At 73.7% G+C, this 57,671-nt stretch carries 48 protein-coding genes (2 of these 48 cut by a window edge); 23 read left to right on the top strand and 25 right to left on the bottom strand.

What is annotated here, in order from left to right:
* The 4 genes from KG111_RS02580 to KG111_RS02565 form a co-directional block, all read left to right on the top strand.
* Window positions 1-453, top strand: the 3' portion of a protein-coding gene (locus tag KG111_RS02580; protein ID WP_205292205.1) for a sigma-70 family RNA polymerase sigma factor. The gene continues 126 nt to the left of window position 1, outside the view; the window shows 453 of its 579 coding nt (coding positions 127-579); its start codon lies off the left edge, out of view; its stop codon occupies window positions 451-453.
* Complete coding sequence (locus KG111_RS02575) at window positions 450-2,498, top strand: beta-propeller domain-containing protein (protein WP_205292206.1); 2,049 nt, start codon at window positions 450-452, stop codon at window positions 2,496-2,498. The genes KG111_RS02580 and KG111_RS02575 overlap by 4 nt, the downstream gene beginning before the upstream one ends.
* A gap of 92 nt (window positions 2,499-2,590) precedes the next feature.
* On the top strand, window positions 2,591-2,857 hold the full coding sequence (locus KG111_RS02570) for a DUF2277 domain-containing protein (RefSeq protein ID WP_205292207.1): 267 nt from the start codon (window positions 2,591-2,593) through the stop codon (window positions 2,855-2,857).
* A gap of 42 nt (window positions 2,858-2,899) precedes the next feature.
* Window positions 2,900-3,727, top strand: coding sequence for a Sir2 family NAD-dependent protein deacetylase (locus KG111_RS02565; RefSeq protein WP_205292208.1), 828 nt, complete (start codon window positions 2,900-2,902; stop codon window positions 3,725-3,727).
* A 174-nt stretch (window positions 3,728-3,901) separates the two neighbouring features.
* Here KG111_RS02565 and KG111_RS02560 read toward each other — a convergent pair whose 3' ends face one another.
* Entirely contained in the window at window positions 3,902-4,588 is a 687-nt protein-coding gene (locus tag KG111_RS02560; RefSeq protein ID WP_205292209.1) for an iron-dependent transcriptional repressor DtxR, read from the bottom strand.
* A gap of 86 nt (window positions 4,589-4,674) precedes the next feature.
* Between KG111_RS02560 and KG111_RS02555 the strand changes: the two genes are divergently transcribed.
* On the top strand, window positions 4,675-6,291 hold the full coding sequence (locus KG111_RS02555; RefSeq protein WP_205292210.1) for a glycoside hydrolase family 13 protein: 1,617 nt from the start codon (window positions 4,675-4,677) through the stop codon (window positions 6,289-6,291).
* Window positions 6,292-6,316: 25 nt separating this feature from the next.
* Here KG111_RS02555 and KG111_RS02550 read toward each other — a convergent pair whose 3' ends face one another.
* From KG111_RS02550 to KG111_RS02530, 5 genes are all read right to left on the bottom strand, one after another.
* The gene (locus KG111_RS02550; RefSeq protein WP_205292211.1) at window positions 6,317-6,835 is read right to left on the bottom strand and encodes a MarR family winged helix-turn-helix transcriptional regulator; all 519 of its coding nucleotides are present in this window, start codon (window positions 6,833-6,835) and stop codon (window positions 6,317-6,319) included.
* Complete coding sequence (locus KG111_RS02545) at window positions 6,832-8,520, bottom strand: MDR family MFS transporter (RefSeq protein ID WP_240195945.1); 1,689 nt, start codon at window positions 8,518-8,520, stop codon at window positions 6,832-6,834. Before KG111_RS02545 ends, KG111_RS02550 begins: the two co-directional genes overlap by 4 nt.
* A 343-nt stretch (window positions 8,521-8,863) precedes the next feature.
* Window positions 8,864-10,894 (bottom strand): ABC transporter ATP-binding protein, encoded by a 2,031-nt coding sequence (locus KG111_RS02540; RefSeq protein ID WP_275890199.1) that lies wholly within the window; start codon window positions 10,892-10,894, stop codon window positions 8,864-8,866.
* Window positions 10,891-12,627: an ABC transporter ATP-binding protein gene (locus KG111_RS02535; protein ID WP_205292212.1), complete on the bottom strand. Its 1,737-nt coding sequence runs from the start codon at window positions 12,625-12,627 to the stop codon at window positions 10,891-10,893. The genes KG111_RS02540 and KG111_RS02535 overlap by 4 nt, the downstream gene beginning before the upstream one ends.
* The gene (locus tag KG111_RS02530; protein WP_205292213.1) at window positions 12,627-13,355 is read right to left on the bottom strand and encodes a TetR/AcrR family transcriptional regulator; all 729 of its coding nucleotides are present in this window, start codon (window positions 13,353-13,355) and stop codon (window positions 12,627-12,629) included. Before KG111_RS02530 ends, KG111_RS02535 begins: the two co-directional genes overlap by 1 nt.
* A gap of 224 nt (window positions 13,356-13,579) precedes the next feature.
* On the opposite strand from KG111_RS02530, the gene KG111_RS02525 reads away from it, so the two are divergent.
* From KG111_RS02525 to KG111_RS02490, 8 genes are read left to right on the top strand one after another with little or no spacing between them, the layout of a single operon-like run.
* Entirely contained in the window at window positions 13,580-14,575 is a 996-nt protein-coding gene (locus KG111_RS02525) for a 3-oxoacyl-[acyl-carrier-protein] synthase III C-terminal domain-containing protein (protein ID WP_205292214.1), read from the top strand.
* Window positions 14,576-14,613: 38 nt separating this feature from the next.
* Window positions 14,614-15,462, top strand: coding sequence for an MBL fold metallo-hydrolase (locus tag KG111_RS02520; RefSeq protein ID WP_205292215.1), 849 nt, complete (start codon window positions 14,614-14,616; stop codon window positions 15,460-15,462).
* A complete protein-coding gene (locus KG111_RS02515) occupies window positions 15,462-16,823 on the top strand; it encodes a F390 synthetase-related protein (RefSeq protein ID WP_205292216.1) in 1,362 nt (453 codons plus the stop codon). The genes KG111_RS02520 and KG111_RS02515 overlap by 1 nt, the downstream gene beginning before the upstream one ends.
* Entirely contained in the window at window positions 16,820-17,797 is a 978-nt protein-coding gene (locus KG111_RS02510; RefSeq protein WP_205292217.1) for an NAD-dependent epimerase/dehydratase family protein, read from the top strand. Before KG111_RS02515 ends, KG111_RS02510 begins: the two co-directional genes overlap by 4 nt.
* The gene (locus tag KG111_RS02505; RefSeq protein WP_205292218.1) at window positions 17,794-19,008 is read left to right on the top strand and encodes a glycosyltransferase; all 1,215 of its coding nucleotides are present in this window, start codon (window positions 17,794-17,796) and stop codon (window positions 19,006-19,008) included. Before KG111_RS02510 ends, KG111_RS02505 begins: the two co-directional genes overlap by 4 nt.
* Window positions 19,001-19,630: a hypothetical protein gene (locus KG111_RS02500; RefSeq protein WP_205292219.1), complete on the top strand. Its 630-nt coding sequence runs from the start codon at window positions 19,001-19,003 to the stop codon at window positions 19,628-19,630. The genes KG111_RS02505 and KG111_RS02500 overlap by 8 nt, the downstream gene beginning before the upstream one ends.
* Window positions 19,627-20,913: a nucleotide disphospho-sugar-binding domain-containing protein gene (locus tag KG111_RS02495; protein ID WP_205292220.1), complete on the top strand. Its 1,287-nt coding sequence runs from the start codon at window positions 19,627-19,629 to the stop codon at window positions 20,911-20,913. Before KG111_RS02500 ends, KG111_RS02495 begins: the two co-directional genes overlap by 4 nt.
* Before the next feature lie 53 nt (window positions 20,914-20,966).
* Complete coding sequence (locus KG111_RS02490; protein WP_205292221.1) at window positions 20,967-21,662, top strand: serine/threonine-protein kinase; 696 nt, start codon at window positions 20,967-20,969, stop codon at window positions 21,660-21,662.
* Here the strand turns inward: KG111_RS02490 and pdxH are convergent.
* On the bottom strand, window positions 21,614-22,315 hold the full coding sequence (pdxH, locus tag KG111_RS02485) for a pyridoxamine 5'-phosphate oxidase (protein ID WP_205292222.1): 702 nt from the start codon (window positions 22,313-22,315) through the stop codon (window positions 21,614-21,616). The genes KG111_RS02490 and pdxH overlap by 49 nt on opposite strands.
* A gap of 85 nt (window positions 22,316-22,400) precedes the next feature.
* On the opposite strand from pdxH, the gene KG111_RS02480 reads away from it, so the two are divergent.
* On the top strand, window positions 22,401-23,504 hold the full coding sequence (locus tag KG111_RS02480; RefSeq protein WP_205292223.1) for a citrate synthase 2: 1,104 nt from the start codon (window positions 22,401-22,403) through the stop codon (window positions 23,502-23,504).
* Between the two features lie 109 nt (window positions 23,505-23,613).
* Here KG111_RS02480 and KG111_RS02475 read toward each other — a convergent pair whose 3' ends face one another.
* Window positions 23,614-25,206: a DHA2 family efflux MFS transporter permease subunit gene (locus KG111_RS02475; RefSeq protein WP_205292224.1), complete on the bottom strand. Its 1,593-nt coding sequence runs from the start codon at window positions 25,204-25,206 to the stop codon at window positions 23,614-23,616.
* Window positions 25,207-25,422: 216 nt separating this feature from the next.
* Window positions 25,423-26,328 (bottom strand): hypothetical protein, encoded by a 906-nt coding sequence (locus tag KG111_RS02470; RefSeq protein ID WP_205292225.1) that lies wholly within the window; start codon window positions 26,326-26,328, stop codon window positions 25,423-25,425.
* A gap of 151 nt (window positions 26,329-26,479) precedes the next feature.
* Between KG111_RS02470 and KG111_RS02465 the strand changes: the two genes are divergently transcribed.
* Window positions 26,480-27,739 (top strand): MFS transporter, encoded by a 1,260-nt coding sequence (locus KG111_RS02465; protein WP_205292226.1) that lies wholly within the window; start codon window positions 26,480-26,482, stop codon window positions 27,737-27,739.
* Window positions 27,740-27,851: 112 nt separating this feature from the next.
* Complete coding sequence (locus KG111_RS02460; protein ID WP_205292227.1) at window positions 27,852-28,946, top strand: ScyD/ScyE family protein; 1,095 nt, start codon at window positions 27,852-27,854, stop codon at window positions 28,944-28,946.
* A 103-nt stretch (window positions 28,947-29,049) separates the two neighbouring features.
* On the opposite strand, the gene KG111_RS02455 is transcribed toward KG111_RS02460, so the two are convergent.
* Complete coding sequence (locus KG111_RS02455) at window positions 29,050-30,174, bottom strand: WXG100 family type VII secretion target (RefSeq protein WP_205292228.1); 1,125 nt, start codon at window positions 30,172-30,174, stop codon at window positions 29,050-29,052.
* On the bottom strand, window positions 30,167-30,577 hold the full coding sequence (locus tag KG111_RS02450; RefSeq protein WP_205292229.1) for a hypothetical protein: 411 nt from the start codon (window positions 30,575-30,577) through the stop codon (window positions 30,167-30,169). The genes KG111_RS02455 and KG111_RS02450 overlap by 8 nt, the downstream gene beginning before the upstream one ends.
* A 145-nt stretch (window positions 30,578-30,722) precedes the next feature.
* On the opposite strand from KG111_RS02450, the gene KG111_RS02445 reads away from it, so the two are divergent.
* Window positions 30,723-31,289 (top strand): hypothetical protein, encoded by a 567-nt coding sequence (locus KG111_RS02445; RefSeq protein WP_205292230.1) that lies wholly within the window; start codon window positions 30,723-30,725, stop codon window positions 31,287-31,289.
* 19 nt (window positions 31,290-31,308) lie between these two features.
* On the opposite strand, the gene KG111_RS02440 is transcribed toward KG111_RS02445, so the two are convergent.
* Entirely contained in the window at window positions 31,309-31,818 is a 510-nt protein-coding gene (locus KG111_RS02440) for a GNAT family N-acetyltransferase (RefSeq protein ID WP_205292231.1), read from the bottom strand.
* 103 nt (window positions 31,819-31,921) lie between these two features.
* Here KG111_RS02440 and serC point away from each other — a divergent pair, with 103 nt between their 5' ends.
* On the top strand, window positions 31,922-33,046 hold the full coding sequence (serC, locus tag KG111_RS02435; RefSeq protein ID WP_205292232.1) for a phosphoserine transaminase: 1,125 nt from the start codon (window positions 31,922-31,924) through the stop codon (window positions 33,044-33,046).
* 63 nt (window positions 33,047-33,109) lie between these two features.
* Here the strand turns inward: serC and KG111_RS02430 are convergent, their stop codons facing one another.
* Window positions 33,110-34,111 (bottom strand): DNA topoisomerase IB, encoded by a 1,002-nt coding sequence (locus KG111_RS02430; protein ID WP_205292233.1) that lies wholly within the window; start codon window positions 34,109-34,111, stop codon window positions 33,110-33,112.
* Window positions 34,112-34,255: 144 nt separating this feature from the next.
* On the opposite strand from KG111_RS02430, the gene KG111_RS02425 reads away from it, so the two are divergent.
* Window positions 34,256-35,614, top strand: a complete 1,359-nt coding sequence (locus KG111_RS02425; protein ID WP_205292234.1) for an HNH endonuclease signature motif containing protein — start codon at window positions 34,256-34,258, stop codon at window positions 35,612-35,614.
* A gap of 119 nt (window positions 35,615-35,733) precedes the next feature.
* On the opposite strand, the gene KG111_RS02420 is transcribed toward KG111_RS02425, so the two are convergent.
* From KG111_RS02420 to KG111_RS02380, 9 genes are all read right to left on the bottom strand, one after another.
* Window positions 35,734-36,792: a hypothetical protein gene (locus KG111_RS02420; RefSeq protein ID WP_205292235.1), complete on the bottom strand. Its 1,059-nt coding sequence runs from the start codon at window positions 36,790-36,792 to the stop codon at window positions 35,734-35,736.
* The gene (locus tag KG111_RS02415; RefSeq protein ID WP_205292236.1) at window positions 36,789-38,021 is read right to left on the bottom strand and encodes a class I SAM-dependent methyltransferase; all 1,233 of its coding nucleotides are present in this window, start codon (window positions 38,019-38,021) and stop codon (window positions 36,789-36,791) included. Before KG111_RS02415 ends, KG111_RS02420 begins: the two co-directional genes overlap by 4 nt.
* 109 nt (window positions 38,022-38,130) lie before the next feature.
* The gene (locus tag KG111_RS02410; protein ID WP_205292237.1) at window positions 38,131-38,682 is read right to left on the bottom strand and encodes a DUF1648 domain-containing protein; all 552 of its coding nucleotides are present in this window, start codon (window positions 38,680-38,682) and stop codon (window positions 38,131-38,133) included.
* On the bottom strand, window positions 38,679-40,001 hold the full coding sequence (locus KG111_RS02405) for a hydroxyacid-oxoacid transhydrogenase (RefSeq protein ID WP_205292238.1): 1,323 nt from the start codon (window positions 39,999-40,001) through the stop codon (window positions 38,679-38,681). Before KG111_RS02405 ends, KG111_RS02410 begins: the two co-directional genes overlap by 4 nt.
* 16 nt (window positions 40,002-40,017) lie before the next feature.
* Window positions 40,018-40,911 carry an NUDIX domain-containing protein gene (locus KG111_RS02400; RefSeq protein ID WP_205292239.1) on the bottom strand — a complete coding sequence of 298 codons (894 nt, stop codon included), beginning with the start codon at window positions 40,909-40,911 and terminating at the stop codon, window positions 40,018-40,020.
* A gap of 51 nt (window positions 40,912-40,962) precedes the next feature.
* Complete coding sequence (locus tag KG111_RS02395; RefSeq protein WP_205292240.1) at window positions 40,963-42,258, bottom strand: geranylgeranyl reductase family protein; 1,296 nt, start codon at window positions 42,256-42,258, stop codon at window positions 40,963-40,965.
* 228 nt (window positions 42,259-42,486) lie between these two features.
* Window positions 42,487-43,878 (bottom strand): hypothetical protein, encoded by a 1,392-nt coding sequence (locus KG111_RS02390; RefSeq protein WP_205292241.1) that lies wholly within the window; start codon window positions 43,876-43,878, stop codon window positions 42,487-42,489.
* Between the two features lie 14 nt (window positions 43,879-43,892).
* Window positions 43,893-44,708, bottom strand: coding sequence for an ABC transporter permease (locus tag KG111_RS02385; protein ID WP_205292242.1), 816 nt, complete (start codon window positions 44,706-44,708; stop codon window positions 43,893-43,895).
* Complete coding sequence (locus KG111_RS02380) at window positions 44,705-45,670, bottom strand: ATP-binding cassette domain-containing protein (protein ID WP_205292243.1); 966 nt, start codon at window positions 45,668-45,670, stop codon at window positions 44,705-44,707. Before KG111_RS02380 ends, KG111_RS02385 begins: the two co-directional genes overlap by 4 nt.
* 167 nt (window positions 45,671-45,837) lie before the next feature.
* Here KG111_RS02380 and KG111_RS02375 point away from each other — a divergent pair, with 167 nt between their 5' ends.
* The gene (locus KG111_RS02375; protein WP_249666269.1) at window positions 45,838-47,112 is read left to right on the top strand and encodes a glycosyltransferase; all 1,275 of its coding nucleotides are present in this window, start codon (window positions 45,838-45,840) and stop codon (window positions 47,110-47,112) included.
* 35 nt (window positions 47,113-47,147) lie between these two features.
* Here the strand turns inward: KG111_RS02375 and KG111_RS02370 are convergent, their stop codons facing one another.
* The gene (locus KG111_RS02370) at window positions 47,148-48,506 is read right to left on the bottom strand and encodes a condensation domain-containing protein (RefSeq protein ID WP_205292245.1); all 1,359 of its coding nucleotides are present in this window, start codon (window positions 48,504-48,506) and stop codon (window positions 47,148-47,150) included.
* A 232-nt stretch (window positions 48,507-48,738) separates the two neighbouring features.
* Here KG111_RS02370 and KG111_RS02365 point away from each other — a divergent pair, with 232 nt between their 5' ends.
* Genes KG111_RS02365 through KG111_RS02355 form a run of 3 tightly spaced genes read left to right on the top strand, consistent with a single transcriptional unit; the run spans window position 48,739 to window position 53,100 of the window.
* Complete coding sequence (locus tag KG111_RS02365; protein WP_205292246.1) at window positions 48,739-50,250, top strand: condensation domain-containing protein; 1,512 nt, start codon at window positions 48,739-48,741, stop codon at window positions 50,248-50,250.
* A complete protein-coding gene (locus KG111_RS02360; RefSeq protein ID WP_205292247.1) occupies window positions 50,247-51,758 on the top strand; it encodes a condensation domain-containing protein in 1,512 nt (503 codons plus the stop codon). The genes KG111_RS02365 and KG111_RS02360 overlap by 4 nt, the downstream gene beginning before the upstream one ends.
* Window positions 51,739-53,100 (top strand): hypothetical protein, encoded by a 1,362-nt coding sequence (locus tag KG111_RS02355; RefSeq protein WP_205292248.1) that lies wholly within the window; start codon window positions 51,739-51,741, stop codon window positions 53,098-53,100. Before KG111_RS02360 ends, KG111_RS02355 begins: the two co-directional genes overlap by 20 nt.
* Window positions 53,101-53,196: 96 nt before the next feature.
* Here KG111_RS02355 and KG111_RS02350 read toward each other — a convergent pair whose 3' ends face one another.
* Entirely contained in the window at window positions 53,197-57,057 is a 3,861-nt protein-coding gene (locus KG111_RS02350; RefSeq protein ID WP_205292249.1) for a DNA-directed RNA polymerase subunit beta', read from the bottom strand.
* A gap of 87 nt (window positions 57,058-57,144) precedes the next feature.
* Window positions 57,145-57,671, bottom strand: the 3' portion of a protein-coding gene (gene rpoB / locus KG111_RS02345) for a DNA-directed RNA polymerase subunit beta (RefSeq protein ID WP_240195946.1). The gene runs 2,965 nt beyond the window's last position; 527 of the gene's 3,492 nt are visible here — the last part of the coding sequence; its start codon lies beyond the right edge, outside the window — the gene reads right to left on this strand; its stop codon occupies window positions 57,145-57,147.

Below are 57,671 nucleotides of genomic sequence, written 5' to 3'. Positions count from 1 at the left end.
GCGCGCCCGCACGAGGCCGAGGACGTCGCCCAGACCACGCTGGTGCGCTGCTTCACCGGCTGGGCCAAGGTCAGCGCCGCCGACGACCGGGACGCCTACGTCTACCGGATGCTGCTCAACTGCCTGCACGACCTGCGCCGCACCCGCTGGTACCGCGACCGGCAGCACGACGACCCGCAGGTACTCGAACGGGCCACCCGGGCCGCCGGCGCGAGGGGCACCGACGAGGCGGAGCGGATCGCGATCGCCGACGCCGTGCACCGCGCGCTCGGCTCGCTGTCGAAGCCGAACCGCGACGTGGTGGTGCTGCGCTACTTCGTCCAGCTCAGCGAACGGCAGACCGCCGCGGTGCTGGGCGTCGCCCCCGGGACCGTGAAGAGCCGGCTGTCCCGGGCCCTGGCGCGCCTGGCCGGCGACGACCATCTCCTCGACCTGTCCGGAGGGACGAAGTGAGCGACCTCGAACGCCTGTGGGACGACTACTCCCCAGGCCCCGCCCCGACCCACGAGATCCTCGCCGCCGCGCGCACGTCGGCCGACGGCTCCCCGGCCGGCCGGTCGGCGGGGCCGGCGGCTCCCCTGGTGCGACGCCGGCTGCTCACCCGTCCGGCGCTCGTCGCGGCGAGCATCACCGCCCTGGTCGGCTCCTTCGCCGCCGGCACGCTGGTCGGCGGGTCGGACGACGGGTCCGGCGCCGGCGGCACGCCGCCGGGGATCGAGGCGCTCCCCTCCCACGTCGCGTTCGCCGCGGACCTGGAGCCGGCGGCCTCCTGCGAGGACCTGCTCGCCTCCTACGTGCAGCGTGGGCTCGACGCGGTCGGCCCGTGGGGCTGGACGGGTGGGGGCGTGGCCTACGCGGCCGAGACGGGGGACATGGCCCAGCTGGACGGCGCGCGCGCCAAGGCCGCCTCACCGCGGATGGAGCGGCAGGTCAGCAGCGAGACGGGCACCAACGTGCAGGAGAGCGGCGTCGACGAGCCCGATACCGTCAAGACCGACGGTGAGGTGCTGGTGACGCTGCGCGACAACGTCCTGCGCACGTACGACGTCACCGGCTCCGCGACGCAACGGCTGGCGACCCTGCGACTGCCGGGCATCAGCGACGCCGAGGCGATGCTCGCCGGTGACACCCTGGTCGTGGTCGGCACCGACGCCGCCGTGGCGGACCGCACCGGCACGCGGGTGCTGACGGTGTCGCTGGCCGACCCGGCCGACCCCGAGGTGCGCGAGCAGGTGCGCTACTCCGCGGCGCTGGTCTCGGCACGCCAACACGGCTCGACGGTCCGGCTGGTGCTCGCCACCGACCCGCCCGACCTGGACTTCGTCGAGCCGAGGCGGGGCCGCAGCGAGGCCGCGGCGCAGCGGCACAACCGGGAGCTGGTCGAGGCGACCACGATCGACGACTGGCTGCCCACCGTGACCTCGGGTGCCGGTGCCGACCCCGGCGGCAAGGACGCCGAGCAGCTCGTGGACTGCGCCGACGTGGCGCTGGTCCCCGACGAGCTCGGCCTCGGCACCACCAGCGTGGTCGGCTTCGACGTCACCGCCCCGACCCGGCTGGACGCGATCGGCCTGGCCGGGCTGACCGAGATCGCCTACTCCTCGGCCGACCACCTCTACCTGGCCAGCAGCGGAGGCCCGGAGCGGGCCCGGGCGGGCCGAGCGGTGTGCGCGGGCCGGTGCGAGGCAGACGGCGCGGTCCTTCGCGGCGGCACCTCCGGGACGTCGTACCTCTTCGACTTCGCCCTCGACGGCGTGCAGGCCACCCACGTCGCCTCGGGCGAGGTGGAGGGCTCGATCGCCGACCGGTGGTCGATGGACGAGGCCGACGACGTGTTGCGGGTCGCGGTCGGCCCCACCCAGGAGACCGCCGACGTCAACGCGGTGGTGACGCTGCGCCGCGAGGGCACCGAGCTCGTCGAGCACGGTCGGCTGGACGGCCTGGGCCGCGGCGAGGAGATCAAGTCCGTGCGCTGGTCCGACGACCTCGCGATGGTGGTCACGTTCCGGCAGGTCGACCCGCTCTACTCGGTCGACCTCAGCGACCCGGCGCGGCCGCGGCTGCTCAGCGTGCTCAAGATCCCCGGCTTCTCCTCCTACCTGCACCCGCTCGGCGAGCACCGGATGCTCGGCGTCGGGGAGGGCAGGAGCGAGGACGGTTGGGGCGCGCAGGTCGGCCTGTTCGACGTCACCGACACCGCCCGAGTGCGCCGCCTCGACGTGGTCGGCTACGGCCGCAACAGCGCTGCGCTGGCCGGCACCGACCCCCGCGCGCTGACCTGGCTGCCCCAGCACCGCACCGTGCTGACGGTGATCAGCGAGCACCGGTTGCGGCGGGTCGGCTACGTCGCGGTGCTGCGGGTGCGCGACGGACGGCTGGAGGAGCGTCGGGTCAAGGTGGAGCACGGCAGCGACGTGGACCTGGTCCGCACGGTGCCGCTGCCTGATGGCCGGGTCGTGCTGGTGACCGGCGAGGGCGCCCGGTTCTTCGCACTCTGAGCCCTGCCGCGAGGTCCTGCCGCGAGGTCCTGCCGTGAGGCCCTGACGTGAGGTCCTGCCGTGAGGTGCTGGGCGGGCGTAGCGTGGTCGGTATGTGCCGCAACATCCGTCAGCTCCACAACTTCGAGCCGCCGGCCACCGACGACGAGGTCACCGCTGCCGCGCTGCAGTACGTCCGCAAGGTCGCCGGCACCACCAAGCCCAGCCAGGTCAACCAGGCCGCCTTCGACGCCGCTGTCGCCGAGGTCGCGCACGCCACCCGACACCTGCTCGACGCGCTGGTCACCACGGCGCCGCCGAAGGACCGCGAGGTGGAGGCCGCGAAGGCCCGCGAGCGCGCCCGGCTCCGCTACGCCTGAGCCTGGCCGCCTGCCTCCGCGGCGCTGCGTAGGCTTGGAGACGTGACGATCCTCGGCCATCGCGACGCCGCGCTGGAGGCGTGCGCCGCGCGGCCCCTGGTCGTGCTCACCGGTGCCGGGCTCTCCACGGACTCCGGCATCCCGGACTACCGCGGCCCGGGCGCCCCGGCGCGGATGCCGATGACCTACCAGGAGTTCGTCGGCTCCCCCGCCGCGCAGCAGCGGTACTGGGCGCGCAGCCACCTCGGGTGGTCCCGGATGCGGCGCGCCGAGCCGAACCCCGGCCACCTCGCCGTCGCCCGGCTCGGGGCACAGCTGGTGATCACCCAGAACGTCGACGGGCTGCACGAGCGCGTCGGCACACCCCACCTCATCGCGCTGCACGGCCGGATCGCCGACGTCATCTGCCTCGCCTGTCGTCGTACGACGCCGCGGGCGCAGCTGCAGGAGCGGCTCGCCGAGGCCAACCCGGGATGGGTGGAGGCGCACGCGCACGTCGCGGCGCGCCCCGACGGCGACGTGGACCTCGACGACACCGCGGGCTTCGTGGTGCCCGGCTGCACCGGCTGCGGCGGGGTGCTGAAGCCGGACGTGGTGTTCTTCGGCGAGAACGTGCCCAAGCCGCGGGTGGAGCGCTGCTACGCCGCGGTCGACGCGCTGGCCGCCGCGGGCGGCGCGCTGCTGGTGGCGGGCTCCAGCCTGACCGTGATGAGCGGGCTGCGGTTCGTGCGCCGGGCGGCGCGGCTGGGCGTGGACGTGGTCATCGTGAACCGCGGCGTCACCCGTGGCGACCCGCTGGCGACGTACCGGGTCGACGCCGGCACCAGCGAGTGGCTCACCGCTCTCGCGGACCTGCGCTCCCCCGCCTGAGCCGAATCACCCGTCGTGGCCCGTCGAATCACCCGTCGTGGCCCGCCGAATCACCCGTGGTGGTCGACCACAAAGGCCGACTCGACCGACCACCAGGGGTGATTCGGCGGGCCACAAGGGGAGATTCGGCGGTACGACGAGCGGCAGGCCCCCGGCAGGGACCCCGCAGGGCCTCTACAGCCGCTTGACGAAGATGTGGTCGGCGGCCTCGGGGAAGATCTCGGCGGTCTCGCCGCCGGAGCCCACCAGGACGCCCTCGGCGGTGGCCTGGATGGTGATGGTCTTGTCGGGCAGCGCACCGACGCGGCGCATCGCGCTCATCAGCGACTCGTCCTTCTGCATCTCCTCGGAGATGCGACGGACCAGGGCCCGGGCGCTGTCGGGTCCGGCGGCCTTGGACAACGGCTCGACGTCGGTCATGAACGTCTCGGGCGCCGTCTCCTGCCCGAGCTCCTCGAGGCCGGGGATCGGGTTGCCGTAGGGCGACTCGGTGGGGTTGTCGAGCAGCTCGAGCAGCCGGCGCTCGACGGTCTCGGACATGACGTGCTCCCAGCGGCACGCCTCCTCGTGGACCAGCTCCCAGTCCAGGCCGATGACGTCGGTGAGCAGCCGCTCGGCCAGCCGGTGCTTGCGCATCACCCGGACCGCCAGCTGGCGGCCCTCGTCGGTGAGCTCCAGGTGGCGGTCGCCCTCGACGGTCAGCAGGCCGTCCCGCTCCATGCGGGCCACCGTCTGCGACACGGTCGGGCCGCTCTGGTGCAGGCGCTCCGCGATGCGCGCGCGCAGGGGGACGATGCCCTCCTCGATGAGCTCGTAGATCGTGCGCAGGTACATCTCGGTGGTGTCGATGAGGTCGCTCACTCCGCCATTGTGTCCCATCCGGAGGCTGGCGGCACGCTCGCCGACCGGGCCTCGGGACCCCTCCCACCGCGTGGCACCCTGGGGCGGTGACCACTCTCACCTCCAGTCCGGGCGGCGCGCCGTGGTGGCGTGACGCCGTCGTCTACCAGGTCTACGTCCGCAGCTTCGCCGACGGCCTCGGTGCCGACGGGATCGGCGACCTGCCCGGCATCACGTCCCGGCTGCCCTACCTGTGCGACCTCGGGGTGGACGCCCTGTGGATCACGCCGTTCTACACCTCCCCCCAGAAGGACCACGGGTACGACGTCGCCGACTACCGCGACGTCGACCCGCGGTTCGGCACCCTGGCCGACATCGACACCCTGCTCGAGACCGCGCACGGCCTGGGGCTGCGGGTGATCGTGGACCTGGTGCCGAACCACACCTCGGACGCCCACGTCTGGTTCCAGGCCGCGCTGGCCGCGGAGCCCGGCTCGCCGGAGCGGGCGCGCTACCTGTTCCGCGACGGCCGCGGGCCCGAGGGCTCCGAGCCGCCGAACAACTGGCAGTCCGTCTTCGGTGGCCCGGCCTGGACCCGGGTGCCCGACGGGCAGTGGTACCTGCACCTGTTCGACTCCTCCCAGCCCGACCTCGACTGGCGCAACCCCGAGGTCGGCGACGAGTTCGACAGCGTGCTGCGGTTCTGGCTGGACCGCGGCGTCGACGGCTTCCGGGTCGACGTGGCCCACGGCCTCTACAAGGAGGAGAGCCTGCGCGACCAGGAGCGGCCCGCGGCGGACGAGGAGCCCGGCGCCCCGGGCGGCCCGGACCCGGAGGGCCACTCGATGGTGGAGCGGGTGCTGCGTGACGAGCCGATGTGGGAGCAGCCCGAGGTGCACGACGTCTACCGCCGCTGGCGCACGGTGCTCGCGGAGTACCCCGGCGACCGGATGGCCGTCGCCGAGGCCTGGACCCAGACGCCGGAGTCGATGGCCGAGTTCATCCGCTCCGACGAGCTGCACCAGGCGTTCAACTTCGCCTGGCTCAGCGCCCACTGGTCGGCGGAGTCGTTCGCGGACGTGATCAACGAGTCGATCGAGGCGGTCGCCGTGGCCGAGGCGGCGCCGACCTGGGTGCTGTCCAACCACGACGTGGAGCGGCACCCGACGCGGTACGGCGGCGGGCCGGTGGGGCTGGCCCGGGCCCGGGCGGCGACGCTGGCGATGCTGGCGCTGCCCGGCTCCGCCTACCTCTACCAGGGCGAGGAGCTCGGGCTGGAGCAGGTGGACGTGCCGCCCGAGGCGCGCCAGGACCCGTCGTGGTTCCGCACCGGCGAGCCGGGCCGGGACGGCTGCCGGGTGCCGATCCCGTGGTCGGGCTCGGCGCCGCCGTACGGCTTCGGCGACGGCGCGGGGCAGCCGTGGATCCCGCAGCCCGAGGACTGGGCGCCGCTGAGCGTGGAGGCGCAGCTGGCCGACGAGGACTCGACGCTGTCGTTCTACCGCCGGGCGCTGGCCGCGCGCCGCAAGCTCCTCGCCGGCGCCGACGACGACACCACGGCCACGGCCACCGACCACGTGCTGGAGGTACGACGCGGGGGGCTGCGGGTCCTGCTCAACGCCGGCACCGCGCCGGTGCCGCTGGGCGACGGTGAGCTGCTGATCAGCAGCGGGCCGTGCCCCGACAACATGCTGCCCCCGCACACCGCCGTCTGGCTGCGCTGACGCCTCGCGTGGGACGCCTGAGGCCTCAACCGTCCTCGGGCGTCCCGAGCGCAGTGTTGTAGCGGTGCAATGTGGCGGAGAAGCCCTCGAGGTCCTCGGCGGACCAGTCCGCGAGCCGCTCGGCGAGCATCACCCGGCGGGAGTCGGCCACCCGGTCCAGCCGGGCGATCCCCTCCGCGCTCGCCGACAGCAACGTGGCGCGGCCGTCGGCCGGGTCGGGCTCGCCCTCGACCAGGCCGAGGTCGAGCAGGTGCTGCACCTGCCGGCTGATCGCCCCCTTGTCGATGCCGAACACGCACCTGACGGCCGAGGCCCGCACCGGTCCGGCCTTGCGGATGTAGTCGAACATCAGGTACGACGCGGGCTGGAGCTCGGCGTGCACCTCGCGGGCTCGCTCGGCGATGACCCGGCGCAGCCGGCGCAGCGTCACGGCGACCTCGGTCTCGAGGTCCTGCAGCGCCGCGATCCGGCGCCGCTGGACCTCGCTGTCCCCCAGGCCCTCGGGGACCGGCTGCTCGGCGACCGGGTTCTCAGTCGCGGTCATCGGTCGCGCCCGGTGCCCTCGGCCCGATCCGCCCCGCCCTCCGCGACTTCGTCGGGCTCGACGTACGCCGGGTAGTCCCGCGGCTCGCCGGCGGCGACGAGGCCGGCCTCGACCTCGCTCTTCGAGGCGCTGAGGTTGGAGGTGCGCAGCGGCACCTCCTTGATGAACAGGATGCACACGAAGGCGAACACGGCGAACGGCACGGCGACGGCGAAGATGTGGCCGGTCGCCTCACCGAAGGAGGACGTGTAGATCTCCGCGAGCGGGCCGGGCAGCTTCGCCACGTCGGGGATGTCCCCGGTGCTGTGCCGCAGCTGGTCGAGCTGCTCGGGGCTGAGCCGGCCGGAGGCGGTGAGCGCGGCGATGCCGTCCTTGAACTGGCCGGCCACCTGGTGGGCCAGGACCGCGCCGAGCACGGCGACACCGACCGAGCCGCCGATGGAGCGGAACATCGCGACCACGGAGCTGGCGGCGCCGAGGTCCGCGACGGCGGTGTTGTTCTGCACCGCCAGCACCAGGTTCTGCATCGTGGCGCCGACGCCGAGGCCGACCAGCGCCATGAAGAGGCCGACGATCCACAGCGAGGTGGTGGCGTCGATCGTGCCGAGCAGGGCGATGCCGACGATGAGCAGCACCATGCCGCTGACCAGCCAGCGCTTCCACCGCCCGGTGCGGGTGATGATCTTGCCGCTGACGATGCTGGAGACGAGCAGGCCGCCGACCATGGCGATCGACATCAGTCCGGCCTCGGTGGGGCTCATCCCGCGCGAGGTCTGGAAGTACTGGCTCAGGTAGACGGTGGCGCCGAACATCGCCACGCCGATCATCACCGAGGCCACCGTGGCCAGCGCGGTGGTGCGGTCGCGGAACAGGCGCAGCGGGATGACCGGCTCGACGGCCACCTTCGCCTCCACGAAGATCGCGGCGGCGATCAGCACGACGCTGCCCACCACGAGCGCGTACGACGTGGGCGAGGTCCACGCGAAGCTGGAGCCGGCGAGGCTGACCCAGACCAGCAGGAGGCTGATGCCGGCCATGACGAGCAGGGCGCCGAGGTAGTCGATCTTGACGTCGCGGCGGACCACCGGTAGGCGCAGGGTCTTCTGCAGCACCACCAGCGCGATGGCGGCGGGGACCAGGAGCAGCACGAAGCAGCCGCGCCAGCCCAGCGGGGAGTCCACGACGACACCGCCGAGCAGCGGGCCGCTGACGGTGGCGGTGGCGAAGACCGCGCCGATGTAGCCGGAGTAGCGGCCGCGCTCGCGGGGGCTGACCATGGTCGCGATGACGACCTGCACCAGCGCCGTCAGACCGCCGACACCGACGCCCTGGACGGCGCGGGCGCCGATCAGGGCACCCATGCTGGGCGCCGCGGCGGCGATCACCGAGCCGAGCGCGAAGATGCCCAGGGCGACCTGCACCAGCATCTTCTTGCTGAACAGGTCGGCGAGCTTGCCCCAGATGGGCGTGGTCGCGGTCATGGTCAGCAGCGTGGCGACGACGACCCACGTGTAGCCCGTCTGGCTGCCGTTGAGGTCGCGGACGATCGCGGGCAGCGCGTTGCTGACCACGGTGCTGGAGAGCATCGCGACGAACATGGCCAGCAGCAGGCCGGTGAGCGCCTCCATGATCTGGCGGTGGGTCATCTGACCCGGTTCCGCGGCGGCGGACGGCGTGGAAGTCATTCCCCCACCGTATCCCCGGATTGGTTGCATCCAACAACCATCGCCGCCTGCTGGGGGCCGCGCTCGAGGACCTGGAGGCCGGAAGACGCAGCGACCCGCAGGTGTGGCGCGGGGGCCAGGGCCGGAGGACGATCCGGTTTCACCTGCGGGTCGGGTGACTGCTTGGTATTCGCGAGCAGCCCGTCCTGGGTGCTGCGGGACTGCTAGCGAGCAGCCACCTCACGCGTCCTTGAAGAAATCATTCCTCGGACCACCTCCTTTCCCGTGTACCTCAACGGTAGGACGCGGTCCACGCCCGCACAACGGGATTTCCACCGGGCTGTTCCCTCGCGGGCGAGCGGGTTCAGACCGAGGCGGCCGCGAACTGTGCGGCGTGCAGCCGGGCGAAGGGACCGTCGCGCTCGAGCAGCTCGGCGTGCGAGCCCTGCTCCACGATCCGGCCGCGCTCCATCACCAGGATCAGGTCGGCGTCGCGGATCGTGGAGAGCCGGTGCGCGATCACGAACGAGGTCCGGTCGGTGCGCAGCGCCGCCATCGCCTGCTGCAGCAGCAGCTCGGTGCGGGTGTCGACCGAGCTGGTCGCCTCGTCGAGGATCAGCAGCGCGGGCTGGGCCAGGAACGCCCGGGCGATCGTGATCAGCTGCCGCTCGCCGGCGGACAGGTTCGACCCCTCGTCGTCGACGCGGGTGTCGTAGCCCGCGGGCAGCGAGTGCACGAACCGGTCGACGTACGTCGCCTTGGCGGCCGCGCGGATCTCCTCCTCGGTGGCGTCCGGGCGGCCGTAGGCGATGTTGTCGCGGATGGTGCCCTCGAAGAGCCAGGTGTCTTGGAGCACCATGCCGATCCGGTTGCGCAGCTCGGCGCGCGGCATCGCGGTGATGTCGGTGCCGTCCAAGGTGATGCGGCCGGCGTCGAGCTCGTAGAAGCGCATGATCAGGTTGACCAGCGTGGTCTTGCCCGCGCCCGTGGGTCCCACGATGGCCACCATCTGGCCGGGCTCGGCCACCAGCGAGAGGTGCTCGATGAGCGGCTCGGAGGCGTTGTAGGAGAACGACACGTCCTCGAAGGCCACCCGCCCCGTCGTGTGCTCCGAGCGGGCGGTGCGGGCCGTCCCGGCGGCGGTGTCGAGCCGGGTGGGGTCCGCCTCCTCCTCGGCGTCCAGCAGCTCGAAGACCCGCTCGGCCGACGCCACGCCGGACTGCAGCAGGTTGGCCATGGAGGCGATCTGGGTGATCGGCTGGGTGAAGGTCCGCGAGTACTGCACGAAGGCCTGCACGTCGCCCAGCGACAGCGAGCCGGAGGTCACCCGCACGCCGCCGATCACGGCGATCAGCACGTAGTTCAGGTTGCCGATCAGCATCGTCGTCGGCATCACCAGGCCCGAGATGAACTGTGCGCGGTAGGAGGCCTGGTAGAGCTTCTCGTTGGACTCCTCGAACGTCGCCTCGACAGCAGCGCGGCGGCCGAAGACCGTCACCAGCGCGTGGCCGGAGATGGCCTCCTCGATCTGGGCGTTGAGCCGACCGGTCTGGCGCCACTGGTCGATGAACTGGCCCTGGGAGCGCTTCATGATCCGGGTCGTGGCGAAGGCGGCCGCCGGCACGGAGACCAGCGCGATCAGCGCCAGCAGCGGCGAGACCCAGAACATCATCGCCAGCACGCTGACCACGGTGAGCAGCGCGGTGAGCAGCTGGCTCATCGTCTGCTGCAGGTTCTGCGCGACGTTGTCGATGTCGTTGGTGACGCGGCTGAGCAGCTCGCCGCGCGGCTGGCGGTCGAAGTAGGACAACGGCAGGCGGTGCACCTTGTCCTCCACGTCCGAGCGCATCCGGCGCACGGTGTGCTGCACGATGTCGTTGACCAGGAAGCCCTGCAGCCAGCCGAGCACCTGGCCGCCGACGTACAGGGCGAGGGTGATCAGCAGGATCGAGGCGACCTTGTCGAAGTCGACGCCCTGGCCGGGCACGAAGTCGAGGCCGCGCAGGAAGTCGGCGAAGCGGTCGTCGCCGGACTGCTCGGCGCGCGCCACGGCGTCGGCCTTGGAGGCGGCGTCGGCGACGCCGGGCTGCCGGGCCACGAACCCGGAGAACACCTGGTCGGTGGCCCGGCCGAGCAGCCACGGGCCGACGGCGACCGAGGTCACCGACCCCATGCCGAGCAGCAGCACGACCAGCGCCCGTCCCCGCGCGGGACGCAGCAGGCCGAGCAGCCGGCGGGCCGAGGCGCCGAAGTCGTCGGCCTTCTGCCCGACCATGCCGCCCATCGGCCCGCGGCCGGGGCCGCCGGTCTGCACGATGCGCTCGGTCTCCTTCATCGTGCCGGAGCCGCCGCCGGGCGCACCCCCACCGGATGCGCCTGCCGAGACCCCGCTCATGCTGCCTCCTCCTCGGTGATGCCCTGCGAGGCTGCGATCTCGCGGTAGGTGTCGTTGTCCGCGATCAGCTCGTCATGGGTGCCGCGGCCGACGACCTCGCCGTCCTCGAGCACGAGGATCACGTCGGCGTCGCGGATGGTGGCGATGCGCTGGCCGACCACGACGACCGTCGCGGTGCGGGTGAGCGGCCGCAGCGCCGCGCGCAGCCGGGCGTCGGTGGCGACGTCGAGCGCGGAGAACGCGTCGTCGAACAGGTAGATCTCGGGGCGTCGTACCAGCGCCCGGGCGATGGCCAGGCGCTGGCGCTGCCCGCCGGAGACGGTCGTGCCGCCTTGGGCGACCGGGGTGTCGAGACCTTGGGGCATCTCGCGGACGAAGTCGGCGGCCTGGGCCACCTCGAGGGCGGCCCACAGCTCCTCGTCGCCGGCCTCGGGCCGGCCGTAGCGCAGGTTGGAGGCGATGGTGCCGGAGAACAGGAAGGCGCGCTGGGGCACCAGCCCGATCCGCGACCACAGCAGCTCGGGGTCGAGGTCGCGTACGTCGACGCCGTCGACCTTCACGGTGCCCTCGGTGGCGTCCAGCAGCCGCGGCACCAGGTTGACCAGGGTGGACTTGCCGGCTCCGGTGGAGCCGATGATCGCCACCGTCTGGCCCGGCCGGGCGCTGAAGGAGACGCCGCGCAGCACGGGCGCCTCGGCGCCGGGGTAGGTGAGCGAGACGTCGACGAGGTCGAGGTGCCCGGCGACGTCGAGGTGGCGCACCGGGTCCGCGGGCGGTACGACGCTGGAGGCGGTGTCGAGGACCTCGGCGATCCGGCCGGCGCTGACCGAGGCCCGCGGGATCGTCATCAGCATGAAGGTGCCCATCATCACCGACATCAGGATCTGCATCAGGTAGGTCAGGAACGCGGTGAGGGCGCCGACCTCCATCTGGCCGCTGTCGACGCGGTGGCCGCCGAACCAGATCACCCCGACGCTGGCGATGTTGGACACGCCCATCACCACGGGGAACATCAGCGCCATCCAGCGGCCGGCGCGGATGGAGACCTCGGTGAGGTCGTCGTTGGCGCGGGCGAAGCGGGCGGTCTCCTCCGGCTCGCGGACGAAGGCGCGCACCACGCGGATGCCCGTGATCTGCTCGCGCAGCACCCGGTTCACCCCGTCCAGGCGCTCCTGCACGGTGCGGAACGCCGGCACCATCCGGGACACGATCAGCCCGATGCACACGAACAGCACCGGCACCACGGCCACCACCAGCCAGGACAGGCCGAGGTCCTCGCGCATCGCCATCACGACGCCGCCGAACATCATGATCGGGATGGTCACCGCCATCAGGCAGGTCATCATCGCCAGCATCTGCACCTGCTGGACGTCGTTGGTGGCGCGGGTGATCAGCGACGGGGCGCCGAACGTGGAGACCTCCCGGGCGGAGAAGCCGCCGACCCGGGCGAAGACCGCCTTGCGCAGGTCGCGGCCGAACGCCATCGCGGTGCGCCCGCCGAAGTAGGCCGCCGACATCGAGCAGACCGCCTGCACCAGGGCGAAGGCGAGCATGAACGCACCGAGCCGCAGCACCTCGTCGGTGTCGCCGCGGGCCACGCCGCGGTCGATGATGTCGGCGTTGAGGCTGGGCAGGAAGAGCATCGCCCCGGTGGCGCCCAGCTGCAGCGCCACGATCGTCACCAGCCAGCGACGGTACGGCGCCAGGTAGGTGCGCAGGAGTCGGATCAGCATCAGCGTCGGTTTCCTTCGGCGCCGTCGGCGCGGGGGTGGGGGCTCGCGAGCGGTTCGGAGCGGGACGGGTCCTCGGATCGGGCGGGGTCCTCGGAAGGGGTGGGCGGCGCGCCGGCCTCGCGGCGCAGCACGCCGTACAGCACGGTGTCGACGATCTGGTCGGTGCTGAGCAGGTCGCCACCGGCGAGCCGAGGGTGGGTGCCGGTGAAGGTGAGCAGGCGCAGGAGGCGGGCCACCTCGGCGGGCGGCATCGTCAGCTCGTCGGCGTGCGGGGCGAACACCTCCGCCATCGCGTGCATCGTCTCCTCGGCGAGCCCGGCCCGCCGGGTGCCGTCGGCGCCACCATCGGAGCCGCCATCGGAGTCGGCGTCGGCGGGCGCGGGGGGCTGCGGCAGGCCGAGGCGGTGCAGCAGGGCGAAGGAGCCCGAGTAGCGCTGCTGCAGGATCCGCACCAGCGCCAGCGTGCGCTCGCGCAAGGTCGCCTCGGGGTCGATCGCCTGCAGGTCCGCGAGCATCCCGCCGGGCTCGAACGCCTTGCACACCGCGGCCGTGACCAGCTCGTCCTTGGAGGCGAAGACGCGGAAGATGGTGCCCTCGGCGACCCCGGCGGCCTCGGCGATACGGCGGGTGGTGACGGCGGGGCCGTGCTCGTGCAGCAGCTCCAGGGTGGTCGCGACGAGCCGCTCGCGCCGGTCCTCCACGGACAGGGGCGCGGCGCGGGGAGGCATCCTGGAACCGTATCTGAGTGAGTGCTCACTCAGCACGGGTTTCGCCCGACCCGTTCCGGGCAGGAGGGCGGACCGGGCGGCGCGGCCGTCGGCGGGCCCCGAGGGCGTCGCTACTCTCTGGCCACGCCCGGGCGCCGCGCCGAGGAGCGCCGAGGGGCGCCGACCGGGAGCCGGACCCGCACCAGCCGCACCACCCCCGCACCACCCCGTACCAGGAGGAGCCCTTGCCCGTCGCCGGAGCGCGTGCCCTGAGGATCCTCGGGACCGGGGTGGCCCTGCCCGAGGAGGTGCTGACCAGCGTCGAGCTGGACCACCGCCTGGGCCTGGTGCCCGGCACGGTCGAGGCGCGCACCGGCGTGCGCCAGCGGCGGGTGGAGCGGGGCAGCGCCGCCGCCCTGGGCGCCCGGGCCGCCCGTGCCGCGCTCGAGGCGGCCGGGCTGGACCTCGACGACGTCGACCTGGTGATCGGTGCCAGCGCCACCCCGGACCAGCCGCTGCCCTGCAACGCCGCGCTGGTGCACGAGGAGCTCGCACCGTCGCGGCCGGTGCCGGCCTGGGACGTCAACGCCAGCTGCCTCAGCTTCCTCGTCGCGCTCGACCTCGCCGCCACCTTGGTGGAGGCCGGTCGGCACCAGCGGATCCTCATCGTCTCCGCCGACATCGCCTCCGTCGGCCTCGACTTCTCCGACCTCGGCGCCTCCGGCATCTTCGGCGACGGTGGGGCCGCCGCCGTGGTCGGCCCGGCCGGCGACACCGGCTCGGCGGTGCTGGCGGCCGACTTCGCCACGCACAGCGAGGGCGCCCACACCTGCGAGATCCGCGGCGGCGGCTCGCGCCACGCCCCCGACCGGGTCACGGGTGACTACGCCGAGTGGGCCCGGTTCCGGATGCAGGGCGGCGCCGTCTTCCGGCTCGCGGTCAAGCACGTGCCGGCGTTCACCGACAAGCTGCTGGCCGACGCCGGGGTCGGCATGGCCGACCTGGCTGCCGTCGTGCCGCACCAGGCCAGCCACCACGCCCTGTCCTGGGTGCGCCAACGGCTCGGCGCCGGAGACCGGATGATCGACATCTACGCCGACGTCGGCAACCAGGTGGCGGCGTCCCTGCCGTCCGCGCTGCACGCCGCGATCACCGACGGCCGGCTGCGCCGAGGCGACCACGCCCTGCTGCTGGGCACCGGGGCCGGGCTCAGCATCGGCGGGGCGGTGCTGTGCTACTGAACGGGCCGCGGGACCAAGCGTCGGCCGGGCAGCCGCCGGTGGAGCTGCACTGGCTGCGTGTGGGCCACTGCGTCCAGGTCGAGGCGCTGGCCCGCCGCGGCGGCCGGGTCCGCCTCATCGAGTTCCCCTCCTACGCCGCCGCGATCCGCCACCCCGACCGCCCGGAGCTGGGCTGGACGCTGTTCGACACCGGCTACGCCACCCACTTCCTCGACGCCACCGAGCGGCTGCCCGAGCGCCTGTACCGCACCCTGCTGCCGGTGACCCTGCCCGAGCACGAGCGGTTGCCGGTGCAGCTCGCCGGGCTGGGCATCGACCCCCTCGACGTACGACGGGTGGTGCTCTCGCACTTCCACGGCGACCACGTCGCGGGCCTGCGCGACCACCCGAACGCCCAGGTCCTCGCCGGCGGTGCGGGACTGGCCCAGGTGCGCCGCCTGGGCCGGATCGGGGCGCTGCGCCACGGCCTGCTGCCGGGCCTGCTGCCCGAGGACGTCGCCGCTCGGTTCCGCGCCGTCGAGGAGCTGCCCGGCGTCGACCTCGCCGTCTCCCCCACCGGCACCGGCTGGGACCTGCTCGGCGACCGCAGCCTCCTCGTCGTACCGCTGCCCGGCCACATGCCCGGCCACCTGGGGCTGCTGCTCACCGCCACCGACGGCCGGCAGGTGCTCCTCGCCGGCGACGCGGCCTGGTCGACCCGCGCGATCACCGAGCCGGCGCCGCCCTCGCGGCTGGTCGGGGCCGGCTTCGACGACTGGACCGCCGCGCTGGGCACCCTCGGCCACCTGCACCGCCTGCACCGGGCCCACCCCGAGCTGCTCGTCCTGCCCGCGCACTGCGACGAGGCGGCCGCGGCCTGGTCCGGCTCCGGCGAGCCCCGTCCCTGATGGGCTCGACGGTCTCGGTCCTCGAGAGCGGCCAGGTCGCCAGGGACGACGTGGGCCCGGGTCTGGTGGGCGCGTTCCTCGCCGAGCGCACCGTGCACCGCCGCAACGCCGGCTTCGAGGCCCGGCGGCAGCGGGCACTGCGCCGGTTCCTCGACCACACGCTGCCCCGGGCGCCGTACTACGCCGCACTGGCCGCGCGCACCGGCCGCGACCGGCTCGACCTGGCCGACCTGCCGGTGGTCGACAAGCGCACCGTGCTGGGCGACTTCTCCGCCTTCAACACCCGCGGCATCACCTTGACCGAGGCGCTCGCGGTCGCCGAGGCCGCAGAGCGCTCCCGCGACTTCTCCCCCACGCTGCCCGACGGCACCACCGTCGGGCTGTCGTCGGGCACCTCAGGCACCCGCGGCGTCTTCCTGGTCTCCCCGGCGGAGAGCCGACGCTGGGCGGGCATCCTGCTCGGCCAGCTGATCGCGCCCACCTCGTTGCGCACCCTCGCGCGGCGCCCGCTGCGGATCGCACTGTTCCTGCGCGCCGACTCCAACCTCTACCGCACGCTGGGCTCCTCCCGGGTGCGGTTCAGCTGGCACGACCTCGCCGTCCCGCTCGAGCAGCACGTGGCGGCACTGCCCGGCACCGACGTGCTCGTCGCGCCGGCCGGCGTGCTGCGCCGCCTCGCCGAGCTCTCCGCCGACGCACCGGGCCGGGTGCGGCCGCTGCAGGTGGTCTCCGTGGCCGAGACGCTGGAGCCCGACGATGAGGCGATGATCGCCGCCGCCTTCGGGTGCCGGGTCGAGCAGGTCTACCAGGCCACCGAGGGCTTGCTCGCCGTCAGCTGCCCCGCCGGCCGGCTGCACCTCAACGAGGCGCACCTGCACGTGGAGCCGGAGTGGCTCGACCACCGCCGCTTCCACCCGGTGATCACCGACTTCACCCGGACCACCCAGCTCGTCGTACGGCACCGGCTCGACGACGTGCTGCTCGCCGCCCCCGGCCCGTGCCCGTGCGGGCGACCCGGACGCAGCATCACCGGCGTCCTCGGCCGCGCCGACGACGTGCTCCACCTGCGGCGCAACGGCGGCGCCGCGGGCACCCCCGTGCCCGTCTACCCCGACGTGCTGCGGCACGCGGTGGCGCTGGCCGGGGACCTGGGCGACTACCGCATCGAGCAGCACGGCACGCAGTGGCGCCTGGCCACCCGACCGGGCCGCGCCGACGCGGACACCGTGTCGGCGGTGGGCCGGGAGGTCGCGGTGCTGGCCGCCCGGTTGGACGCCGAGCCGGCGGAGCTGGTCGCGATGGACTGGCCGGGCGAGGACCCCACAGCGAAGCGACGACGGATCAGGAGGGTGAGCGGATGAGGATCCTGGTGACCGGGGCGTCCGGGTTCGTCGGCGGTGCGCTGGCCGCGCTGGCCGCCGCGGAGGGCCACGAGGTCTTCGGCATCGGCCGCCGGCCCCGGGAGCGGACCCGGTTCGGTCCCGGCGAGTACGCCGCGGTGGACCTCGGCCGCGCACGGCTGAGCGACCTGCCCGAGCTGCCGTGGCGACCCCACGCGGTCGTGCACTGCGCCGCCCGCGCCACGCCGTACGCCACCCCGAAGGCGTTCGAGCGCGACAACGTCACCGCCACCGCCACCGTGCTGGCCTGGTGCGAGCAGCTCGGGCTGCCGCGGCTGGTGCACGTGTCGTCGAGCTCGGTGCTCTACCGCGAGGGCGACCAGCTCGACCTCACCGAGGACTCCCCGGTCGGGCCGACGTTCGTCAGCGACTACGCCCGCACCAAGGCCGCCTCCGAGCGGCTCGTCGCCGACTACCGCGGCTCGCTGGTGATCGCCCGGCCGCGGGCGGTCTTCGGACCGGAGGACACCGTGCTGTTCCCGCGGATCCTCGCGGCCGCGCGCGCCGGCCGGATCCCGCGGCTGACCGGCCGCGCCACCCCGGCGGTCGGCGACCTGGTCTACATCGACACCCTGGCCCACTACCTGTTGGCGCTGGCCTGCCGCCCGGAGCTGAGCGGGATCTACCACCTGACCAACGCCGAGCCGGTCGAGATCGAGCGGCTGCTGCTGGAGGTCCTCGAGCGGCTGGGGTACGACGCCCCGACCCGCGAGGTCTCCGTGCGCACCGCCCTGCGTGCCGCGACCGTGCTGGAGCGGACGTGGCGGCTGCTGCACCTGCCCGGGGAGCCGCCGATCACACCGTACGGCGTCGGGGTGCTGACCTCGTCGAAGACGTTCGTGCCGGACCGGATGCTGCGCGACCTCGGCCCGCCGCCGGTGAGCATCGCCGAGGGCGTGGAGCGGTTCGTGGCGTGGCAGCGGGTGCAGGCGTGAGCGGCCGGCTGCTGCCCGCGGCCGCGGCGGGCTACCTCGGGCTGCAGGGCGCGAAGGCGTTCTCGGCGCTGCGCAGCGCGCGGAAGGCGCCGCCCGCGCGGGACGTGTCGCCGGCCGAGATCGCCCGGGTGGTCGTGGTGCAGCCGATCCTGTCGGGCGACCCCGGTCTGGAGGACGCGCTGCGCGACAACCTGCTCGCGCTCGAGGGTGCCCGGTTCTGCTGGCTGGTGGACACCGACGACCCCGAGGCGCAGCGGGTCGTCGCGCGGCTCGCCGACCAGCTGGCCGCCGCACCGGAGGGCAGCACCCGGCTGGAGGTGTTGCACTGTGCGCCGGCGTCGCCGGGCACCAACCCCAAGCTGGTCAAGCTGCAGCAGGCGCTCGACCACCTCGCGGCCGAAGCCCCCGGCGACGGGCTCGAGGACGGGCTCGCGGACAGGCCCGAGGACCGGCCGGCGGAGGTGTTCTGCGTCCTCGACGACGACACCCGGCTGCCGCGCCCGGCCCTGGGCGCGTTGCTCGACGGCCTGGAGCGGGCCCGGCTGGTCACCGGTCTGCCCGGCTACCTGCCCGGGCGCACCGTGTGGGCGCGGCTGGTGGAGCAGTTCGTGGACAACAACGCCGCCCTCACCTACCTGCCGATGGCGCCGGTGACGATCAACGGGATGACCTGGGCGATGCGGACCACCGACCTGGTCGCGATGGGCGGCTTCACGCCGCTGCTGCGTCACCTGACCGACGACCTCGCCGTGGCCGGCGCGGTGCTCGCGGACGGCGGCACCATCTGCCAGACCGCCACGCCGCAGTGGATCACCACGACCGTCGCCTCGCCCACCGCCTACGCCCGGCTGATGCACCGGTGGATGCTCTTCGCGAACCTGCTGCTGCGCCGCCAGCCGCCCCGCACCGTCGCCGCGATCGGCCTGCTGCACGGCGTGCACCCGATGCTGCTGTGGGGCGTGCTGCTGGGGTCCGTACGACGCCGCCGGCCCGGCCCCGCGCTGGTGCTGCTGCTCGGCCGGGCGCTGCTGCTACGCACGCTGCAGCGCCGCATCCACGGCCGGGTGCTGCACCGGCCAGGCACCTCGCTGGCCTCCGAGCTGCTGCAGCCGGTGCATCTGCTGCACGCCGCCGCCCAGCCGACCATCCGCTGGCGCACCCGCACCTACCGCGTCCGTGCCGACGACGACTTCACCGATGCCCGTGCCTGAGCAGCCCGTGCCCGCGCAGCATGGGCCGGGGCCGGCGCTGCAGGTGCTGCACCTGACCGGCCAGAGCGACCCGCGCAGCTGCGGGCTCTCACCGGTGCAGCATGCGTTCCTCGACGCGCTGCCGCTGCCGGAGTCCGCGAAGGTCCGGCTCAACTTCCCCTACGACGAGCAGCTCGCGCCGTACCGGCCGGTGCCGCTGTGGCGCGGCAGCCTGCACCACGCCGTGCTGGCCTGGCGGATCCGACGGCCGGGCTGGGCGCCGCGGCACCGCGACCGGGTGCTGGAGGTGCTGCGCCGCGCGGACCGCACGCTGGTGCTGGCCGGCAGCATCGGGCTGGACCTGCTCGGCCGGCTCGACCTGCCGCGCGACGTGCTGGACCGGCTCGTGGTGGTGGCCTACGGCGCCGTCGCCACCGCACCGCCCGCGTGCCGCACGATCCGGGTCGGCTCGCGCTCCGACCTGCTGGCCCGGTGGTGGCGCAGCGACGTGTGGGTCGAGGCCGGGCACCTGGACTACCTGGCCTCCCCCGACCTGGCCGCGCTGTGCGCGGACCTGGTCTGCGAGCTGCAGCGCCCGGCCCCGGCGCCAGGACCGCGACAGGCTCCGGAGGCCCACGCATGAGCGGCGAGTCCCGGCCGGTGCGGGTCGACCTCGTCGCACCGCCGATGGCAGGTCATCTGCACCCGGTGCTGGGCATCGCGGTCCGGTTGGCCGCGGAGCCGGACCTGGCGGTGCGCGTGGTCAGCACGCCCGGCGCGGCCGGGGTGATCGCGGCCGCGGGCGTGCCGGGGACCGCGTTGCTCGCCGGTGCCGACGAGACGCTGGAGACGGTGGTGAACCCGCCGTACCGGATCGGCGGCAACCCGCGGCTGCTGCTGCGCCAGTTCCGGGCCGCGATGGCGCTGCAGCAGCGGTTCCGCACCGAGCTGCTGGCCGACTGGGGCTCCGCGCCGCCGGACCTGGTGATCGCCGACTTCACCCTCCCCGCGGTCGGCACCGCCGCGCAGGCCGTCGGCGTGCCGTGGTGGACCAGCCACCCCTCGCCGTGCGCGATCGAGGGCCGCAGCGGCCCGCCGGCCTACTGCGGCGGCTGGCGCCCGGGCCGTACGACGTTGGGCCGGGCCCGCGACGCGGCGGGACGGGTCGCCGTCCGGGGGTTCAAGCGGGCGGCGCCGCGGGTGGCCGGGGTGCGGCTGGCCGACCTGGGCGCCAGCGCGGTCTACCGGCCCGACGGCACGGAGGCGGTCTACTCCCCCGAGCTGGTGCTGGCGCTGACCCCGGAGGCGATCGAGTACCCCCGCACGCTGCCGCCGTCGGTGCGTCACGTCGGCCCGGTGCTCTACACCCCGCCCACGGGCACCCCGCCACTCACGCTGCGCGCCGGTCGTCGCCACGTGCTGCTCACTGCCGGCACCCACCTGCCCTGGCACAAGCAGGACCTGGTGGACGCGGCTCGCCGCGCGGCGGTCGCGCTGCCCGGCGTCGACCTGCACGTCACCCTGGGCGGCCAGCACCCGCACGCAGCCCTCCCGTCGCGCACCGACGCCCCGGAGAACCTGTTCCTGCACGACGTCGTGGACTACGCCGCCGACCTGCCCCGCTTCGACGCCGTCGTGCACCACGGCGGCTCCGGCGTGCTCGGCCACACCCTCGCCGCCGGCCTGCCCGCGGTGGTGTGGCCGGTCGACTACGACCAGGCCGACCACGCGGTGCGGCTGGTGGACGCCGGCGTCGCGCTCCGGCTGCGCCGAGCGGACGAGCTCGCCGGGCTGCTGCGGCGGGTGCTGGACGAGCCGTCGTACGCCGCCGCGGCGCGCGCGGTGGCCGCACAGGTCGCGGCACGCCCGGCCGTCGAGACCATCGCCGCGCTCCTGCGGCACCGGCTGGCGTCGACACGCCCCTGAGACACAGCCCTGAGAACGCCCCACGAACCCACGGCGCGGGCCAGGATGCCGCCATGGACACGGGGTCGGACGTGGGGGCGGACGTGGGGTCGGACGTGGGCTCGGAGGCCGACGGGCGCGCCGCGGTGCAAGCGTTGATCGACGCGGCCGCGCCCGGGCCGGCGCCCGCCGACCGGGTCCTCGCGGCCCTGCGGCGTCTGGTCGCCGCCGGCGACGTCGAGGCGGAGACGCTCGGCAGGCTCGCCTACCACGCACTCACCGGCACCGACCCCGGCCCGACCGGCAGCCCCGCCCCCGCGCCGCCCGGACAGGTGCTGCCCGGCTTCCCTCCGTTCGCTGCCGAGGTGCTGATGCGGGCGATCGCCGGCTCCGCCGAGCGCCGGCCCACGCCGCAGGCGCTGCTCCTCGTCCTCGACACCGTGCCGGTGGCGAGCTGGCCCGTCCCCGAGGTGCCCGAGACGGCCCCGGCCGACCCTGAGGAGCCGGCCGAACCTGAGCAGCCGGGCGAACCTCAGGAGCCGGGCGAACCTCAGGAGCCGGGCGAACCTCAGGAGCCGGCCGAGCCGGCGACGGCCGCCACCGGCGACGACCGGCGCCAGACCCTGCTCCTGGTGGGGGTCCTGCTGACGCTGGTGCTGCTCGGCGTGCTCTACGCCGCGCTGCGCGAGGAGCCGCCGGAACCGAAGCCCCAACGGTTCCCTCAGGGCGCAAGCCTGGTGATCTCCCAGCCGGTCGACGTCCGGGTGTAGCTGATCCGGTCGTGCAGCCGACCGGGCCGGCCCTGCCAGAACTCGAACGACGTCGGCTGCACCCGGTAGCCGCCCCACGTCGGGGGCACGGGCACGTCGGTGCCCGTGAAGCGCTCCTCGGCCTCGGCGTAGGCCTGCTCCAGCTCCTCGCGTCCGGCGACCGGCCGCGACTGCGGGGAGGCCCAGGCGCCGAGCTGCGAGCCGCGCGGGCGGACGGCGAAGTACGCCTCCACCTCAGCGGTGGGCAGCGGCGTCGCGGTGCCCTCGACCCGGACCTGCCGCTCCAGCGGGTGCCAGGGGAACAGCAGCGCGCACTGCGGCTCGGCGGCCAGGGCACGTCCCTTGCGGGAGGCGGTGTTGGTGAAGAACCTGAAGCCGTCGTCGGGCCGCTCGGTGGCCACGCCCTTGAGCAGCACGGTGCGCACCGACGGCGTGCCGTCGGGGTCGACGGTGGCCACGATCATCGCGTTCGGCTCGTGCAGCCCGGCCGCGGCGGCGTCGCCGTACCAGCGCTGCCACTGCTCCCACGGGTCGGCGGCGACGTCCGCCTCGTCCAGCCCGGCGTCGCCGTACTCCTTGCGCAAGGTGGCAAGGTCGGGCACAGCGAACGGGTCGCGGGCGAGGTCGGGCACGGGCTCGTGGACACCGGACATGCCCGTCAAAATATCGCGTGCGGCACAATGCGTGTGGTTCTCGTGCCGCCGCTGTGGCACGAACGAAACGACGAAGGAGTCGCCGATGCCTGAGGTACACCACGGACTGGAGGGCGTCGTCGCCTTCGAGACGCAGATCGCCGAGCCGGACAAGGAGGGCTCAGCGCTGCGCTATCGCGGCGTCGACATCGAGGACCTCGCCGGCCGGGTGCCGTTCGAGAACGTCTGGGGCCTGTTGATCGACGGCTCCTTCACCCCCGGCCTGCCGCCGGCGGAGGCGTTCAACCTGCCCGTGCACACCGGCGACGTCCGGGTCGACGTGCAGGCCGCGATCGCGATGCTGGCGCCGGCCTTCGGGTTCGGCCAGACCTACGACATCTCTGACGAGCAGGCCCGCGAGGACCTGGCCCGGGTGGCCGTCATGGTGCTGTCCTACGCCGGGCAGTCGGCCCGCGGCCTGCACAACCCGGTGGTGCCGCAGCGCCTGGTCGACGAGGGCCGCACGCTGGCCGAGAAGTTCCTCATCCGCTGGCGCGGCGAGGCCGACCCCAAGCACGCGCACGCGATCGACGCCTACTGGTCCTCGGCCGCCGAGCACGGGATGAACGCCTCCACGTTCACCGCCCGGGTGATCACCTCCACCGGCGCCGACGTCGCCGCGGCCTTCTCCGGCGCCATCGGCGCGATGAGCGGCCCGCTGCACGGCGGAGCGCCGTCGCGGGTGCTCGGGATGATCGAGGACGTCGAGAAGTCCGGCGACGCCCGCGCCTACGTCAAGAACCTGCTGGACTCCGGCGAGCGGCTGATGGGCTTCGGCCACCGCGTCTACCGCGCCGAGGACCCCCGCGCCCGGGTGCTGCGCCGCACGGCCAAGGAGCTCGGTGCGCCGCGCTACGAGGTCGCCGAGGCGTTGGAGAAGGCTGCGCTCGCCGAGCTGCGCGAGCGCCGGCCCGACCGGGTGCTGGAGACCAACGTCGAGTTCTGGGCCGCGATCGTGCTCGACTTCGCCGAGGTGCCGGCGAACATGTTCACCTCGATGTTCACCTGCGCCCGCACCGGCGGCTGGTCCGCGCACATCCTGGAGCAGAAGCGCACCGGCCGCCTGATCCGCCCCTCGGCGATCTACACCGGTCCGGCGACCCGGCCGGCCAGCGACATCGAGGGCTGGAACGCGGACTGGGCGAAGTAGCCGCCGCTCTCCCCCGCAGCACACGACAGCGCCCCACCGGCGGACCGGTGGGGCGCTGTTCGTCGTACGGGTGCCCGGGCGCAGGGTTCCCGGGTGCAGGGGCTCGAGCTCAGTGCAACAGCACCGGCATGACGTCCTCGTCCGGGTCCGACGCGGCGTCGTCCTCCCGCTTGCGCGGCAGGAACGCCACCGGGACCAGGGTGAGCAGCACCAGCACCACCGCGATGCCGAAGGTGTTGCCGAAGGCGCCGGCCGCCGCGTCCAGCCCACGGTCGATCAGGTCTCGTGGCAGGCCCAGCGTCTCGGCCAGGCCGGGCTGCATCGTCGCGGCGATGGCCAGCTCCGCCTCGGTCACGGTCTCGCCGTCGGGCAGCGGGACGTCCTTGGACTTGCCCAGCTGCGCGGTGAGCACGACGGAGAGCACAGCCGTGCCGACCGAGCCGCCGACCTGCTGGATGATGTTGACCAGCGTGGAGCCGCGCGCGGCCTCGGCGTGGGTGAGCGACTTCAGCGCCGAGGTCATGATCGGCATCATCGTCAGGCCCTGGCCCAGGCCCATCAGGAACAGCGCCGCGCTGAGCACCCAGTACGACGTGTCCGCCTCGAGCTGCATGAAGCCGACCAGGCCCAGCGCCATCGCGACGAGGCCGAACGGCGCCGTGCGCCCGATCGGGATCTTGTCGGCGAGCACGCCGGCGATCGGCATCATCAGCATCGCGCCGAGGCCCTGCGGCGCGACGAGCAGTCCCGCGGTCAGCGTGGACTCGCCGCGCACCTGCAGGTAGTAGCTGGGGAACAGCAGGCCGGCGCCCATGAACGCAACCATGAAGAGGAACATGGTGATCGTGGCCAGCGTCAGCCGCCGGTTGCGGAACAGGCGCAGGTCGACCAGCGGGTGCTTGGGCTTGAAGCTGTAGAGCACGAACGCGACGATCAGCACCACTCCGGCCGAGGCGGAGGCCCAGACCCGCGGGCCGAAGGAGGCACCCTCGCCGGACTCGGCGATCGAGGAGACTCCGAAGAGCAGCAGCGCGAGGCCGGGCGAGAGCAGCAGCATGCCGATGAGGTCGAAGCGCTCGGAGGGGTGCGGGTCGTCCTTGGGCAGGATCTTCGCCGAGGCGGCGATCGCGATCGCACCGAGCGGCAGGTTGATCAGGAAGATCCAGTGCCAGGAAGCGATGTCGATCAGCCAGCCGCCGAGGATCGGGCCGCTGATCGGGCCGAGCAGCATCGGGACGCCGAGGATCGCCATGAGCCGACCCATCCGCTTCGGGCCGGCCGCCCGGGTCATCATCGCCATGCCCAGCGGCATCAGCATGCCGCCGCCGAGGCCCTGGAGCACCCGGAAGACGATGAGCATCGTGATCGAGTCCGCCAGCGCGCACAGCACGGACCCGGCGGTGAACAGCGCGAGCGCCACCAGGTAGATCCGCTTGGTGCCGAACCGGTCGGCCGCCCAGCCGGTGGCGGGGATGACGGTGGCCAGCGCGAGCGTGTACGCCGTCATCGTCCACGCCACCGTCGCCAGGGAGCTGTCGAACTCCTCGGCGAAGGTGGGCAGCGCCACCGAGACGACGGTGATGTCGAGGATGGACATGATCGCGCCGAGGACCACCACCAGCGCGACCTTGAGGACGGCGCCGTCGATGTGGTCGGGGTAGTCGGGCTCGGCGGGGCGTGCGGGCACCGCGGGTTCACTCATCGGGGCAGGGCTCCTTGCAGGACTGGCCGCCGGGCGGGCACGTCCGGCGGAAGAGATGCCGCGCAGCCCTCGGGAGGGCGGCCGGGACGACGCCGCCGGCCTGGGCCGGCCGGGCGAGGTCCCGGGGGTCGTGCGCAACCTCGAGAAACTATCACCAGGCCGGGTACGGCGGGCCGCCGTAGACCGTCGGGTGCCGGCTTGGCGCCGGCGGGAGAGCTACCGCCCGGCGCGCGCCTTCTTCGCCTTCTTCGCCTTCTTCATGCCCGAGCAATTGGCCTTCCAACCGCGCTGCTTGGCCGTGTACGGCCCCCAGGTGACGACCTCGCGGGGCAGGCCCTTCTGCGTGGTCACCACCCGGATCCGGAAGCGTCCGCCGACCTTGTCGGCCGGCAGCGGCAGGGTGAGCCGGTAGTTCTTCCGCTTCGGCTTGCGGACCGTCTTCGTCTTCACGACCTTGCCCTGGCAGCCGTGGACCGTGAACCTCACCTTGGTGGTGGGGGTGGCGTCCCAGACCCCGATGCGGACGGACTCGATGTAGGTGCCCGCGCCATAGTTCACCCCGCGCCACTGGATGATGCCCACGTCGGTCCTGATCCCGGGCTTGTGCCCGACCACGAGGTCGGCCCACACCTTGTTGACCACACCGGAGCGCACCTGCCACGCCGTGCCCCGGGAGAAGGTGGGAGTGAGCAGGTCGTCCGCGCTGATCTTGGCCGGGACCAGCAGATAGCCCCACCCCTTGCCGGCGCCGAAGCGCACGGCAGCGCGGTAGGTGCCCGCGGGCAGCTCGGCGGCCCCGGTGGTGTCGACCCGGAAGTCGCTCACCCCCGCGGCGACCGTCGTGACGAACGGGACGCCCGCCGCCCCGGTGCGCGCCGGGACGATGTTGCCCTTCGCGTCGAAGCACTCCTGACGGCACAACGCGAGGGTGAAGCCGGGCCGGACGTAGTCGCCGCGGTGCTCCAGGTCGACGAAGCCCTCGACGCTCGTCGTGCTCGCCCGGGCGGACGTCGCCGGGGACGTCGCCTGGGCGGGCAGCGTGGCGCTGCCGAGCACGAGGGCGGGGGCAGTGAGCACGAGCGCGAGCAGCGCGGCCGCGCGGCGCAGGGAGAGGCGGGTCACCAGGGCATTGTGGCGGTCGGGACGCCTTTGCGGGGCCGGTCTGCAGCAACCTGTCCGAGAAACCCACGAGCACGAGGCCGGCTCGCGGGCGAGAGCCGCACGGACCGGCTCCGTCTCCCTCCGATCATCAGGGTCTGCCTACGCTCGTCGGATGGTCCGTCCCGCGGCCGCGACGAGGCGGCACCGCTGTGCTGCGCGGCCGCGTCCCGGCGATCCGGTGGCCATCGGGCTGCAGGCCGTGCCCGACCCGGCCGCGGCGCCGCGCCGCCGTGGGGTGCTGCTCGCCCTCGCGGTGCTGCTCGTCGCCCTCAACCTGCGGCTGGCGATCACCAGCCTCGGCGCGATGCTCGACCCCCTGCGGGAGCAGGGGCTCTCCGCCACCACGGCCGGCGTGCTCACCTCGCTGCCGGTGCTCTGCTTCGCCGGCGTCGGCGCCACCGCGATGGTGCTCACCCGCCGGGTCGGGGTCGACCGCGGCCTCGCGGTCTCGCTGGTGCTGCTGACCGGCGGCCTGGTGCTGCGCGTCGTCGGCGGCACCCCGGCGCTGGTCGCCGGCACCCTGGTCGCCTGCGCCGGCATCGCCTTCGCCAACGTGCTGGTCCCGGCGATCGTCAAGGAGCACTTCCCCACCCGCGTGGGTCCGGTGACCGGCGCCTACACCGCGGCCCTGGCGCTGGGCTCGGCGGCCGGCGCGGCGCTGACCGTCCCGATCGCGAACGCCACCGGCCTCTGGCAGGTGGGGCTGGGAGCCTGGGCGGTGGTCGCGCTCGCCGCGGCACTGGCCTGGGTGCCGTACTGCTGGCGGCGCAGCCGCGCCCACGACACCCGCGGCGACCTGGCGCTGTGGCGCAACCCGACCGCCTGGGCGGTCACCGTGCTGTTCGGCACCCAGTCGGTGTTCGCCTACGTGATGATGAGCTGGCTGCCCAGCGTGTACGCCGCCGCGGGGTTCAGCGACGAGACCGCCGGCCTGCTGCTGGCGGTCAGCATCATGATCGGGGTGCCGCTGTTCTTCGTGGCGCCGAGCATCGCCGGCCGGCTGCGGCACCAGGGGCACCTGGTGGCGGGGCTGACCGCGCTGAGCATGGCCGGCTGGGCCGGGCTGTGGCTCGCCCCCGCCGGCGGCGCCTGGGTCTGGGCGGCGTTGCTCGGGGCCGGCGGCGCGGTGTTCCCGGTGGTGCTGTCCTTCTTCGCGATGCGCACCACGACCGTCGCCGGCGCGGCCGCGCTGTCCACGATGGCGCAGAGCATCGGCTACCTGCTGGCCGCCGCCGGACCGTTCCTCGTCGGGGTGCTGCACGACGTCTCCGACACCTGGTCGCTGCCCTGCGCCCTGCTCGTCGCACTCGGCCTGGCGCAGGTCGCCGCCGGCTACCTGGCCGGGCGGGACGTGGTCGTCGACCGCGCCTGAGGACCGTGCCGGGCGCCACGAGTCGTCCCCCCGGTGGGTCATGACGGCGACGTCGCCGCTCCGGTAGGCCTGGGGTGTCGATCCGACATCCATCAATCCGGGGAGGGCCCCGATGGGCAGACTCACGACGATCGGTGCAGTGGGGGTGGCCACGGTGTTGGCCGCGACCCTCACGACACCGGGCACGGCGCAGGCACGACACACCGACCCCGACCCGCGCGTGGTCGTCGGCGGTCTCGACGGACCCCGCGGCGTCGACACGCTGGGCAAGGGCCGGACGTTGGTCAGCGAGAGCGACGGCAGCTTCAGCCTCGTCATCGAGCGGCGCAAGAAGAAGCCGGCCAAGGTCGTGCGCCTGGGCGCCGTACCGGGGAGCTCACCGGCTGTGGCTGCCGGGCGGAAGGGCCGGGTCTACGTGCTCGCCGGCGTCGGCGGGGAGCCCGGCGGCCCTCCGGTCCCCGGCGAGTCGACGCTGTACGAGTGGCGGCCCGGCTGGGCCGCACCCAAGGCAAGGCTCGACCTCGTCGCCTACCAGGCGAAGGACCCCGACCCCTACGACCTCGAGAACCTGCCCGGCGAGACCAACCCCTTCGGCATCGCCGCGCTGCGTGACGGCAGCGTGCTCATCGCCGACGCCGCCAACAACGACCTGGTCCGGTGGTGGCCGAACGGCAGGACGGTCACCGTCGCCCGCCTCAAGACCCGCGTCGTCGAAGGACCCCCGGAGCTCGGCCTGCCGGGCCCGGTGCCCAGCGAGGCCGTCCCGACGTCCGTCGCGGTCGGCCCCGACGGCTACTGGTACGTCGGCGAGCTGCGCGGCTTCCCGGCCACGCCGGGCACCTCCCAGGTGTGGCGGATCAAGCCGGGCACCGTCAACGCCACCTGCGACCCGGAGAAGCCGCGCCGCGGCCCGTGTCGGCGCTACGCCGACGGGCTGACCAGCATCGTCGACCTCGCCGGCACCAAGAAGTCCGTCTACGCGGTGTCGATGTCGAAGCTGAGCTGGCTGGCAGCCGAGTCCGACCCGCCGATCCCGGGTGCCGAGATCGGCGGCCTGTACCGGATCACCAAGGCCAAGGGCCGGACCAAGATCCGCGAGCTCGCGGCCGGCAAGCTGGTGCTGCCCGGCGGCGTCGACGTCGGCCGGAAGGGCATCTACGTCACGGGGCCCCTCTTCGGGGAGGGTTCGCTGTCCGTGATCCGCTGATCCGCCGCAGGAGCGGGACGACCGGCGTTCGCCGCAGGTCGTCGGTGCGGGTGGGGTGCTGGGCGCCTCACCCGCACCTCTGCGTCCGACGGGTCCGGGCCGATCAGCCGGCGCGGCGCGGGGCGTCGCCGACGTCGTACGCCGTGTCGGGCGCGTCGGTGAGCGCACTCGGGTCGAGCTGCGCGAGGTCGCCGGCGACCTGGGCACCGTCGAGGTAGGGGCCCAGCACCTCCCGTGCCTTGTCGGTGGCGAACCCGACCGGGTCGTTCACCGCCTCCAGGACAGCCTCGACCTGCTCGATGGCTTCCTCGATGGACTCGACGAGCTCCTTGGCCTCGAGGAAGACGTCGATCACGGTGCGGGCGGTGTCGTAGACCCGGTACCAGCCGACGCCGGGCACCCACGCGGTCGCCACCGTCTTGCCGATCTTGTCCACCGCGGTCTTCAAGCTGGACACCATGAACTCCGCGGCGGCCTCGATCTCGCCGGCGATCTCGGTGAGCACGTAGCCCACGAGCCGGTTGATCGGTCCCTCGATGGCGATCGCCTCACCGAGCCGCGTCGTGTGGTCCTCGAAGGTGAGGGCGGCGCCGCCGTTCCAGCGCGCGCCGAGGCGACCCAGCTGAGCCGTCAGGTTCGCCGCGCACTGCTCGTAGCCGTCGCCGACCTGGGTGAGCACCTCGGCAGCACGCTCGAGCTCGGCCCAGTTCCCCGAGAGCGGCTCGACGATCTTCTCGACCGGGGAGAACCCGGCGACGTGCTCGATCACCCAGTCGATGACGTTGATCGAACCGCCCACCTCGTCGACGAGGGCGGCGATCGGCGGGTCCTCGTGTTCCGGTGCCTCCAGCACCGGCTCGGTGCCCGCGGAGTACGCCACCGCGCTCGGGAAGTCCTTGATGGTGACGTGGCCGTCGCTGGGGATCAGCGGGTTGCGGTGGAACTCCTCGTACACCGAGCGGTCCGTGCCGTGGTAGTCCCACGCCGCCGCGACCAGCTCGTTGCGCAGCTGCCCGACGAGCGTGCTCAGCGGCGCGACCCGCTCGTGGATGCTGCTGACGTAGGTGTCCAGCGGCCCCGACAGCACGGACATCAGTCCCGTGTAGCCCTGCGTGGGGCGGGCCTCGTGGTTGTGCACCAGACAGCGGATCAGCTGTCCGTGCACCTCGTCTGCCATCTCGCCGTAGCCGGCGACGTGCGCCTCCTCGACGTAGAACCCCTCACCCACGACCGTCCCCTTCCGTACGTCCTGTGCCGGCGTCGTGACTCCCGGACTCCCGCCGCTCGTCCTCCAACCGCTCGTCCTCCGCGCGACCGCGCTCCCACAGCTCGGCGAACCGCTCGCGGCTGGCCGCGAACAGGGCACCGACCTCGGGGGCGGCGTCCACACGGCCGGCGAGCACGTCGTCCCAGCTGGCCCGTCCCTCGGCCACCGCACGTCCGACGGCACGCAGCTCCGGGGGCGCGTCCGGGCGGCCGGCGGCCCGCGCCAGGTCCGCGGGGTCGGGACCCGGCGCGTCCGGAAGCTCGATGGCCTCCAGCCGGACGCGCCGCGTGCGCAGGTCGACGAGGGCCTCCTCGAACGCGTGCAGCCTGGTCTGCACGTGCTCTGGCAGCGGTTCGGCGAACATCGGTCTCGTCCCCCCACAGGTCGAAGGCGTCACGGCTGTCGTGACCCGACGCGTGCCCGCTCCGGTGACCGGCAAACTTCGGCGTCGCCGTGGGTCGCGGTGCGGCCGGGTTTGCGGCCCGCGCTCCCCGGAGACCGTGCAGGGCATGCCTGGCCTGAGCGGACGGACCCGACCTCGACGTGCCGCCACCCTCGGTGTCGCCCTGGTCGCCGTCTGCTCCGCAGCGCTGTCCGCCTGCGCATCCGACGAGGCCGACGCGGAGGCGGACACCGGAACGTGGTGGCAACGGCTCGACCCCTGCGCGTTGCTGACCGAGGACCAGGTCGCCCAGGCCTTGGGACTCGACCGGGAGACGGGCCAGGACACGGGCCAGGACACGGGCCGGGACGTCGTCGCCGAGCCCGACGATGCCGACCCCCGGCGGCCGAAGTGCACCTGGAGCACGGACCGGGAGTCGCTCGAGGTCATGTTGTGGCGACCACCGTCGGAGGCCGTGCTGACCGAAGGCAAGAGCACGGTCCCGGTCGGCGAGCACACCGGCTACGTGCAGGGCGGTCAGGACAGCCGGTGCTTCCTGCAGGTCGACGCCGATGGGTTCTGGCTGCTGCTCGACCTGGACGCGACGGCCGAGGCAGCCGCGCCGGACTTCTGCGGCACCCACGCCGCGGCGGTGGCCGCCCTCGTCGTCGACTCCGCCCACGCGTCGGGCTGAGGCGCCCGCAGCCGGCTGGTCAGAGCCGCTTGCCGAAGCAGCGCGAGAGCGGGGAGCCTGCGTAGTGCCCGAAGCCGGGCACCTCGACATAGCCGCAGCTGCGGTACAGCGCGATCGCCTCCGGCTGCTTCAACCCCGTCTCCAGCACGGCCAGGTCGTGCCCGGCGTCCGCGGCGGTGCGCTCCAGCTCGGCGAGCACGGCTCGCGCCGCGCCCCGCCCGCGGTGCTCCGGTACGACGTACATCCGCTTGACCTCCACGGCGTTGGTCCCGCCCAGCGCCCGCACGGGCGAGCGGCGCCAGGCGCCGGTGGCCACCGGGGTGGTGCCGTCGTAGGCGAGGAGGAACAGCCCGGCCGGCGGATCGAAGAGGGCCGGGTCGATCGGCGCCTCGTCCGGGGAGCCGTAGCGCGCGACGTACTCGGCCTGGACCCGGGCGATCAGCGCGGTGGCATCGGGGTGGCCGTAACCGACGACGCGGAGCGTCAGGGGGTGCGCCTGAGGGTGCTTCGCGGCGAGGGGCTGGTCCATGAGGAGTCGATTATCGCGTGCGTCACCGGCCTGTCACACTGAGGACACCGCAGATCCTGACAGCGTCGTCAGCCTCTCCCCCGCACTCTGAGAAGGTTGCCCCGTGACTGACGCCATCCAGATCCCCGCTGACCTCAAGCCCGCCGACGGCCGCTTCGGTGCCGGCCCGTCGAAGATCCAGACCAGCCACCTCGACGCGCTCGCCGCGACCGGCGACACGCTGATGGGAACCTCGCACCGGCAGGCGCCGGTCAAGAACACGGTCGGCCGCGTCCGCGAGGGCCTCGCCGCGCTGTTCAGCCTGCCCGAGGGCTACGAGATCGTGCTGGGCAACGGCGGCGCCACCGCGTTCTGGGACATCGCGGCGTTCGGCCTGATCCGCAACAAGAGCCAGCACCTGTCGTTCGGCGAGTTCTCCTCGAAGTTCGGTTCCTCGGTCAAGAAGGCGCCCTGGCTCGCCGAGCCGACCGTGATCACCTCCGACCCGGGCTCGCGGCCCGACGCGGTCGCCGAGGAGGGCGTCGACGTCTACGGCTGGGCGCACAACGAGACCTCGACCGCCGTGATGGCGCCGGTCGTCCGGCCCGCCGGCATCGACGACGACGCGCTGGTCCTCGTCGACGCCACCTCGGGCGCCGGCGGCCTGCCGGTCGACCTGAACGAGGTCGACGCCTACTACTTCGCCCCGCAGAAGTGCTTCGCCTCCGACGGTGGCCTGTGGATCGCCGCGATGTCGCCGAAGGCGCTGGCCCGCGCCGAGGAGATCGCCGCGACCGACCGCTACATCCCGCCGTTCTTCGACCTGCCGACCGCTATCGACAACTCGCGCAAGAACCAGACCTACAACACCCCCTCGGTCGCCACGCTGTTCCTGATGGCCGAGCAGCTGGACTGGATGAACGCCCAGGGCGGTCTGGCCGGCATGGTCGAGCGGACGACCACCTCCTCGGACGCGCTGTACGGCTGGGCCGAGCGCACGTCGTACACGACGCCGTACGTCGCCAACCCCGAGCACCGCTCGCTGGTGATCGGCACCATCGACTTCGACGACGCCATCGACGCCGCCGCGGTCGCGAAGGTGCTGCGCGCCAACGGCATCGTGGACACCGAGCCGTACCGCAAGCTGGGCCGCAACCAGCTGCGGATCGCGATGTACCCCGCCGTCGACCCCGCCGACGTCGAGGCGCTGACCGGCTGCATCGACTACGTGGTCGAGAAGCTGGGCTGAACATCGATGCAGTGACCTGCACCCACCGACGGGCCCGGGCGACCGGGTCCGTCGGTGTTTTTCTCAGTCCTCCTTGAGCAGCCGCAGCGTGGCCCGCTCGAGTGCCAGCTGCCGGGTGTCGGGGTCGGGGTGCTTGCGTCGTACGGCGTTCGCGATGGTGCGGCCCTCGTCGTAGAGGTCGACGATGCGCGGGTCGACGTAGGAGGAGCGCGCCAGGGTGGGGGTGTTGCCGAGGAAGTCGGCGACCTCCCGCATCACCCCGGCGACCGCGCGCTTGCGGGCGGTCTTGCTCGCCTCGGGGCCCGGCGCGGTGGCCAGGCCGGCGGCGGCCAGCACGGTGGCGTGCCAGGTGCGGAAGTCCTTGGCGGTGGCGTCCACCCCGCTCGCCTCGCGCAGGTAGTCGTTGACGTCGCTGCCACTCAGCGAGCGCCACGTCCCGTCACAGCAGTAGCTGAACAGCCGCTCGGCGTTGCGGCGCCGGCGCAGCCGCTCCAAGGCCGGCACCACGATCGGGTCGTCGATCTCGACGTGGTGCTCGACCCCGGACTTGCCGACGAACTCGAAGATGAGCTTCCCGCCCTGGCGTCGGACGTGCTCGCGGCCCAGCGTGGTCAGCCCGAAGCTGCCGTACTCGGCGTTGTAGACGTCGTTGCCGATCCGGAAGCAGCCGAGGTCGAGCATCCGCACCGCCAGCGCGCTGGTGTAGCGGATCTGGTCGCTCTGCTCGGCCAGGTCCGCGGTCACCTTCTCCCGCAGCCGCGGCAGGGCGCGGCCGAAGCCGAGCACCCGTTCGTGCTTGGCCGCGGCCCGCTGCTCGGTCCACACCGGGTGGTACAGGTACTGCCGTCGGCCGGCGTCGTCGGTGCCCACCGCCTGCAGGTGGCCGTTGGGGTGCGGGCAGATCCACACCTCCTTCCAGGCAGGCGGGATCACCAGCTTCTTGCAGCGATCCGCGAGCTCGTCGGGCAGCGGGCGCCCGGTCTCGTCGAGGTGCACGAAGCCGCGCCCGGCCCGGCGCCGGGTCCACCCCGGCTGGTCCGGTGACGTACGACGAAGGCGCGGCATGCCGGGTAGGTATCCACCCGCCATCCGCTCAGACCGAGACTCCTTGCTGCGCTGGCCGAGGCTCCTCGGTGGGGTCGCGTTTCAACAGGTCAGACCCGGTTTCGGCGGCGAGGTTGTGTCGGACCCCTGCGGGAGGATCCAGGTATGGATCTCGGGAGCAGCACCGCGATGGAGGAGTTCGACGGCCAGTCCGTCGGTGACCTCCTCGCCGCCGTTGCCGACGAGACCCGGCTCCGTCAGGCATCCCAGACCCGCGAGTGGGCGGCGATCGTGGCATGGGCCGACCAGAACGTCGTGGACGCTCCCGAGCACGCCGCCACCTTGCGGGACTCGTTCGTCGACACCGGTGTCCCCATCGCCGGCCCCGGCGCTCCGCTGGTCTCGGAGTTCAACCTGATGGAGCTCATCGCCGTGCTGGGCCGCTCACCCGACGGCGGACGGGCCTATGTCGGGCGGATCGTGGAGTGCGCCTGGCGACTCCCCCTGCTCTACGGCCAAGTGATGGCCGGGAAGGTCGCCACCTGGCGCGCCGAGCGGGTCGCCGACCTCACCCGCAGCCTCAACGCCGATGCCGCTGGGTTCGTGGACCGCCAGGTGGCCGCCCGGGTAGGCCGCGTCGGCTGGGCGGAGATGGACCGCATCGTCGCTACCGCGATCCTGCGCCACGACCCTGAGGCCGCCGAGGCCCGTCGCAAAGAGGCAGCCGACCACCGGCACTTCGACGTCGGTGAGGCGAACGAGAACGGTCTGACCGTGATCGGCGGCCTCCTCGATGCCGCCGATGCCGCCGACCTCGACGACGCCGTCGGCCGCCGAGCAACGCTGCTGGGGAAGTTCGGTTCTGAGGAGTCCTTGGACGTCCGTCGCTCCATCGCCGTCGGCGAGCTCGCGCGCAACGACCTTGAACTGGACCTGTTGACCACGGACGAGGAGACCGGTGAGGTCACTGTCCGCTCGGCTGGCCGCAAGGCCGAGATCGCGGTCCACATCACCGACACCATGCTCACCGAGGTCATGGACGCCGAGAACCCGGTCGGCCGCTGGCATGACGGGCGTCGCCCGGTGCTCAAGGAGCAGGTCCGCGAGTGGCTGCGCACCGCCACCTCGATCACCGTGCAACCGGTGATCGACCTGGCCGACTGCGACCCCGTCGACCGCTACGAGATCCCCGCCCGGCACCGCAAGCAGGTCGAGCTGCGCGACACCACCTGCCGGTTCCCCGGCTGCAGCAGGCGCGCCGAGCGCTGCGACCTCGACCACCGCACCCCGCACGCCGACGGCGGCCCGACCTGCCCGTGCAACGAGTTCCCGTGCTGCAGGCGGCACCACCGCGCCAAGACCCACTCCGGTTGGCGCTACTTCGTCCTCATGCCAGGCCACCTGCTCTGGCGAAGTCCGCACGGCTGGTTCTTCCACGTCGGCCCGAACGGCACCCAGGCGCTCGACCCACCCGGCCACTGGCCCGACGCCGCTGCCGACCCCAGCCTCGTCCCCGCCGCCTGACCTCTCTCCGCACAGCCCAGAACCCCGCCGCGTCGGGGCCTGCGGCATGCCCGCACTCCCCCACGGCTCCACCGTGAGCCCCTCGGAGCGCGGTTCGACCGCTCGACGACGACCGGCGCTCAGTGCTCGCGGCGGGTCGACCGCGCCGCCCGCACCAGCAACGCGAGCGCCAGGAGCCCGAGGCCTCCGCCGACGACCCACGGGCTGAGCAGGACATCGCGCAGGGACGTGCCGGAGTCGCCGTCGGCCTGGCTGCCCTCGGTCGCCCCGCCCGTGGCGTCGGTGTCCGGTGAGCCGCTGGGCTCGGCGGGCTCGGTCGGCTCCGCTGCCGCGAGCTGCTCGCGCACCTCGGCGGGCAGCTCGATGCGCAGCACCTCGGCGTCCACGCCCTCCGAGCTCAGCAGCACGGAGCCGTCCTCGGCGACGGCGAGGCCCTCGCCCTGCTTCTGTGCGGGCAGGGCGAACGTGGCCAGTCGCTCCAGGTCGGGCCAGGTGTAGACCGCGGCCTGGCCGTAGTTGCGCAGCAGCAGGTGCCGCCCGTCGGGCAGGAACGCGCCGTCGGTGGCGATGCCGAGCACGGAGCCGACGGGCTCCAGCTCGTTCGGCTCGGTCGCGGACAGCGTCTCGGGGGCAGCGTAGAGCCGGCCGATGAACTCCTTGGCGACGACGTACAGCCGCCCCGTCTCGGGGTGCACGAGCAGTGTCTCGGCATCGTGCGCCCCGTCGGGGTAGACGAGGTCGTAGCCGGTGCCGGGGACCTGTCGCTCCCCGCTGCCGAACGGCACCCGGGTGACCCGGACCGTGTCGCGCCGCCCGAGGTTGTCCCCGATGTCGGCGACCCACACCTCCCCATCGTCGGCCGGAGCGAGCGCCTCGATGTCGACCGCCTCGCCGGAGAAGCGGGTGACGCCGACGGTCTCGCCGCCTGCCGGGTCGACGGTGAAGATCCGGTTGCTGTCGCCGGAGTCGTTGACGGTGACCACCACGCCGTCGCGGGCGACCAGTCCGCTGGACTCGTTGATGTCGGGGTCGGCGAAGGCGAACAGCACCTTCGACGCCACGTCGTCGTCGGCCGGGGCGCTCGCGGCCCCCATCCCGAACGTCGCGACCAGCACCGCCGCCGCGCCCACCCCGAGCAGCCGGCGCGGCCGACGAACCCGGTCGGCGGGCGAGGTCATGACCGCGGTCCGAGCAGCTCCCCGAGCCGGGGTCGGATCTGCCAGGTGGCGACGAGGTCGTCGTACTCCTGCTCCGCGGCCGCGGCGCCTGCGCCACCACCGGCGCCACCGCCGATCGCCCGCAGCAGCGTGTTGCGCGGCGTGTGCTGGCTGTCGACGAACTCCATCACGTCGACCTTGTAGCCGCGGCTGCGCATCAGCAGCGAGCGCAGCGCGTCGGTGAGGGTGTCGGCGAACCGCTCGCGCAGGATGCCGTCGCCGACCAGGGCGGCGTACGGCGCCGGCGGCGGCGTACGACGCAGCTGGGCGGCGATGTCGTGGTGGCAGCAGGGGGCGGCGAGCACGAGCGGCGCACGCCAGGCGACCGCGCGGGCGAGCGCGTCGTCGGTGGCGGTGTCGCAGGCGTGCAGCGCGAGCACCACGTCGGGCGGGGTGTCGAGCTCGACGTCGCCGATGGTGCCGGCGACGAACTCCGCGTCGATGCCGAGTGAGGCGGCGACGGCGGCGTTGTGGTCGCGGGACTGCTCCTTGACGTCGACACCGGTGAGCCGCACCGGCAGGCCGCGGCGCCCGGCGAGCAGGCGGTGCGCGGCGAAGGTCAGGTAGCCGTTGCCGCAGCCCAGGTCGACCACGTGCAGCGGCCGCTCCGGGGTGGGGGTCCGCAGCCGGCCGCGGCTGCGGGCCTCGGTGATGGAGGCGTCCAGGATCCGCAGGAAGTCCTCGACCTGGCGGTACTTGGCCATCCGGGTCGGCTTGATCCGGCCCTTGGCATCGGTCATCCCCAGCGCGGCGAAGACGGTGTCGTCCTCGGCGAGCATCCGCTCCTTGGCCCGGTCGTGGCTGCGGTCCGGCGCCTCGCCGGCGGCGGGGTCGGCGGCGGCGGTGTGCACCGCCGCGGCGCCCTTCTTGGTGACCCGCAGCGAGAGCCGGTGCTCGGTGGTCTCGGTGGTCCAGTTGCCGTAGGGCTCGGCGAGCAGCCGGTCCACCTCGGCGGCCGCGGCCTCACCGAGGGCGTGGTTGGAGGTGTGCGCCTGCGTGGCGTCGTAGCACACCACCTGCAGGTGCGTGCCGGCCTTCAGGTCGACCCAGCGCAGCTCGACGCGCCGCCACGGCGGGGTCTCGGAGCGGCGGCGGCCGGAGGCGACCGCACGGACGAGGGCGTCGGTGGAGAGCAGGTCCGCGCGGACGCGGGCGAGCCCGTCCTCGAGGGTCTCGGTGCTGCTGGCCATGCGTTGGTCCCGCTCAGCCGACCAGGGCGGCGATCACGACGATCAGCAGCAGGATCACCAGCGCGGCCGGGATGATCAGTCGACGTTGGCGCGGGTTCACGACCCGATCCTACGGTCCGGCGACGCGATCCCCCGATTGCCCGCGACCCTCAGGAGCCGAGCCCGGCTCGGGCGCACGGCGCCTGTGCACGGCGACCGACCAGCCGAGGACGAACACCAGGTAGCCGATGAGGACCGCGATGAACAGCGCGTCCAGGTGCGGGTCGGCGCTGCGGGCGGCACGGAGCGTGACCAGCACCATCGCCGCCAGGAACACCAGGGTCGCGGCGGCCAGCACCTCCCCCTCGACCCGGGTACGACGACGCAGCTCCGCTGTGCGCGCCGGGGTCGCGGTCCACCAGTCCTTGTGCGGGGTGTTCAGCCAGCCGAGCGGGATCCGGTCGCTGGCCGCGGCGATGCCGCCCAGGAGCCCGCCGAGGCCGACCCCGACGAGGGCGAAGGTCGCCAGCGCGCTGTACCGTCCCGCCCACTGGTCGACCTCGCCGTCCGCGCCGAAGTGCAGCGGCACCCGGTCGGGCAGCAGCGCGGCGGCGAGCAGCCAGGCCACCACGAACACCGCCGTCGCCAGCGCGAGCAGGACACGTGGGCGGGTGCCGCTCACCACAGCTCGAGCGAGGCGCCGACGACGCCGGCCAGGTCCTCGGCGGTGACGTCCTTGGGCGCGGTGGCCAGCAGCCGCTGCTGCTGCAGCGCGCCGGCGACCAGGTCGTCGACGTCCCCGGCGCCGTAGCCGACGGCGGCCAGCCCGTTGGGCAGCCCGATGTCGCGCATCAGGTCCACCAGCACCGTCGGCAGCAGGTCCGGACCGTCGGCGGCCGCGGAGGCGTCCGTGGCCCCGGCGAGCAGCCGGGCCGCGCGCAGGTGCCGCTGCGGGGCGGCGTCGAAGGTGAACCGGAACGCCTCCGGGGCGGTCAGGCCCACCGCCATGCCGTGCGGCACCATCGGCTCCTGGCCCGGGTAGTCGGCGGGGCGGAAGTCACGCACCCGCCCGGCGATCGGGTAGGCGTTGGCGTGCGGCACGTGCACACCGGCGTTGCCGAAGCCCAGCCCGGCGAAGGTGGCGGCCAGCGCCATCGCGTCCGCTGCTGCGGGGTCCGCGGGCGCGGCCGGGTCGCCGGGCTCGCGTCGTACGGCGGCGCGGAACGCACCGGCCAGCAGCCCCAGCGCGCGCTCGGACCAGACGTCGGAGATCGGGTTCGACCCGCAGTAGGGCACCCGCTGCTCGGCGGTCTTGGCGGGCTGGTCGGCGAACCAACGGGCGGTGTAGCTCTCGAGCGCGTGGCAGGCGATGTCCATGCCGGCCGCAGCGATGACCCCGGCGGGCTGGGTGGCCGACAGCGAGGGGTCGACGACGGCGAGCCGCGGGCGCAGCGCGGGGTGGCTGATGCCGGTCTTCACCTTCAGCGACAACACGTCGAGCACGCAGATCGTGGTGGACTCGCTGCCGGTGCCCGTGGTGGTCGGCACCGCCGCCAGCGGCAGCACCGGCCGCTCGGGGGCGCGGGCCTTGCCGACGGGCGCGTTGATGTAGTCCATGAGGTCGCCGGGGTTGGTCAGCAGCAGGGCGACCGCCTTGCCGGTGTCGATCGAGGAGCCGCCGCCGACCGCCACCACCGCGTCGATGCCGGCACGGCCGGACTCGGCGCGGGCGAAGTCGACGGCGTCGATCAGGGAGGCGTCGGTGGGCTCGACCCGGGCGCGGTCGTAGACGACCACCTCGATGCCGTGGGCCCGCAGCGAGTCCGCGACGGTCTCGGCGTGCCCGGCCGCCGCGACGTCGGGGTCGGTGACGACCAGGGCCCGGCGCGCGCCCCAGCCGCGGACGTCGTACCCGACCTCGGTGGCGGCGCCTCGACCGAACTTCAGCGCCGGCGCGGCGTAGGTGAAGACGCTCTCCAGGGGGCTGGCTCCATCGCTCATCTGTTCACCGTAGTGCTCAGGAAGCGTCTCCGGCAGCGTCGATCGCGGCGAGCACGGAGCGGTAGACCTTCAACCGGCCGGCGGCGACGTCGGCGAGCGGCACCCAGGCGACCTCGTCGGTGGTGCCGTCGGTCTCCATCACCTTGGGCTCGCCGTCGCCGACCCGGGCGCGGTAGATGACGCCGATCGCGTGGAAGTCCTCGGCGCGCCCGTTCGGCGCGGTGCCGGTGAAGTGGTGGTCCAGCACGGTGAGCAGCCCGGCGGCCTCGCCCTCGAGCCCGCACTCCTCCCACAGCTCACGGCGCACGGTGTCCACCGGCGTCTCACCGTGGTCGATGCCGCCGCCGGGCAGGTGCCAGGTGCCGGGGTCGGGGGCCAGTGCGGAGGTGCGGGTCAGCAGGATCGCTCCGTCGCGCACCACGTAGGCGTAGGCGGCCGTGCGCTGCCGCTGCCAGACCCGGTACGACGCCAACGCGTCCGCGACGAGCGCGACCGTGGGCACGGAGCCGTCGAGCACCCCGGCGATCGGCTTCCACGCGGCCTCGGCGGTCGAGCCGTCGACCTCGGTGACCCGCGGCTCGGGCGAGTCGGCCGGCACCCAGCCCTCGTAGACGATGCGCACCGAGTGCGCGTCGACCCGGCGGCCGCGACGCCAGGAGTCGGCGACGTGGGTGGAGAACACCTGGGCGGTGGGTTCGACCTGGACCGCCAGCCCGGTCTCCTCGTAGACCTCGCGGACCACCGCGTCGGCGGGGTCCTCGCCGTGCTCGACGCCGCCGCCGGGCAGCGACCACAGCTCCTTGCGGGTCACCCGCTCGGAGAGCCGGGACAGCAGGATCTGGCCGTCGCGCACGATCACCGCATAGGCGGCCAGGCGCTGGACGCGCTGTGCTGCCTCGCCCCTCCTCATCCCTCCAGCCTACGGATCACCGGACGCGACACGGGTCGGGGTCGGGGTCGGTCAGGAGAACGGCGGGCGCGCGTCGCGGGCCAGCGACGCCTTGCCGGCCCAGCGCCACACCCGGGCGGCCCGGTCGCGGTCGGAGTCGGTGACCAGGTTGCCCATCCAGCGCAGCGCCAGCGTCATCAGCAGGTCCGAGCGCATCCCGACCGGGCCGAGCGCGGGCAGCAGCCGGGGCACGGTGACCAGGCCGGCGAGACGACGGGCGATCGAGAAGGACTCGCCGTAGTGCTCACGCAGCAGGTCCGGCCACACGGTGCCCAGGTCGAGGTCGTCGGCTCGGCCGGTGGCGTCGGCGAGCAGCTCGGCGACGACGCGGCCGGTCTCCAGCCCGTAGTCGATGCCCTCGCCGTTGAGCGGGTTGACGCAGGCGGCGGCGTCGCCGATCAGCGCCCAGTTGCGCCCGGCGACGTTGGAGACGGCGCCGCCCATCGGCAGCAGCGCCGAGGCGGGGGCGCGCAGCTCGGCGCCCAGGCCGAACTCCTCGCGCAGGCGGTCGGCGTAGACCTTCATCAGCGGCTTGATCGCCACGTCGGCGGGCCGCTTGGCGGTGGCCAGGGTGCCGGCGCCGAGGTTGACCTCGCCGCTGCCGGCACCGAGCGGGAAGACCCAGCCGTAGCCGGAGAGGATCTCGTCGTCCTCCCCGCGCAGCTCCAGGTGGGAGGAGATCCAGGGGTCGTCGGCGCGGGTGGAGGTGACGTAGGTGCGTCCGGCGACGCCGTACACGGTGTCGCGGTGCCACTCCCGACCCAGCAGCTTGCCGAGCGGGGAGCGCACGCCGTCGGCGACGACGAGGTGGCGGCAGGCGACCTCACGCAGCTCGCTGGTCGCGCCCGCGCCGCCGCCTGGGGCCGTGGAGACCTTGAAGACGACCGCCGCCACCCGGTCGCCGTCCATGCGTACGTCGACGGCGCGGGCCCCGTCGAGGCCGACCGCGCCGGACTTGAGCGCGAGGGTGCGCAGGTGGTCGTCGAGCTCGGTGCGCGGCACCGCGCTGCCCCAGTCGGGCAGGCCGCCGCCGGGCCACGGCAGGTGCAGCGTCTGGCCGAAGCCGTGGGCGCGCAGCCCGTGGTTGACGGTGTGGGCCCGCACCCAGTCGCGCAGCCCCAACCGCTCCAGCTCGCTGATCGCCCGCGGGGTGAGCCCGTCACCGCAGGTCTTGTCGCGCGGGAAGACCGCAGCGTCGGCGAGCACGACGTCGAGCCCGGCGCGCGCGACCCAGGCGGCGGCGGCCGCGCCGGCCGGCCCGGCGCCGACGACAAGCACGTCCGTGGTGGTCGGGGTGGGATCACTCACCCGGCGATTGTGTCAGTCGTTGCCGCATCCGGGGCCCGGTGGTCTCGTCGGACTCGTCGAGCGCCTGCTCCGAAGGAAAACCGGCGCTCGACGGTTCAGCCGCCCGCTGCTGGGTACCAACAAGGACGGATCACGACGCCGGTGTGCCCGGGCCCGGGCGGGCACAGCGAGCAGGACCCACGGACAAAGCCCCCGCGAGTACGCCTCGCGGGGGCTTTCCCGTCTCCCTCACCAGAGCCGCGGCGCCAGCCCCCAGCGGTCGTAGACGCGGTCGACGTCGGCCCACAGCGACGCGGCGTCCGGCCACAGGTCAGGGTCCATGCCGAGCAGCCCCAGGGTGACCGTGTCGCCGGTCTGGTTCCACCACGCGGTCAGCCCGCCGCGGCGGCTGCGCATCATGTCCGGGGTCACCTGCTGGGTGACCGAGCGCATCAGCACCGCGCTGGCCAGTCGCCCGAAGGGCGCCGCGAACGGCTCCGGGAGCCGGCCGAGGTTCGAGCACAGGCACAGCGGGGCCGCGATCCGGCTCGCCACCCGCCGCACCACTGGGTCCGGCAGCAGCTGCACGAGCGGCTGCAGCGGCTCCATCGGGTCGATGCGGGTGCCGGCCGCGAGCCCGGCGAACGCCTGCCGGGCGCGGGCGCGCACTGTGCCCAGGTCGCCCACCCGCGCGGTCGCGGGCTCCCCGCCCGGCTCGGTGTCGACGACGATGGACACCCCGGTGGTCGCGTTGCTGCGCAGGTCGCCGGGGGCGCGGGTGTCAACGGGCAGCGCGACCTTGACCGAGGCACCCGGCGGCACCCGGCCCGCGACGCCGAGGACCTCGGTGACCACGGCGACGAGCAGCGAGTTCGCGGTGCCGCCGTGCTCGGCGGCCACCCGGTGCCACTCGGCGGCCGGTGAGGTGACCGCGATGCTCGCCGGGCGGTACGGCGTCGCGTCGGCCCCGCCGCGCGGTGGGCTCGGTGGTTGCTGGTCGGAGGTGAGCACGCCCGCGTCGCGCGCAGGCGGCTGCTGGGCGCGGGCTCGGCGCAGGCCGTGCACGGCGGAGCGGGTCAGGTGCAGCGCGTCGCGCACGTCGTCGCGCAGCCGGACCTGGACGTGCTCGGCAGGCAGCACGGGTTGGGTGCGGCCTTCGACGGCGGCCACGACCGCGCCGATCAGCGCACCGCCGTCGCAGACCTCGTGGCCGACGACGAGCGACATCAGGCTCTCGCCGGTCTCGGTGACCGCCAGCCGCAGCTCCCAGGTGGGGCCGACGACGGGGTCGAGCCGGGTGGCGGCGTGCTCCTCGATCCAGGCGGTGACCGCGTCGGCGGGCACCGGCTCGGCGTCGAGGCGCAGCGGGGCGGCGACGCCCCGCACCCATCGCGGCCGGGCGCCGGGCACCCGGCCGGCGACGGCGAGCCGGTTCCAGGGCCCGGCCGCGAGGCCGCGGTGCACCGCGCGGACAGCGGCGGGGTCCGGCTCGGTGTCGAAGCGCCACACGATCTGGTTGAGCACCGGCATCCCCAGCACCCGGCGGGCCCGCAGGAAGAGGTCGTCGTCTGGCGTGAGCCGGTTGGCGCGGGCGTGGTCGACCGGCAGGCGGCGCCGCAGCGCGCCGCTCACCTGGCTCACCGAGCCCACCACGCTCACCGGGCCTGGCGCACGTAGGCGCGCACGGTCAGCGGGGCGGCGACGGCGAGGATCACGCCGGCGCCCAGCAGGGTGAGCGCGACGTCCTGCCCGGCGGGCTCGCCGGCGGCGAGGTTGCGCAGCGACGTGACCAGGTGGCTCAGCGGGTTGACCTCCGCGATCACCTCCATCCAGCCGGGCATCGACTGCGGCGGCACCAGCGCGTTGGACAGGAACGACAGCGGCATCAGCACCAGCATCGAGGTGCCCTGCACCGCCTGCGCCGACCGCAGCACGACACCGAGGTAGGCGAAGATCCAGCTCATCGCGAACGCGCAGAACACCACCAGCAGGCAGCCGGCCAGCAGTCTTGGCCAGTTCTCGGGCCGGTAGCCCAGCGCGACGCCGACGGCGAGCGTCATCGCGCCGGCGATGACGTAGCGGACCACGTCGGCCAGCAGCGACCCGGCCAACGGCGCGACCCGGCTGATCGGCAGCGTCCGCAGCCGGTCGAAGACCCCGCGGTCCATGTCGTCGCGCAGCTGCACGCCGGTGACGACGGAGGCCGCCACCGCGATCTGGGCGAGCACGCCGGGCACCAGCTGCGGCAGGTAGGCCTGCATGCTGCCGGCGACCGCGCCGCCGAAGACGCCGGCGAACATGACCGTGGCGACGATGGGCAGCAACAGCACGTCGAAGAGCCGCTGCGGGTCGTGCCGGATCAGCAGCAGCCCGCGCCGGGCCAGGCTCAGCGACTGCCCGACGGCGGCGAGCCCGCCGGGCCCCCGCTCCCGGCGCGGCCGCAGGTGTCGCGCCTCGGTCACCGGGCTCATGCCGGCACCTCCCGCAGCGTGCCGGAGGGACCGGTGAGCGAGAAGAACACCTCGTCCAGGGTGGGACGCCGGGCACCGAGCTCGTCGATCTCGATGCCGGCCGCCTCCGCCGCCGCGTGCACGGTACGCAGCTGGGCGAGCTCGACCAGTCCGGCGCTGAGCCGCAGCCCGCCGGGGGCCGCCTCGACGTCGGTGGCACCCAGGTTGAGCAGCAGGGTGTGCATGCGGGGCGCGTCGGCGGCGTCGGCGAGCGTGAGCTCCAGGGTCAGCCCGCCCAGCGAGCGCTTCAGACCGGCCGGGGTGTCGTCGGCGACGATCCGGCCGCGGTCGACCACGCAGACCCGGGAGGCGAGGCGGTCGGCCTCCTCCAGGTACTGCGTGGTCAGCAGCACCGTCGTCCCCCGGTCCACCAGCGTCCGCACGGTGGCCCACATCTCCTCGCGGGTGCGGGGGTCGAGCCCGGTGGTGGGCTCGTCGAGGAAGACCAGCGGCGGGTCCGCGATCAGGCTGGCGGCGATGTCGAGCCGGCGCCGCATGCCGCCGGAGTAGGTGCGCACCGGCCGACGCGCAGCGTCGGTGAGCGAGAACTCCTCCAACAGCTCGGTGCTCCGACGGCGAGCGGCCGCCCGGGACAGCCCGAGCAGCCGGGCGAACAGGGTGAGGTTCTCCCAACCGGTCAGGGCCTCGTCGACCGAGGCGTGCTGGCCGGTCACCGCGATCCGGGCGCGCACCGCGGCCGGCTCGGTGCCGACGTCGTGGCCGAGCACCCGCACCGTCCCGGCGTCCGCGCGCTGCAGCGTGGACAGCACGCGCACCAGGGTGGTCTTACCGGCGCCGTTGGGCCCGAGCACGGCGAAGACGCCGCCGGCCGGCACCTGCAGGTCGATACCGTCGAGGGCGCGGTGCGCGCCGTACGACTTCACCAGGCCGCGCACGTCGATGGCGGGCGTGGCCGGGCTCACCACAAGCACTCCTCACCGCGCCGGGCGCGGTGCCCTACCTTGACCCGCATGGGCGGGCGAGTCACGGAGCGGACGGCGCGGCCGCGCACGGCCGGTTCCTGCACAGGCATGGGTCTCCTCTGGTCGGGGAGCGGGTGGGGGTCGCGGTGCGGGTGACGTTGGGGCTGGTGGGCAGCCGGGGCGACGTGCAGCCCGGGCTGGTGCTGGCCCGCGGGCTGCGCGAGCGAGGTCACGAGGTGACGCTCGGCGTGGCGCCGAACCTGCTCGACCTGGCCGAGCGGGAAGGACTGACGGCGGTGCCGCTGGGGGTCGACAGCGCCGAGCTGCTGCGCTCGGACCTGGTGCGCACCCGGATGCGCTCGCGCGACCCGCGCGAGCGGGTCGCGGCCGTGCGCGAGGTGTCGGTGCACGGCTGGGACGAGCTGCGCACCGGACTGCTGGAGCTGGCTGAGGGCGCCGACGTGGTCCTGACCGGGCTGCTCGGCCAGGAGGTCGGCTCCGCGGTGGCCGAGCGGGTCGGCTGCGGCTTCGCGGCGCTGCACTACGCGCCGGTGCGCGCCAACGACGTGGTCGGGTTGCTGCCCCGCAACGGCGGTCCACGGCTGACGGCCGCGACCTGGCGCGTCGGCGAGCGGCTGCGCTGGCAGCTGACCCGCGCCGGGGAGAACCGGCAGCGCGCCGCGCTCGGGCTGGCGCCGGCCGTGGTCGGCCTGCCGCAGCGCCTCGCCGAGCGGGGCGCCCTCGAGGTGCAGGCCTACGACCCGGTGCTGATGCCGCAGCTGGCCGAGCGCTGGGGACCACGGCGGCCCTTCGTGGGCTACCTGCGCCCCGTGCGCACGGCCGATGTCCCGGCCGACGTGCCGGGGGATGTCATGTCCTCCCGCGCCCAGGGGATTGCCCCGGACGCGGGAGGGGTCGAGGACCCCGAGCTCGAGCGAGCCCTGGGTGAGGGTGCGGTGCACGTCGGGTTCGGTAGCATGCCGGTGCCCGACCCCGCGGCCCTGCTGCGGGTGTTGGACGAGGTCGCCGAGCGCCTGGGCACCCCCATCGTGTGGGGCACCGGCTGGAGCGAGATCCCCGCGGTCTCCTCCGGTCGCCTCGTCGTACGACGCGAGCTGGACCACGCGGCCGTGCTCCCCCGCTGCCTGGCCAGCGTGCACCACGGCGGGGCGGGCACCACCGGTGCCGTGCTCGCCGCGGGCGTGCCGCAGGTGGTCTGCTGGTTCAGCGCCGACCAGCCGCTGTGGGCGCGGTTGCTGCACCAGGCCGGTGTCGGCGAGGGCATGGCGTTCCGCTCCCTCGACGTCGGCCGGCTCACCGACGCGCTGCGACGCGTGCTGGCCGACGGCGTCCGGGAGCGTGCCCGCACGGTGGCCGACCGGGTGGTGCCCGAGGTCGAGGCACTGGCCGCTGCCATCGACGCGCTCGAGCGCGCCCACTGAGACTGCCTCGCCCCGGCCCGGCGGGTTCCCCGGCCTCACCAGAGCCGCACTCCCAGGTCGGTGCCGGCCAACGACTGCCAGTGCGCGAGCTCGGCCTGGACGATCTCGCGCAGCGCGGCGGCGTCGCTGACGGCGAAGGGGTCGAACGCGGCGACGGTGAGCGAGAGCCGCTGCCCGGCGCCGACCAGGAACGTGATCAGTCCGCCTCCGGTGGCCGCTGCCTCCTCGACAGTGAGCTGCTGCTGGTGGACCAGCGCCATCACCCTGCGGGCACCCACCCCGCCGATCGTGGTGAACTCCGGCGGCAGGACACCGACGTTGGAGGCCAGGGCGGCTGCGGCGGGGGCGGGCGGCAACCGGCGCACGGCCGCGTCCGGCAGCATCTGCACCAGCGCCAGCGGCAGCGGCTCCCGGGCGTGCTCGAGGTCGGCATAGGCGGTGCGGCACTGCTTCTTGACCAGGTCCAGCCGACTCTCGCGCAGCGCCCGGTCCTCCAGCCGCACCCGGGCGATGCGGGTGGCGTTGCCGCGTAGGTCCTCGCTGCCGCGGCCACTCACCGGCAGCGCCACGGGCACGTCGGTCTCCGTGAACCGGCCGGTGCGGCGCACCAGGCCGGCGGAGGCGGCGGCGAACCAGGCGTTGACCGAGCCGCCGAGGGTGGTGGCCAGGGCCTGCACGGCCGCTGCGTCCACCTCGGCGACCAGCCAGGACGGCTGCCACCCGGCGCCCTCGGCCGGGAGCTGCCGCGGGGCCGGCGGCGCGGGCGGTGCGGGCGCGGGGGCCGGTGTCTCGACGGGCCCGCCGCCGAGGCGCTTCCGCATCCGGCGCAGGCCGGGGGCGGCCCACCGGGCGACCTCGCCGAGCTGGCCGGCGACGTCGCGGGCATCGGCGAGGGGCCGCAGGAGGCGGGGTGTCTCGGCCGGCAGCTCCAACGGCCGTCCGGCCCCGGCACGCACCACCGCGTCGACCATGGCGCTGCCGTCCGCGACGGCGTGCGGCACGACCAGCGAGAGCACCGCGCCGCCGTCGTCCAGCCTGGCCAGCGACAGCCGCCAGCCGTCGCCGGGCGAGCGCGGGTCCAGCGGCACCCGGCCGCAGGCTTCGACCCAGTCCCGCAGGCCGTCGGTCGTCAGCGGGGTGGCGGTGACCTCGAGCGGCGGCTCGACGGGGTCCGCCACCCAGCGGCCCCGCGCGGCGGGCAGCACCGCCGCACGCGCCCGGCGAGCCAGTGCGCCGCGAGCGAGCGCAGCGTTCAGCGCCCGCACCGCGTCCTCCTCCGGGGCACGCTCGAAACACCAGACCAGCTGGTTGATCACGGGTGCACCCAGGCCGCGGTGGCGGCGCAGGAACATGTCGTCGGCGAATGCCTGACGTGCTTCGGTCGTCGCCCTCACGTGCCCTCTCCTGTCCTGTTCGCCAGTCGGTTCTGGCCAGGACCCCGGACACCACGGTGTGCCCACGACGTGTGGTCGTGCAGTCAAGTCAGGACCGGTGCGGCATGTCCACCTGGAGTTGGTGTGACCTTGATCTCGGCGACGCCGGGACCGAAGGTGTGGGACGTTGGTCCCCTTCGCGCCGCCCTCGCGTGCGGTGCACTGCGGTGCGGCAGAGGGGCCGTTCCCGCTGATGTCTGACGACGTTCTCGGGGGAGGGCCCATGGAGAACCGCGAATTATCGACCTACCCGCTGCCCGCAGGGACCACGACGACGTGGACCCCGGCAGCACTGGAAGAGGCGTGGCGCGCCGACGATCGGGAGCTGTCCCACGACCACGCCGCCCACCTCGTCTCCGGGAGCGAGGGCTCCTGGATCGGCTGCATCTTCCGGGTGCCGATCGCCTACGACGCCGGCGCCGTACGACGGGCGCTGCGCGCCTGGGTGGCCCGGCACGAGGGCCTGCGCACCACGGTGCGCCCGGCGGTGGATCCGCGCGCGGACGCCACCAGCCCGGCCCGTCCCGAGCCGGCCTCGCCGTGGCGACGCGAGACGTGCGTGCCCGAGGGCGTGGACGTGGTGGCCGGCACCCCGGTGCGGCACGCGGAGGCCGACGGCGTGCGCGCGGAGTTGCTGGAGACCTTCGCCCGGGTCCGGCCGACCCGCTGGCCGCACCTGCTGTTCGCGACCGTGGAGCCGGACGACGACCGCACCGGGTTCCTGCTCGCCTTCGGCGCCGACCACAGCGTGATGGACGGCTACTCGCAGGTGCTGTGGTTCGAGGAGATCCTCACGCTCTACCGCCGGGCGCTCGCCGGTGACACCGACCGCGAGCTGGCCCGCACGGACGCCGGCAGCCATGTCGACTTCGCCTCCTTCGACCGCAGCCTCGGGCGCCTGCTCACCCGCCACGACGCGGCCGTCGTCGCGTGGCGTGACTTCCTCGCCCCCGACGGCGACCCGTCCGGCCCGCCGACCTTCCCGCGCTACCCCGACCCTGCGCTGGCCGAGATGGGCGAGACCCCGGGCCCCTGGCAGGAGTCCTACTACGCGCCGCTGCTCGACGCCGACCAGACCGACGCCGCGAACCGGTGGACCCGCTCGCTGGGCACCGGCCTGCAGGCCCTGGTGATCGGGGCGCTCGCGGCGACGATCTGCGAGCAGGCCGACACCGACCGGCTCGACTTCGTGCTGCCGGTGCACACCCGGCACGAGGCGCGCTACGCCACCGCCATCGGCTGGTTCGTCGGGATCAGCCCGGTCCGGCTCGACCTGTCCGGCACCGAGACGCTGGCCGACGTCGTCGAGCGCACCCAGGGCGTGATGGCGTCGGTCAAGCACGTCGCCCCAAAACCGTTCCCCCGAATCGCCGAGCTGCTCGGGGTCCGCGACGCGCCGCGGTTCGCGATCTCCTACGCCGACGTGCGGCACACGCCGGGCTCGAAGCAGTGGGAGGAGTGGGAGGCGTGCACGCTGCGCAGCCCCGCCCGCAACGCGGAGGAGGTCTACTTCTGGGTGATCCGCTCGCCGCAGGGTCTCGGGGTGGCCGCGCGCTGCCCTTCGGGGATCGTCGCCGCGGAGCGGATGCACGCACTGCTCGACGCCTACCGCGACCTGCTCCGCAGCGCCGTGCGCGCACAGGGTGCCGGCGCGGTGCGCGCCGTCCCGGCGACCGCCGGGCTCTCCGAGCGGGTGCCTGCATGAGGCTGGCCGAGCTCCGCTCCTGGCAGCCGGCGCCGGGCCGGGTCTGGGAGGTGCGCCCCACGGCGGCCACCGTAGAGGCGATCCGCGCGACCTCGAGCGACGCGGGTGCGCCGTCGTTCCTGCAGGCCGACCACCTCGGTGCCTACGCCGCACTCGCGGCGGCCCCGCAACCGGCCCGGCACATGGCGTGGACGGGCATCGTCTCGGCGGTGGAGCGACCCCTGATGCCGCAGCACTGGCTGGACGCTCTCGCCGGGCTGCTCGTCGACCACGAGGGGCAGCGGACCTGGTTCCTCCCGGGCGCCGACGGCCAGCCCGTACGGCGACTGCTGGACGCCGCGGTGGTGCAGGCCCCGGAGGCGTTCGAGCTGGTCGAGCTGGTCGACCTCAGCGCCGCACCGGCCGCACAGTTCGCCGACCGGCTGCATGCCTGGATCGACGAGACGTTCCCGCAGCGGTGCACCCCCGACAGCTGGCCCGCGTTCGGCCTGGTCCTCGTGGAGCGCGAGGCCGAGCTCGAGTTCGCCTGGGCCTGCGACCACGCCTTCACCGACGCCGCCTCGCAGATGATGCTCGGCGTCGAGCTCGCCGAGCGGTACGACGCCCTGCTCACCGAGCGCACCCCGGACCCCGCCTACGTGCCGCCCGCCGCCGAGCGCGGCTCGTTCCTGGTCCACGCGGCCGCGGAGCGGGAGCGCGCGGCGTCGTACTCCCCCGACGCGCCGGAGGTGGCGCGCTGGCGTGAGGTCCTCGGCGCGCAGGGCAACCGGCTGCCGTCGTTCCCGCTCGACCTGGGCCTGGCGGCCGGGGAGAGCGCGCCGGTGCGGATCCTGGAGCACCCGCTGGTCGAGGGTGACGAGCTCGCGGCGCTGGAGCGCCACGTCAAGGCCGCCGGCGCCCGGGTGCCGAGTGCCGTCGTGGCTGCCTGCGCGGTCGCCGAGGCGCGGCTGACCGGCCGGGACCGCTACCTCGGGGTGACCGTGCTGGGCACCCGGGACACGGGGCCGTACGCCCGCGCCCAGGGCTGGTTCTGCAACTTCGCGCCGCTCGAGGTCGACCTGCGCGGCCACGACCGGCTCGCAAGCGTGCTGCCCGTCGCCGAGGCGGCGTTCGCGCAGGCCCGGGCGCTGAACCGGATGCCGGTGCACGTGGCGCTGGGGGTGCTGCTCGCCGAGGGCACGCTCTCGCCGGAGTCCCTCGGCAGCCCGCAGCTGCTCTCCTACCTCGACCTGCGCTGGCTGCCCGGCGCCACCGGTCAGGGCGCGGGTGCCACCGCGTACCGCCGCGGCCTGCACTTCACCGGCGAGGGCCGCACCCGCAACGCGTCGAGCTGGTTCAACCGCGACGCGAACCGGCTCTACGTCGCCGTGCAGGCGCCGGACACCGAGCAGGCGCTGGCGAGCACGGTGCGCTACTACGACGAGGTGCGGGTCGTACTGCGGTCGCTGGCCCACGACGGCGACGCGCCCCTGGGCCTCGGAGCACCCGTTGCGTCTGGCGTCGGCTGAGGACTGGGCACTCCCTGCGGGCCGGCTGCACCTGCTCGAGGTCGTCCCCGACACGGCAGCCCGCCCCACCGGGGTGCCGCTGTCGCTGAACCAGCGCAACCACCTGGCCGCCCTGTCCGGCGGCGGCGCGAGCGTGTGGCTCGCCGGCGCCGGTCACCTGCCGCACCGGCTGGACGCCGCTGACCTGCAGCGGGCGGCGGCGGGCCTGGCACGCCGGCACAGCGCGCTGCAGATGTCCGGCACCGGCGACCCGGGCGCGAGCCACGGCTGGCGGCACCCGCCGGAGTCGTGGACCTACGGGGTCACCTCCCGCGACACCACCGGCGGCGAGCAGGCCCGGCGCCTGCTGCGCGCCCACCTGGACCGCGTCTGCCGGCCGCGGCCGGACGCGCCGGCCTTCACCCTCGCCGCGGTGACGCACCCGGGCGGCACGACCCTGGTCATCGCCGCCGACCACTTCCACCTCGACGCGGTCTCGCTGCCGCTGCTGCTCGACGACGCCGTGGCCCTGCTCGCCCACCCCACTCCCCCGCCCGGCCCGGCCACAGTCGACCTGCCCGAGGCGGGTTGCTTCGTCACCCGGGCCGCCGAGTGGGCGGCCGCCCCCCGCATCGCCGCCGACGACCCGCGGCTCGAGAGGTGGTACGACCTGATGGACCTCACCGGGGACCGGTTGCCGACCTTCCCGCTGGACCTCGGGGTCGGTGCCGGCGAGACGGCGCCCCACCGCAGCGCCTTCGCCCGGATCGCCGATCCTGGTGCGACCGAGGCGCTCACCGAGGCTGGCCGGGCGTTCGGCGCCAGCACCGCCGCCCTGTGCCTGACCACCTTCGCCAACGCCGTACGACGCCTCGGCGGGCCCGACGAGCTGCCCGTGCTGGTGCCGGTGCAGACCCGCGCTGCGGGCGACGAGCGCGCGGTCGGCTGGTTCACCACGACCGTGCCGGTGCTGCTGCACGCCGACGGCGGGCCGTTCGACCCGGCGGCGGTCGCCGCGGCGCTGGCCCGGGGCACCACGGCCGCCGACCTGCCGCTGGACCAGGTGCTCGCCAGTCTGCGCCGACCGCTGGCCCGCGCCCGCAACGACGTCTTCATGCTGTCCTACCTGGACTACCGCCGGGTGCCCGGCCACGAGACCGCCCGGGCCCTGGGTGCGGTGCAGGTCTCGGCGCCCACGGACTGCGACGACGTGCAGGTCTGGGTGGCGCGCACCGCTGAGGGCCTGCAGGCCCGCGTACGGCACCCGGACACCGCGGCCGCGCGACGTACCGTCGCCGATCTCCTGGACGCCTGGACCGCGGAGCTGCGGCGCAGCACGTCGTTGGCCCCCGCCGGCTGCTGAGGCGCCGCGTTCCCGAGGCATCGGGCCCGGACGCGACGAACCCCCGCCGACCGAGGTCGACGGGGGTTCGTACGGGCTGCGCTCGCGCGCTCCGACTCAGTTCTGGTAGGAGCCGAAGTCGAAGTCGTCGAGCGCCACTGCCTGGCCGGTGCCGTTGCCGAACTCGTAGTCGTAGGACTCGTAGCCCGTGACGGCGTACGCCGCGGCGCGCGCCTCCTCGGTCGGCTCGACGCGGATGTTGCGGTAGCGCTCCAGGCCGGTGCCGGCCGGGATCAGCTTTCCGATGATCACGTTCTCCTTCAGGCCGCGAAGGCTGTCGGAACGACCGTTGATCGCCGCGTCGGTGAGCACCCGGGTGGTCTCCTGGAACGAGGCCGCGGAGAGCCACGACTCGGTCGCCAGCGAGGCCTTCGTGATGCCCATCAGCTCGGGACGACCCGAGGCCGGCTTGCCGCCCTCGGAGACCACACGCCGGTTCTCGGACTCGAAGAGCGCCCGGTCCACCAGGTCGGAGGGCAGCAGGTTGGTGTCACCCGACTCGAGCACCGTGATCCGGCGCAGCATCTGCCGCACGATGATCTCGATGTGCTTGTCGTGGATCGACACACCCTGGCTGCGGTACACCTCCTGGACCTCGTCGACGAGGTGCTGCTGCGTCCGGCGGACACCCAGGATGCGGAGCACCTCCTTCGGGTCCGGCGTGCCCTGGGTCAGCGGCTGGCCGACCTCGATGTGCTCGCCGTCGGAGACCAGCAGGCGCGAGCGCCGGCTGACCACGTACTCGATGACGTCGGAGCCGTCGTCGGGGGTGACCAGGACCTTGCGGGCCTTGTCCGTCTCCTCGATCTCCACGCGGCCGGCGGCCTCGGAGATGTGGGTGACACCCTTCGGGGTCCGGGCCTCGAAGAGCTCGACCACGCGGGGCAGACCCTGCGTGATGTCGTCCGCGGAGGCCACACCACCGGTGTGGAACGTACGCATCGTCAGCTGCGTGCCGGGCTCACCGATCGACTGGGCCGCGATGATGCCGACGGCCTCACCGATGTCGACCAGCTTGCCGGTGGCCAGCGAGCGGCCGTAGCACTTCGCGCAGGTACCGGTACGAGCGTCGCAGGTGAGCACCGAGCGGACGGTGACCTTCTCGATGCCGGCCGCGATCAGCTCGGCGATCTTGACGTCACCGAGGTCCTCGCCCGCGGAGGCGAGCAGCTCGCCGGTCTCCGGGTGGGCGATGTCGGTGGCCGCGCTGCGGGCGTAGGCCGCGGTCTCGGCGTTGTCGTCCTTGACCACGACGCCGTCCTCGCCGCGCACGCCGATCACCTTCGGCAGACCGCGCTCGGTGCCGCAGTCCTCCTCACGGATGATGACGTCCTGCGACACGTCGACCAGACGACGCGTGAGGTAGCCCGAGTCGGCGGTCCGCAGCGCGGTGTCCGCCAGACCCTTGCGGGCACCGTGGGTGGAGATGAAGTACTCCAGCACGGACAGGCCCTCACGGAAGTTGGCCTTGATCGGGCGCGGGATGATCTCGCCCTTCGGGTTGGCCACCAGACCACGCATGGCGCCGACCTGACGGATCTGGTTGAAGTTACCCGAGGCGCCCGAGTAGACCTGCATGTAGATCGGGTTCGACGGCTGGGCCCGGAAGGCCTCCTCCATGGCGTCTCCGACCTTCTTGCCGGCCTCGGTCCAGATCTCGATGAGCTCCTGGCGGCGCTCGTCGTCGGTGACCAGACCACGCTCGAACTGCTTCTGGATCTTGGCGGCCTTCTCCTCGAAGCCCGACAGGATCTCGACCTTGTTCTCCGGCGTGGTGACGTCGGCGATCGACACGGTCACGCCGGAGCGGGTCGCCCAGTGGAAGCCGATGTCCTTGAGCGCGTCCAGCGACGCCGCGACCTCGACCTTGCCGTAACGCTCGGCGAGGTCGTTGACGATCGAGCCGAGACGCTTCTTGCCGACCTCCTCGTTCACGAAGGGGTAGTCGGCGGGCAGCGCGTCGTTGAACAGCGTGCGGCCCAGGGTGGTCTCGAGCAGCACCGGGCCCGCCTCGGCACCGGCCACGACGGCGTCGTCCAGGCGGATCCTGACCGCGCTCTGCAGCGTGATCTCGTTGCGGTCGTAGGCCATGATCGCCTCGGCCTGCGAGGAGAACACCCGGCCCTCGCCCACGGAGCCCGGACGGGGGGTCGTGAGGAAGAACAGGCCGATGATCATGTCCTGGGTGGGCATGGTCACCGGACGGCCGTCCGACGGCTTGAGGATGTTGTTCGTCGACAGCATCAGGATCCGGGCCTCGGCCTGCGCCTCGGCGGACAGCGGCAGGTGCACCGCCATCTGGTCACCGTCGAAGTCCGCGTTGAACGCGGTGCACACGAGCGGGTGGATCTGGATGGCCTTGCCCTCGATCAGCTGCGGCTCGAAGGCCTGGATGCCGAGGCGGTGCAGGGTGGGGGCGCGGTTCAGCAGCACCGGGTGCTCGGTGATGACCTCCTCGAGCACGTCCCACACGACCGGACGGCCGCGCTCGACCATCCGCTTGGCGGACTTGATGTTCTGCGCGTGCGACAGGTCGACGAGGCGCTTCATCACGAACGGCTTGAACAGCTCCAGCGCCATCTGCTTGGGCAGACCGCACTGGTGCAGCTTCAGCTGCGGACCCGACACGATGACCGAACGGCCCGAGTAGTCCACGCGCTTGCCGAGCAGGTTCTGACGGAAACGACCCTGCTTGCCCTTGAGCATGTCGGACAGCGACTTCAGCGGCCGGTTGCCCGGGCCGGTGACGGGACGACCACGGCGACCGTTGTCGAACAGCGAGTCGACGGCCTCCTGCAGCATCCGCTTCTCGTTGTTGACGATGATCTCGGGCGCGCCGAGGTCCAGGAGCCGCTTGAGGCGGTTGTTCCGGTTGATGACGCGGCGGTACAGGTCATTCAGGTCGGAGGTCGCGAAGCGGCCACCGTCCAGCTGCACCATCGGGCGCAGGTCCGGCGGGATGACCGGAACGGCGTCGAGGACCATGCCCTCGGGCTTGTTGCCGGTCTTGCGGAACGCGTCGACGACCTTGAGGCGCTTGAGGGCGCGGACCTTGCGCTGGCCCTTGCCGGTGGCGATGGTCTCGCGCAGCGACTCGACCTCGGCCTCGATGTCGAAGTTCTGCAGGCGCTTCTGGATCGCCGTGGCGCCCATGTGGCCCTCGAAGTACTTGCCGAACCAGTTGCGCATCTCGCGGTAGAGGACCTCGTCGCCCATCAGGTCCTGGACCTTCAGGCTCTTGAACGTGTCCCACACCTCGTCGAGGCGGTCGAGCTCGCGCTGGGCGCGGTCGCGCAGCTGCTTGAGCTCGCGCTCGGCGCCGTCGCGCACCTTGCGGCGCTGGTCGGCCTTGGCACCCTCGGCCTCGAGCGCGGCGAGGTCCTCCTCGAGCTTCTTGGTGCGGTCCTCGAGGCCGGAGTCGCGGCGCTTCTCGATGCTCTGACGCTGCAGGCCGATCTTGGCCTCCAGGTCGGGCAGGTCGCGGTGCCGGGCGTCCTCGTCGACGGAGGTGATCATGTAGGCCGCGAAGTAGATGACCTTCTCGAGGTCCTTCGGGGCCAGGTCGAGGAGGTAGCCGAGGCGGCTCGGGACACCCTTGAAGTACCAGATGTGGGTGACCGGCGCGGCGAGCTCGATGTGGCCCATCCGCTCGCGGCGGACCTTCGAACGGGTCACCTCGACGCCGCAGCGCTCGCAGATGATGCCCTTGAAGCGCACGCGCTTGTACTTGCCGCAGTAGCACTCCCAGTCCCGGGTGGGACCGAAGATCTTCTCACAGAAGAGTCCGTCACGCTCGGGCTTGAGCGTGCGGTAGTTGATGGTCTCCGGCTTCTTGACCTCGCCGTGGCTCCAGGTGCGGATGTCGTCCGCGGTGGCCAGGCCGATCTTGAGCTGGTCGAAGAAGTTAACGTCGAGCACGATGGCTGCTGTCCTTCGTTAGATCTGTGCAGAGTGAGGCTGGGGACTGAGGCGGTACGGCGGCCCGGAGGCCGCCGTACCGACGGCTCAGACTTCTTCGACGGTCGAGGGCTCGCGACGCGACAGGTCGATGCCGAGCTCCTCGGCGGCGCGGAAGACGTCCTCCTCCGCGTCGCGCATCTCGATGGTGGAGCCGTCCTGGGACAGCACCTCCACGTTGAGGCACAGCGACTGCATCTCCTTGACGAGAACCTTGAACGACTCGGGGATGCCGGAGTCGGGGATGTTCTCGCCCTTGACGATGGCCTCGTAGACCTTCACGCGGCCCGGCACGTCGTCAGACTTGATCGTGAGCAGCTCCTGCAGGGCGTAGGCGGCGCCGTACGCCTCCATCGCCCAGACCTCCATCTCACCGAACCGCTGGCCACCGAACTGGGCCTTACCGCCCAGCGGCTGCTGCGTGATCATCGAGTAGGGGCCGGTCGAGCGCGCGTGGATCTTGTCGTCGACGAGGTGGTGCAGCTTCAGGATGTACATGTAGCCCACCGACACCGGCTCCTTGAACGGCTCGCCGGAGCGGCCGTCGAACAGGTGCGCCTTGCCGGACTCGTCGA

Origin of the sequence: Nocardioides faecalis (assembly GCF_018388425.1) — a bacterium.
Taxonomy (GTDB): Bacteria; Actinomycetota; Actinomycetes; order Propionibacteriales; family Nocardioidaceae; genus Nocardioides; species Nocardioides faecalis.
This window is presented reverse-complemented; position numbering and strand designations above follow the sequence as displayed.

Coding starts and splice junctions, on each gene's coding strand:
- KG111_RS02570 (WP_205292207.1), top strand. CDS start 2,591: ATGTGCCGCAACATCCGTCAGCTCCACAACTTCGAGCCGCCGGCCACC.
- KG111_RS02550 (WP_205292211.1), bottom strand. CDS start 6,835: ATGACCGCGACTGAGAACCCGGTCGCCGAGCAGCCGGTCCCCGAGGGC.
- KG111_RS02545 (WP_240195945.1), bottom strand. CDS start 8,520: ATGACTTCCACGCCGTCCGCCGCCGCGGAACCGGGTCAGATGACCCAC.
- KG111_RS02540 (WP_275890199.1), bottom strand. CDS start 10,894: ATGAGCGGGGTCTCGGCAGGCGCATCCGGTGGGGGTGCGCCCGGCGGC.
- KG111_RS02535 (WP_205292212.1), bottom strand. CDS start 12,627: ATGCTGATCCGACTCCTGCGCACCTACCTGGCGCCGTACCGTCGCTGG.
- KG111_RS02530 (WP_205292213.1), bottom strand. CDS start 13,355: ATGCCTCCCCGCGCCGCGCCCCTGTCCGTGGAGGACCGGCGCGAGCGG.
- KG111_RS02515 (WP_205292216.1), top strand. CDS start 15,462: ATGGGCTCGACGGTCTCGGTCCTCGAGAGCGGCCAGGTCGCCAGGGAC.
- KG111_RS02510 (WP_205292217.1), top strand. CDS start 16,820: ATGAGGATCCTGGTGACCGGGGCGTCCGGGTTCGTCGGCGGTGCGCTG.
- KG111_RS02495 (WP_205292220.1), top strand. CDS start 19,627: ATGAGCGGCGAGTCCCGGCCGGTGCGGGTCGACCTCGTCGCACCGCCG.
- KG111_RS02490 (WP_205292221.1), top strand. CDS start 20,967: ATGGACACGGGGTCGGACGTGGGGGCGGACGTGGGGTCGGACGTGGGC.
- pdxH (WP_205292222.1), bottom strand. CDS start 22,315: ATGTCCGGTGTCCACGAGCCCGTGCCCGACCTCGCCCGCGACCCGTTC.
- KG111_RS02480 (WP_205292223.1), top strand. CDS start 22,401: ATGCCTGAGGTACACCACGGACTGGAGGGCGTCGTCGCCTTCGAGACG.
- KG111_RS02475 (WP_205292224.1), bottom strand. CDS start 25,206: ATGAGTGAACCCGCGGTGCCCGCACGCCCCGCCGAGCCCGACTACCCC.
- KG111_RS02465 (WP_205292226.1), top strand. CDS start 26,480: ATGGTCCGTCCCGCGGCCGCGACGAGGCGGCACCGCTGTGCTGCGCGG.
- KG111_RS02460 (WP_205292227.1), top strand. CDS start 27,852: ATGGGCAGACTCACGACGATCGGTGCAGTGGGGGTGGCCACGGTGTTG.
- KG111_RS02450 (WP_205292229.1), bottom strand. CDS start 30,577: ATGTTCGCCGAACCGCTGCCAGAGCACGTGCAGACCAGGCTGCACGCG.
- KG111_RS02445 (WP_205292230.1), top strand. CDS start 30,723: ATGCCTGGCCTGAGCGGACGGACCCGACCTCGACGTGCCGCCACCCTC.
- KG111_RS02440 (WP_205292231.1), bottom strand. CDS start 31,818: ATGGACCAGCCCCTCGCCGCGAAGCACCCTCAGGCGCACCCCCTGACG.
- KG111_RS02430 (WP_205292233.1), bottom strand. CDS start 34,111: ATGCCGCGCCTTCGTCGTACGTCACCGGACCAGCCGGGGTGGACCCGG.
- KG111_RS02425 (WP_205292234.1), top strand. CDS start 34,256: ATGGATCTCGGGAGCAGCACCGCGATGGAGGAGTTCGACGGCCAGTCC.
- KG111_RS02420 (WP_205292235.1), bottom strand. CDS start 36,792: ATGACCTCGCCCGCCGACCGGGTTCGTCGGCCGCGCCGGCTGCTCGGG.
- KG111_RS02415 (WP_205292236.1), bottom strand. CDS start 38,021: ATGGCCAGCAGCACCGAGACCCTCGAGGACGGGCTCGCCCGCGTCCGC.
- KG111_RS02405 (WP_205292238.1), bottom strand. CDS start 40,001: ATGAGCGATGGAGCCAGCCCCCTGGAGAGCGTCTTCACCTACGCCGCG.
- KG111_RS02400 (WP_205292239.1), bottom strand. CDS start 40,911: ATGAGGAGGGGCGAGGCAGCACAGCGCGTCCAGCGCCTGGCCGCCTAT.
- KG111_RS02385 (WP_205292242.1), bottom strand. CDS start 44,708: ATGAGCCCGGTGACCGAGGCGCGACACCTGCGGCCGCGCCGGGAGCGG.
- KG111_RS02365 (WP_205292246.1), top strand. CDS start 48,739: ATGTCTGACGACGTTCTCGGGGGAGGGCCCATGGAGAACCGCGAATTA.
- KG111_RS02360 (WP_205292247.1), top strand. CDS start 50,247: ATGAGGCTGGCCGAGCTCCGCTCCTGGCAGCCGGCGCCGGGCCGGGTC.